This is a genomic window from Chryseobacterium herbae (genome assembly GCF_025154075.1).
In the GTDB taxonomy this organism is placed as follows: Bacteria; Bacteroidota; Bacteroidia; order Flavobacteriales; family Weeksellaceae; genus Chryseobacterium; species Chryseobacterium herbae.
This window is the reverse complement of record NZ_JAOAMU010000003.1, coordinates 331,384-389,054: the sequence shown is the minus strand read 5'-3', so window position 1 is coordinate 389,054 and position 57,671 is coordinate 331,384. Positions and strand designations below refer to the sequence as shown.

The 57,671-nt window shown below is 37.3% G+C and carries 41 protein-coding genes (2 of these 41 only partly in view); 28 read left to right on the top strand and 13 right to left on the bottom strand.

Annotated elements, in window-relative coordinates:
• The 3 genes in view from N0B48_RS11760 to N0B48_RS11750 are tightly spaced (at most 1 nt apart) and all read left to right on the top strand, a layout consistent with a single transcriptional unit that may run on beyond the window.
• On the top strand, window positions 1-4,698 hold the 3' portion of the coding sequence (locus N0B48_RS11760) for a translocation/assembly module TamB domain-containing protein (protein ID WP_259838984.1). The gene continues 333 nt to the left of window position 1, outside the view; the window shows 4,698 of its 5,031 coding nt (coding positions 334-5,031); the start codon falls outside the window, past its left edge; it ends in the stop codon at window positions 4,696-4,698.
• Window positions 4,698-7,025, top strand: a complete 2,328-nt coding sequence (gene tamL / locus N0B48_RS11755; RefSeq protein WP_259838983.1) for a translocation and assembly module lipoprotein TamL — start codon at window positions 4,698-4,700, stop codon at window positions 7,023-7,025. Before N0B48_RS11760 ends, tamL begins: the two co-directional genes overlap by 1 nt.
• A gap of 1 nt (window position 7,026) precedes the next feature.
• Entirely contained in the window at window positions 7,027-7,956 is a 930-nt protein-coding gene (locus tag N0B48_RS11750; RefSeq protein WP_259838982.1) for a YihY/virulence factor BrkB family protein, read from the top strand.
• A gap of 127 nt (window positions 7,957-8,083) precedes the next feature.
• Here N0B48_RS11750 and argS read toward each other — a convergent pair whose 3' ends face one another.
• The 5 genes from argS to N0B48_RS11725 all read right to left on the bottom strand — a co-directional run bounded on the left by argS (window position 8,084) and on the right by N0B48_RS11725 (window position 19,501).
• The gene (argS, locus tag N0B48_RS11745) at window positions 8,084-9,850 is read right to left on the bottom strand and encodes an arginine--tRNA ligase (protein WP_259838981.1); all 1,767 of its coding nucleotides are present in this window, start codon (window positions 9,848-9,850) and stop codon (window positions 8,084-8,086) included.
• A 124-nt stretch (window positions 9,851-9,974) separates the two neighbouring features.
• Window positions 9,975-11,375, bottom strand: coding sequence for a SusD/RagB family nutrient-binding outer membrane lipoprotein (locus N0B48_RS11740; RefSeq protein ID WP_259838980.1), 1,401 nt, complete (start codon window positions 11,373-11,375; stop codon window positions 9,975-9,977).
• Between the two features lie 39 nt (window positions 11,376-11,414).
• Window positions 11,415-14,441, bottom strand: coding sequence for a SusC/RagA family TonB-linked outer membrane protein (locus N0B48_RS11735; RefSeq protein ID WP_259838979.1), 3,027 nt, complete (start codon window positions 14,439-14,441; stop codon window positions 11,415-11,417).
• Window positions 14,442-14,856: 415 nt separating this feature from the next.
• Window positions 14,857-16,437, bottom strand: coding sequence for a SusD/RagB family nutrient-binding outer membrane lipoprotein (locus tag N0B48_RS11730; RefSeq protein ID WP_259838978.1), 1,581 nt, complete (start codon window positions 16,435-16,437; stop codon window positions 14,857-14,859).
• Window positions 16,438-16,483: 46 nt separating this feature from the next.
• A complete protein-coding gene (locus tag N0B48_RS11725) occupies window positions 16,484-19,501 on the bottom strand; it encodes a SusC/RagA family TonB-linked outer membrane protein (protein WP_259838977.1) in 3,018 nt (1,005 codons plus the stop codon).
• Between the two features lie 314 nt (window positions 19,502-19,815).
• On the opposite strand from N0B48_RS11725, the gene rnhB reads away from it, so the two are divergent.
• Entirely contained in the window at window positions 19,816-20,400 is a 585-nt protein-coding gene (gene rnhB / locus N0B48_RS11720) for a ribonuclease HII (protein WP_259838976.1), read from the top strand.
• A gap of 425 nt (window positions 20,401-20,825) precedes the next feature.
• Here the strand turns inward: rnhB and yidC are convergent, their stop codons facing one another.
• Window positions 20,826-22,622 (bottom strand): membrane protein insertase YidC, encoded by a 1,797-nt coding sequence (gene yidC, locus N0B48_RS11715; RefSeq protein ID WP_259838975.1) that lies wholly within the window; start codon window positions 22,620-22,622, stop codon window positions 20,826-20,828.
• A gap of 179 nt (window positions 22,623-22,801) precedes the next feature.
• The gene (pyrG, locus tag N0B48_RS11710) at window positions 22,802-24,409 is read right to left on the bottom strand and encodes a CTP synthase (protein WP_259838974.1); all 1,608 of its coding nucleotides are present in this window, start codon (window positions 24,407-24,409) and stop codon (window positions 22,802-22,804) included.
• Window positions 24,410-24,561: 152 nt separating this feature from the next.
• On the opposite strand from pyrG, the gene N0B48_RS11705 reads away from it, so the two are divergent.
• The 6 genes from N0B48_RS11705 to N0B48_RS11680 all read left to right on the top strand — a co-directional run bounded on the left by N0B48_RS11705 (window position 24,562) and on the right by N0B48_RS11680 (window position 30,988).
• On the top strand, window positions 24,562-25,164 hold the full coding sequence (locus tag N0B48_RS11705; RefSeq protein WP_259838973.1) for a CDP-alcohol phosphatidyltransferase family protein: 603 nt from the start codon (window positions 24,562-24,564) through the stop codon (window positions 25,162-25,164).
• Window positions 25,157-25,957 (top strand): phosphatidate cytidylyltransferase, encoded by an 801-nt coding sequence (locus tag N0B48_RS11700; protein WP_442867483.1) that lies wholly within the window; start codon window positions 25,157-25,159, stop codon window positions 25,955-25,957. Before N0B48_RS11705 ends, N0B48_RS11700 begins: the two co-directional genes overlap by 8 nt.
• Window positions 25,958-25,961: 4 nt before the next feature.
• Window positions 25,962-26,999, top strand: a complete 1,038-nt coding sequence (locus N0B48_RS11695; protein ID WP_259838971.1) for a patatin-like phospholipase family protein — start codon at window positions 25,962-25,964, stop codon at window positions 26,997-26,999.
• A gap of 252 nt (window positions 27,000-27,251) precedes the next feature.
• The gene (locus tag N0B48_RS11690; RefSeq protein ID WP_259838970.1) at window positions 27,252-28,013 is read left to right on the top strand and encodes an SDR family NAD(P)-dependent oxidoreductase; all 762 of its coding nucleotides are present in this window, start codon (window positions 27,252-27,254) and stop codon (window positions 28,011-28,013) included.
• On the top strand, window positions 27,920-29,290 hold the full coding sequence (locus N0B48_RS11685; RefSeq protein ID WP_259838969.1) for a phosphatase PAP2/dual specificity phosphatase family protein: 1,371 nt from the start codon (window positions 27,920-27,922) through the stop codon (window positions 29,288-29,290). Before N0B48_RS11690 ends, N0B48_RS11685 begins: the two co-directional genes overlap by 94 nt.
• 3 nt (window positions 29,291-29,293) lie before the next feature.
• Window positions 29,294-30,988 carry a bifunctional alpha/beta hydrolase/class I SAM-dependent methyltransferase gene (locus tag N0B48_RS11680; RefSeq protein WP_259838968.1) on the top strand — a complete coding sequence of 565 codons (1,695 nt, stop codon included), beginning with the start codon at window positions 29,294-29,296 and terminating at the stop codon, window positions 30,986-30,988.
• Between the two features lie 562 nt (window positions 30,989-31,550).
• Here the strand turns inward: N0B48_RS11680 and N0B48_RS11675 are convergent.
• The gene (locus N0B48_RS11675; protein WP_223606453.1) at window positions 31,551-32,120 is read right to left on the bottom strand and encodes a YceI family protein; all 570 of its coding nucleotides are present in this window, start codon (window positions 32,118-32,120) and stop codon (window positions 31,551-31,553) included.
• 61 nt (window positions 32,121-32,181) lie between these two features.
• Window positions 32,182-32,592 (bottom strand): hypothetical protein, encoded by a 411-nt coding sequence (locus tag N0B48_RS11670; protein WP_259838967.1) that lies wholly within the window; start codon window positions 32,590-32,592, stop codon window positions 32,182-32,184.
• A 55-nt stretch (window positions 32,593-32,647) separates the two neighbouring features.
• Between N0B48_RS11670 and radA the strand changes: the two genes are divergently transcribed.
• The 5 genes from radA to N0B48_RS11645 all read left to right on the top strand — a co-directional run bounded on the left by radA (window position 32,648) and on the right by N0B48_RS11645 (window position 37,158).
• Window positions 32,648-33,997: a DNA repair protein RadA gene (gene radA, locus N0B48_RS11665; RefSeq protein WP_034702195.1), complete on the top strand. Its 1,350-nt coding sequence runs from the start codon at window positions 32,648-32,650 to the stop codon at window positions 33,995-33,997.
• A gap of 11 nt (window positions 33,998-34,008) precedes the next feature.
• Complete coding sequence (locus N0B48_RS11660) at window positions 34,009-35,115, top strand: helix-turn-helix domain-containing protein (RefSeq protein ID WP_259838966.1); 1,107 nt, start codon at window positions 34,009-34,011, stop codon at window positions 35,113-35,115.
• Window positions 35,116-35,192: 77 nt separating this feature from the next.
• Entirely contained in the window at window positions 35,193-35,861 is a 669-nt protein-coding gene (locus N0B48_RS11655) for a class I SAM-dependent DNA methyltransferase (protein ID WP_259838965.1), read from the top strand.
• Window positions 35,858-36,565, top strand: a complete 708-nt coding sequence (locus tag N0B48_RS11650; protein ID WP_259838964.1) for a VanW family protein — start codon at window positions 35,858-35,860, stop codon at window positions 36,563-36,565. The genes N0B48_RS11655 and N0B48_RS11650 overlap by 4 nt, the downstream gene beginning before the upstream one ends.
• On the top strand, window positions 36,562-37,158 hold the full coding sequence (locus N0B48_RS11645) for an acyl carrier protein phosphodiesterase (protein ID WP_259838963.1): 597 nt from the start codon (window positions 36,562-36,564) through the stop codon (window positions 37,156-37,158). Before N0B48_RS11650 ends, N0B48_RS11645 begins: the two co-directional genes overlap by 4 nt.
• A gap of 561 nt (window positions 37,159-37,719) precedes the next feature.
• On the opposite strand, the gene N0B48_RS11640 is transcribed toward N0B48_RS11645, so the two are convergent.
• Together N0B48_RS11640 and N0B48_RS11635 are read right to left on the bottom strand one after the other, a co-directional pair.
• Window positions 37,720-38,235, bottom strand: a complete 516-nt coding sequence (locus tag N0B48_RS11640; RefSeq protein WP_259838962.1) for a DUF6702 family protein — start codon at window positions 38,233-38,235, stop codon at window positions 37,720-37,722.
• Window positions 38,236-38,320: 85 nt separating this feature from the next.
• Complete coding sequence (locus N0B48_RS11635; RefSeq protein WP_259838961.1) at window positions 38,321-41,560, bottom strand: S8/S53 family peptidase; 3,240 nt, start codon at window positions 41,558-41,560, stop codon at window positions 38,321-38,323.
• A gap of 242 nt (window positions 41,561-41,802) precedes the next feature.
• Between N0B48_RS11635 and N0B48_RS11630 the strand changes: the two genes are divergently transcribed.
• Both N0B48_RS11630 and N0B48_RS11625 read left to right on the top strand, forming a co-directional pair.
• Window positions 41,803-42,381, top strand: coding sequence for a HupE/UreJ family protein (locus tag N0B48_RS11630; RefSeq protein ID WP_259838960.1), 579 nt, complete (start codon window positions 41,803-41,805; stop codon window positions 42,379-42,381).
• Between the two features lie 67 nt (window positions 42,382-42,448).
• Window positions 42,449-44,839, top strand: a complete 2,391-nt coding sequence (locus tag N0B48_RS11625; RefSeq protein WP_259838959.1) for a M1 family metallopeptidase — start codon at window positions 42,449-42,451, stop codon at window positions 44,837-44,839.
• A 360-nt stretch (window positions 44,840-45,199) separates the two neighbouring features.
• On the opposite strand, the gene N0B48_RS11620 is transcribed toward N0B48_RS11625, so the two are convergent.
• Both N0B48_RS11620 and N0B48_RS11615 read right to left on the bottom strand, forming a co-directional pair.
• Window positions 45,200-45,898 carry a LytR/AlgR family response regulator transcription factor gene (locus N0B48_RS11620; RefSeq protein ID WP_259838958.1) on the bottom strand — a complete coding sequence of 233 codons (699 nt, stop codon included), beginning with the start codon at window positions 45,896-45,898 and terminating at the stop codon, window positions 45,200-45,202.
• Window positions 45,898-47,004, bottom strand: a complete 1,107-nt coding sequence (locus tag N0B48_RS11615) for a sensor histidine kinase (RefSeq protein WP_259838957.1) — start codon at window positions 47,002-47,004, stop codon at window positions 45,898-45,900. The genes N0B48_RS11620 and N0B48_RS11615 overlap by 1 nt, the downstream gene beginning before the upstream one ends.
• 151 nt (window positions 47,005-47,155) lie before the next feature.
• Between N0B48_RS11615 and N0B48_RS11610 the strand changes: the two genes are divergently transcribed.
• The 11 genes from N0B48_RS11610 to N0B48_RS11560 all read left to right on the top strand — a co-directional run.
• The gene (locus N0B48_RS11610; protein ID WP_259838956.1) at window positions 47,156-47,851 is read left to right on the top strand and encodes a DUF2490 domain-containing protein; all 696 of its coding nucleotides are present in this window, start codon (window positions 47,156-47,158) and stop codon (window positions 47,849-47,851) included.
• Between the two features lie 18 nt (window positions 47,852-47,869).
• Complete coding sequence (locus N0B48_RS11605) at window positions 47,870-49,156, top strand: CitMHS family transporter (protein ID WP_259838955.1); 1,287 nt, start codon at window positions 47,870-47,872, stop codon at window positions 49,154-49,156.
• A gap of 250 nt (window positions 49,157-49,406) precedes the next feature.
• Window positions 49,407-50,621 (top strand): cation:dicarboxylate symporter family transporter, encoded by a 1,215-nt coding sequence (locus N0B48_RS11600; protein ID WP_259838954.1) that lies wholly within the window; start codon window positions 49,407-49,409, stop codon window positions 50,619-50,621.
• 139 nt (window positions 50,622-50,760) lie between these two features.
• Window positions 50,761-51,279: a nuclear transport factor 2 family protein gene (locus N0B48_RS11595; RefSeq protein ID WP_259838953.1), complete on the top strand. Its 519-nt coding sequence runs from the start codon at window positions 50,761-50,763 to the stop codon at window positions 51,277-51,279.
• 47 nt (window positions 51,280-51,326) lie between these two features.
• On the top strand, window positions 51,327-52,046 hold the full coding sequence (locus tag N0B48_RS11590) for a DUF3108 domain-containing protein (RefSeq protein ID WP_259838952.1): 720 nt from the start codon (window positions 51,327-51,329) through the stop codon (window positions 52,044-52,046).
• 570 nt (window positions 52,047-52,616) lie between these two features.
• Window positions 52,617-52,895 carry a co-chaperone GroES gene (locus N0B48_RS11585; protein WP_034723531.1) on the top strand — a complete coding sequence of 93 codons (279 nt, stop codon included), beginning with the start codon at window positions 52,617-52,619 and terminating at the stop codon, window positions 52,893-52,895.
• Between the two features lie 51 nt (window positions 52,896-52,946).
• Window positions 52,947-53,303 carry a four helix bundle protein gene (locus N0B48_RS11580; protein WP_076508612.1) on the top strand — a complete coding sequence of 119 codons (357 nt, stop codon included), beginning with the start codon at window positions 52,947-52,949 and terminating at the stop codon, window positions 53,301-53,303.
• A 71-nt stretch (window positions 53,304-53,374) separates the two neighbouring features.
• Window positions 53,375-55,000 (top strand): chaperonin GroEL, encoded by a 1,626-nt coding sequence (gene groL, locus N0B48_RS11575; protein WP_034749412.1) that lies wholly within the window; start codon window positions 53,375-53,377, stop codon window positions 54,998-55,000.
• Window positions 55,001-55,257: 257 nt separating this feature from the next.
• Window positions 55,258-55,800 (top strand): hypothetical protein, encoded by a 543-nt coding sequence (locus N0B48_RS11570; protein WP_259838951.1) that lies wholly within the window; start codon window positions 55,258-55,260, stop codon window positions 55,798-55,800.
• A gap of 332 nt (window positions 55,801-56,132) precedes the next feature.
• Entirely contained in the window at window positions 56,133-56,951 is an 819-nt protein-coding gene (locus tag N0B48_RS11565; protein WP_259838950.1) for a DUF5694 domain-containing protein, read from the top strand.
• Between the two features lie 34 nt (window positions 56,952-56,985).
• Window positions 56,986-57,671 carry the 5' portion of a DUF6090 family protein gene (locus N0B48_RS11560; RefSeq protein ID WP_259838949.1) on the top strand. Its footprint extends 22 nt past the window's final position, so only the first 686 of its 708 coding nucleotides appear in the window; it begins with the start codon at window positions 56,986-56,988; its stop codon lies beyond the right edge, outside the window.

Genomic DNA, 57,671 nt, shown 5'->3' with positions numbered 1-57,671 from the left:
CTTGAGGGAGCCCGCGCCAATGTGGTACGGAAACCCAACGGAACATTCAATTTCGATTATATCATCAATGCTTTTGCGACCAGCGATAAAGAGGAAAGTTCTTCCAAACCTTTTATTATTTCTCTTGATAAGATCAATTTAAAAGATATTGGGGTGACCTTCAACGATCAGCAGTCGAAGAACGATATTAAATTATATTTCAAATCATTTGATACGAGAGTTAAAACTTTTGACCTTAATAAAAATACCTATGCCGTTAATGACATTAATCTTGACGGACTGAAATTAAAATTAAAACAAGACCTTATTGAAGAGGTTTCTAAAAAAGTAGAGAAAAAGGTAGATTCTCTCAACGATAAAAAGCCGATGAATATTGGCCTGAGAGGAATCAAACTGACCAATTTCGATATTGATTATGGCGATGACAATACCAAAACATTTGCAAAAGTTCTCTTCAAAGAATTAAGTACGAAGGTCAATAAACTTGATCTTGAGAACAATTCCTACAATATTTCCAATGTTTTCCTTTCCGGAGCAGACATTAATGCCAACCTTTATATTCCTGCCCAAAATGCCAATCCGAAGGATACAAAAGAACCTGAAGTTTCTAAAGTTTCGGACAAGGATAAAGCCATGAAAGTGCTTCTTGGAAAACTGGTTTTGAATGACGTAAAAGCTGTGTACAACAATACCGCAATTGCTCCAACCAAACAGGGAATGGATTTCAACCACATGAATTTTTCTAAAATGAACGTGGAAGTAAGAAGCTTTAAAATGGAGAACAATACGTTTGCAGGAACCGTGAATTCAGCAGAAATTCAGGAAGGAAGAGGCCTGGATATCCAGAAATTCAATACCGATTTTGTGTATGCTGAAAAACAGGCTTATCTGAAAGATCTTTATCTCCAAACTCCGAAAACCCTGATCCGTGATGAGGTGATTTTAAATTATGAATCCCTCGATCAGCTGACTTCAAATCCGGGTGCTGTAAAAATTTCAGCCAATATCAAAGATTCCAAAATAGGTTTCGCAGATATCCTGAATATTGTTCCGACATTACGAAATACTGCTCCATTCAATAAATACCCGAACGCAATTCTGAATGTGAACGCCAATGTTCAGGGAATCGTCAATGATTTACTGATCAAAGATCTTAAAGTGTCAGGTCTGGACCAGTTGAGAGTGGCGGCATCGGGGAGAATCAAAAATGCAATGAAACCTGAAAACCTGTACTATGATCTTAGGATTGCAGAATTTTCAGCAGAAGCTAAAACGGTCTACAATCTGGTTCCGAAAAATACCATTCCATCCAATATCTCCCTGCCTTCCCACTTCAGTATCAAGGGAAGTGCGAAAGGAACAACGAAAGTCGTGAAGGCAGACCTGAACCTCTACTCTACTCTTGGAAATGCCGCTATTGTGGCAGATGTGGACATGAGCAGAAAAAACCGCGAGCTATATGATGTAAAAGCTAATCTTCAGGCGATCCAGGTCGGAAAAATTATTAAGAATAAAGATGTCGGAGCCGTTACCGCTCAGATTTCCGCCAAAGGGGAAAGCTTTGACTTCAAAAATGCAAAAGCAGATCTTAAAGGTCATGTAGCATCAGCTGTTTACAAAGGATACCGGTACCAGAATATGGATCTGACGGGTAAAATTAATAAAGGAGTTTATAATATCGTTTTAAATTCAAAAGATCCGAATGCGAATCTGAATTTAATAGCTTCGGGAGTTTACAATAAAAAAAATCCTACGGTAAAGATTAATGGTGAAGTGATTAAGCTTGATGTGAATAAACTTGGATTCTACGAGAAACCAATGATTATCGCAGGAAAGATCGACGGAGATTTCACAAGCCTTGATCCGGATGCGTTGAACGGTTATTTAAACTTAAAAGATTTTGCATTCTCAGATACCAAAGAAGTCTATCCTGTTCAGGAAGTTAATCTAAAAGCGTCTTCTACACAGGATTCCACGCAGATTATTTTCAATTCTCAGATTGCTGATGTTTCATTAAAAGGAAAATATAAACTGACCCAGATTTTTGGTGCTTTAACGCAGACCATTAATCAGTATTACCAGTTCCAGAAGCCTGCTAAAGGTCAGAAAATTGATCCGGGACAGTTTTTCACATTCAATGCCAAGATTAAAAATGATGATCTGATCAGGAAATTTGTTCCGGAGCTGAAAACTTTTGAAACGATCAATTTAGCCGGAAATTATGATGCTGATTCTCAAAAAATTGAAATAGACGGGCAGATCCCGCAATTATTATATGGTGAAAATTCGCTGGAAAATGTCGCGTTAAAAGTAACCAATGAAAATCAGGCGTTACAGTACAGTCTCAATGCAGGTTCTTTAAAAAGTTCCAGTTTCACTCTGAAAAAAATCGCGGTGACCGGAGATGTAGCGGATAATACCATCAATTATAATATTACCACCAAAGACGACAAAGATGCTACGCAGTTCCTTATTGCAGGAAAGGCCAAATCGCTCAATGATATCACAGAAATATCTCTGAACCCGGATGGTTTAAAACTTAATTATTCGGACTGGAATGTTGCTGAAAACAATAAGATCCAGATCAGCAGCAAAGGGATTTTAGCGGATAATTTTGTTTTGTCAAACGGAGGAAGCCAGATCTCACTGCAGTCTGAAACTGAAAGTCCAGCCAGTCCTTTGAATGTTGCCCTGAAAGATTTTAAAATCGAAACTATTACCGAACTGATTAAAAAAGATACGGTTCTGGCAAAAGGAACAATCAACGGAACAGCTCAGCTTCGTGATGTCACGAAAAATATGACCTTCACTTCAGACCTTAACATTACAGATCTGATCGTGTATGGAAATGCGGTTGGAAATATGGCGGTTAAAGTGAATAATTCTTCACCGAATATTTTAAATGCTGATGTTGCCTTATCCGGAAATGATAATGATGTGAAAATCCTTGGAGATTACAATACTTCTTCAAGCACATTTGATCTGAATATGGCGATCAATAAGCTTCAGATGAAGAGTGTTCAGGGCTTCTCCATGAATGCGATAACGAATACGGAAGGTTATATTTCAGGAAATTTAAAGATCACCGGAAATACACAAAAACCGAATATTTTAGGTAAAGTAAAATTCAATGATGCAGGGCTGGAAATTGCCAAAACCGGCAGTGATTTCAGAAAACTGAATGATGAAATTGACTTCACCAACCGTGGTATTGAATTTAATAAATTTAAAATCAACGATAAGGACGGAAATTCTCTTGTGATCAACGGACAGGTTCTTACTCAGACCTACAGGGATTTCGCATTTAATCTTGATGTGAATGCCAAAGACTTCAAAGTCGTGAATTCAGAAAAATCCAATGACGCGATGATGTATGGAATTCTTGCGATTGATGCAGGACTTCATATCCGCGGAAACCTGGATCTTCCGAAAGTGGACGGCAGACTGGCCGTTTCTGATGACACTGATTTCACTTTTGTCCTTCCGCAATCAAGCCCTTCAGTACAGGAGAGAGACGGAATTGTCGAGTTCATTGATCAGGATCAGGTTGTTTTAAACAAAACCATTAAAGCTGATTCTCTGAAAGCTCAAAGCCGCATCAAAGGAATGGACGTGAGTGTGAATATTGAAGTCAGCAAGGAAGCTAAAATGTCCATTGTGATTGATAAAGCTAACGGAGATTTTGTAAAACTTCAGGGTGAAGCAGAACTGACCGGTGGAATTGATCCTTCAGGAAAAACAACGCTTGTAGGGGTTTATGAAGTGGAAAAAGGGTCTTATGAACTTTCTGTAAGTCTTCTGAAACGTAAATTTGATATCCAGAAAGGAAGTACCATTACGTGGACTGGTGAACCGACTGCTGCTATTATGGATATTACCGCTGTCTATAAAACGGAAGCTCCACCTATTGATCTTGTTGAGCAACAAGTGAGTGGCGAAGATGCTTCCATACTGAACCAGTTTAAACAGAGAATCCCTTTCAATACTTTACTAAAAATGAAAGGTGAACTTCTGAAACCACAGATCAGTTTTGATATCACGACGGACGAAAAAAATAATGCGATCTCGTCTACGGTAAAAGATATTGTTGATCAAAAGCTTACCCAGCTGAGAACTCAGGAATCTGAAATGAATAAGCAGGTTTTTGCCCTTCTTCTGCTGAACCGTTTCATTGGGGAAAATCCTTTTGAATCCGGTGCGGGAATGTCTGCTGAAATGATGGCCAGACAAAGTGTTAGTAAAATTCTTTCGCAACAGCTGAACAATCTTGCCTCAGGTTTAATCAAAGGAGTGGATATAGATTTAGGTCTTGATTCTTCCGAAGATTATTCAACCGGGAAGAAAAATACAAGAACGGATCTGAATGTTGGAGTAAGTAAAAAATTACTGAATGACCGTCTGAAAGTTTCCGTGGGAAGTAATTTTGCCTTGGAAGGTGAAGCACGCCAAAACGAAAGCACAACGAATATTGCGGGAAATGTTACGGTAGATTACAGCCTTTCAAAAGACGGAAGATATATGCTTCGTGCCTATCGTAAGGATGAATATCAGGTGGCTCTTCAGGGACAGATCATAGAAACGGGAGTAGGTTTTATCATCACTTTAGACTATGATAAATTCCGTGAGATCTTCCAAAAAACCAAGAAAGAGAGACGCAAAAAAGAAAACAAAAATAACCAAGTGGTAGAATTTAAATAATGAAAAGCAGACTTAATCTATATTGTAAATATCTGTTCGCTTCGGGCCTTACCGCAGCTAGTCTTTCCTGCAGCAATACGAAATATCTGAAGCAGGGACAGATGCTGTATACCGGCGGGGAAGTAAAAATAGAAAATGACAGTCTTTCGAAGAAAGAGAAAAAGGAACTGAAGACTGCTTTGGAGGAGAATTTAGTTCCTAAACCTAATTCCACGTTATTAGGTCTCCGTCCGAAATTATATTTCTACAATATCGCCAAAGAACCTAAAAAAGATAAAGGTTTTAATTACTGGCTAAAATATAAAGTGGGTGAAAAACCTGTATTGCTGGGAGATGTAGATCGTGAGTTCAACAGAAAGATCATTGAAAATTATTCTGAAAACAAAGGCTATTTTAATGCAAAAGCTACCTATGATACGGTTTCCAAAAACAAAAAAGCGCAGGTTATTTATACCTTAAGACCCGGTGCAAGATATTTGGTCAGCAATGTTAAATTTCAGCAAGACTCTTCACTGGTGAATAAGGAAATTCAAAATTTGGCCAATAAAACGCTGCTTAAATCCGGAAAACCTTTTGATCTCGATGTGATTAAAAATGAGAGAGAAAGAATAGATAACGGCTTAAAGGAAAGAGGATTCTATTATTTCAGTCCGGACAATATTCTTGTTCAGGCTGACAGTACGGTAAGCAAAAATCATAAGGTTGAGCTTAACGTAAAATTAAAAGAAGACACTCCGGATCTGGCAACTGATCAGTTCAGCATCGACAAAGTGATCGTTTTTCCGAATTATAATATTCAGGATGTCAAGAGAGGCAAATACAGCGTTCCGATGAACCCTGATTCGCTTTCCAAATATGCATATGATGATATTTATGTGATCGATCCGCAGCATAAATTTAAACCAAAAATCTTCGACAGAGCTTTGTACTTTAAAAAAGGAGATCTGTATAACCGTTCCAACCACAATCTTACCCTTAACCGTCTGATCAGTCTGGGTGTTTTCAAATTTGTAAAAAATGAATTCATTGTTTCAGATTCATTAAAACATCAGTTTGATGCGTATTATTTACTGACCCCAAGACAAATTCAGTCGTTGAGGCTGGAAGCTTTGGGAAGAACCAATTCCGCCAATTATGCAGGTAGTGAATTGAACTTAAACTGGACCCACAGAAACTTTTTCAGAGGAGCCGAACAGTTTAAAGCGGCTATTTACGGCGCATTCGATTTCCAGATGGGCGGTCAGGAAAATGCAAAAAATCTGTTTCGTGCGGGATCAACCGTACAGCTTTCCATTCCAAGGATCGTAGCCCCTTTCCGCTTCAATTCTTCAAGTGCTTTTGTTCCGAGAACAAATATCAATTTAGGATTTGAATTTCAAAACCGTACCGAGTATTATACGCTTAATACGTTCAGTGCATCATTTGGGTATTTATGGAAGGAAAATGTGAGAAAGGAACATGATCTGAAGATATTGGATGTCACATTGGTCTCTCCTACCAAGGTTACCGCTTTATATGACTCAATATCGGCTAACAGTGATGCCATGCAAAGGGTTGTTCAAAAGCAGCTTATTTTTGGCCCTACCTATTCTTATACCTATACCAATACAATGCTGTCCAAGCCTACTACCATTTACTATAAAGGAACATTGGATCTGGCAGGAAATCTTACAGGTTTGGTAACGGGCGCCAATGTTGAAAAAGGAAAAGAAAAAAAGATTTTCGGAATTCCTTTCAGTCAATATGCCAAAATAGAAAATGACTTCAGGCTTTATCATAAGTTCACAGAAAAAACTTCTTTAGCCACAAGATTTATTGGCGGGATAGCTTATCCGTACGGAAATTCAGAAAATATTCCTTTCTCCAAACAGTTCTTTTCCGGAGGAAGTAATAGTATCAGAGCTTTCCGAGCAAGAACATTAGGCCCAGGAAGTTTTGACCCAAGAACTATTAAATCAGGTTATTATTTTGATCAGTCCGGAGATATCAAGCTGGAACTTAATGCAGAATACCGTGCTAATCTTTATAAATTTTTAAATGTTGCCGTCTTCGCAGATGCAGGAAATGTCTGGTTAATTAATGAAGATACCCAAAGACCGGGTGCTAAATTTTCTAAGGAATTTTTAAGCGAAGTTGCAGTCGGAGCCGGAGTTGGTCTAAGACTTGATTTCTCTATCTTAATTTTGAGGCTGGATCTTGCCATGCCATTGCGTGTTCCTTATTACGAAAAAGGAGACCGATGGGCATTTAACCGGATTAATTTCGGAGATTCACAATGGAGAAAAGATAATTTAGTTTTAAATATAGCCATCGGATATCCTTTCTAATATGATCAACACCATCAAATTTTTCTGGGAGACTTTAAAAGAGACTTTCGACGAATGGAACAATTCTTCCGCATCAAAAGATTCGGCGAGTTTAGCCTATTACGCCATCTTTTCTATCCCGGGATTATTGATTATTATCATCTGGATTGCCGGAAACTTCTTTGGTGAGGAAGCTATTCGCGGAGAAATCAGCAACCAGATCGGTGGATTAATGGGAACTGATGTGGCCAAAAGTATTGAAGGCATGATTGCCGGAGCACTCATTGATAAGCAGAATATTTTTATGAAAACCGTGGGAATAGGATCTTTGGTTTTCGGTTCTACGACTCTGTTTTTTCAGTTACAACATACTTTAAATACCCTTTGGGACGTAGAAGCTGCTCCTAAAAAGGCTTTAGTTAAATTTCTCTTAGATAGAGCCAACTCATTGGGAATGATCCTTATTTTAGGTTTCTTACTGATGATCACCATGATTCTGTCTTCGATGATCAGTCTGTTTAACAACTGGATCACCAATTATTTTGGTCTTGAAACGTATATGCTTGTAGAGCTCGTGAATTTTGCCATCGGTTTTGGTTTGGTCATGCTCTTATTTGCACTCATGTTCAAGGTACTTCCTGATGTAAAAATCAGCTGGAAACCTGTATGGAAAGGCGCTTTACTGACTACTATCTTATTTACATTGGGTAAATTTTTACTGAGTCTGTATTTCGGCAATTTCAAACCTACGTCTACTTTCGGAGCTGCAGGAACCGTTATTTTAATTATGATGTGGATTAATTATTCCTGTATGCTGATCTTTTTCGGAGCCGAGTTTACGAAAGTATACAACTACAAAAAAGGCTACAAAGTGGTTCTTTCCAAGCATGCAAAATGGAGTGCGGCGAAGATGTACCGGGACGGTAAGCGAGATGGGTTGAAAGAAGGTTGATGCGGGATTCGGGGTTCGGGATGCGTGGTTTAGGTTACAAGGTTCTTTAGTATTAATCGTTGTTTATCATTAATACATTTTACATGAAAAAAAATAGCCTCCCAAAAATTCAGGAGGCTTTATTTTTTTACATTCTGTTCACTGTTCCTATTCCCAGCAATGTTAATGATTTTTGTATTGTTTTTGCCGTTATATCTGATAGATTTAAGCGGAATTGTTTTAAATTTTCATCCTCAAGTTTTACAATCGGAGTGTTTTGATTCTGATAGAATGAGTTGTAAGATTTAACCAGGTCATAAACATAATTGGCAACTAATGCCGGACTTAATGCTTCCGCTGCTTTTTCCACTACATTTTTATAGTTGACTAGTAATATGATCAGTTCTTTTTCAAATTGATTGGCATCAACAGTAGCAACTTCCTTATACTGATAATTGGCTTTTGCCAATAGAGATTGAATACGTGCATAGGTATATTGAATAAACGGACCTGTATTTCCGTTGAATTCAATACTTTCTTCCGGATTGAACAGCATTTTTTTCTTAGGATCCACTTTCAGCATGAAATATTTCAAAGCTCCCATACCGATTATTTCATAAGAAGATACTTTTTCCTCTTCTGAAAGGCCTTCCAATCTTCCCAGTTCTGTTGCTTTTAATTTTGCCGTCTCATGCATTTCCTGCATCAGGTCATCAGCGTCTACAACAGTTCCTTCACGGGATTTCATTTTTCCGTTCGGAAGTTCTACCATCCCATAAGAAAGGTGGAATAATTGATCCGCCCATGTATATCCTAATTTTTTCAAGATTTTAAATAAAACCTGGAAATGATAATCCTGTTCGTTTCCTACTGTGTAAATTAATTTCTGAATATTATTTTGTTTAAAACGTTCTACTGCCGTTCCCAAATCCTGAGTCATATACACAGAAGTTCCGTCTGAACGCAATAATAATTTTTGATCTAAACCTTCATCTGTAAGATCACACCATACAGAACCATCTTCTTTCTGATAAAGAATACCTTTATCTAATCCTTCCTGAATAAGATCTTTTCCTAATATATAGGTATTGCTTTCATATTGAATCTGATCAAAATCAACACCCAATCTTTTGTAAGTTTCGCTAAAGCCTTTATAAACCCATGCGTTCATTTCTTTCCAGAGATTTCTTACCGTCTCGTCGCCACTCTCCCAATCTAAAAGCATTTTTTGAGCCTCAACAATCGATGGAGCTTCTTTTTTTGCCTGATCTTCTGTTGAACCCTGTGCAACAAGTTCTGCAATTTCTGTTTTGTAGTTTTTATCAAATTCTACATAATAGTTTCCTACAAACTTATCTCCTTTTGTGTTCGTTGACTCCGGGGTTTCGCCTTTTCCAAATTTTTCCCATGCCAACATTGACTTACAAATATGAATCCCTCTGTCATTGATAATTTGACTTTTGATCACATCATAGCCTGCCTCTTTAAGAATCTGCGCTACGGAAAATCCTAATAAGTTATTTCTAACGTGTCCAAGGTGAAGGGGTTTATTGGTATTGGGAGAAGAATATTCCACCATTACCGTAGAATTTTTCTTTTCTATGGTATCAAAATCGTTGCTTACAGATCTGAAGTTATCCACAAACAACTGGTTTTTTACCTTAATATTAAGGAAACCTTTTACGACATTGAAACTTTCAAACAGATCAGAGTACTCCGTCAAAGCTCCTCCTAATTCAACGCCAATATTTTCGGGATTTTTTTTCAGCTGCTTTACCAATGGAAATGTAACAATGGTAAAGTCTCCTTCAAATTCTGTTTTATTTTCCTGAACTTCCAGATTGATGTCTTTCAATTGAAAAACATTTAAAATAACCTCCGAAAGTTTCTTCTCTATGATATCTTTAATATTCATGTGTATCTATTGCTTTTTTAAAGACTATGGAAAATAGTCTTTTCTTCTCAAAATTTTAAAGTACAAATATACGGAAATAAAAAAACCGCCCGAAGGCGGTTATTTGAATATGAATAACTATTTTTTAGTTGATATCCCAGAATATTTTTGTGGTCAGTTTATCACCGCCGATTGCAGCACTTGCCGCAGAACTATTAGTACCGTTAGTTGTAGCTTCTGCAGGAGGATACTGAAGTCTTACCGGAACTTTCCCACCGGCATTAGGAATCGCAGTAACAGGAGCAACTAATTGAGGGTAATCTAACCTTCTGTAAAAATTCCAGGAAGTTATAGCTTGATTATACATTGCTACCCAAGCCTGCTCTCCGATTGATTTTTTCCAATTTGACGGATCATATGGATGGGCTACTAAGTAAGCGGCAGCATCTGAAGCTTTTCCCCAGTCGGTAAAAGAAGAGGTAACTGCATTATTGTATAAAGTAGCAGGAGCCCCTCCAATTCCCCATCTTGCAGATGCTTCAGCAAGATAAAATTTCACTTCCGTGGAACTTAGAAGTGTTCCAGATGTAGTAGGTTCTCTGGTGAAAGCTCCAGGTTTTGAAAAGCTAGCGAAAGCTCCGGGAGCACCAATCACTTGCCCAATATATTGACCACCGATTGGTCCTCTGTAATAAACACTAATTCTTGTATCAGCTGTATTTTTCATGTAATCAACTAATGTTTTTCCAGCAATAAAATCATTTCTGGAAGTCACTTCCTGATAGACAGGATTTTCATTAGGTGAAGAATTCAAATACTTAAATATACAATCATCATCTGGAGAAGACATTACGCCACCAGCGATTGCCTGATTTACACTAGTCTGGGCTAAACTTGGATTAACATCTGCCAAAGCTATTCCTAATTTAAGCAGTAGTGAATTACCAAATTTTTTCCATTGCCCAATATCTCCTTTATAAAACACATCGCCGTTTCCAAAAGAGTCTGAAGCTGCAGATAAGTTATTTATATCAGTATTTAATCTTGAAATAAGTGATGCATAAACATCAGCTGCTTTATCATATTTAGGAAGCGGATAAGACTCTATATCCAAAGCTTGTGTGTATGGAATATCTCCATAAGTATCTACCAAAACCTGGAATGTATACACCTGCATTATATCAATCATTGCTAATTGATTTTTCTTGATACCAGGCCAGGTTGCAGTTTCCTGAAAAGTAGGAACATATGCATTGATAATTCTTCTTGCCTGATCTAAATTCTTTAATGTATTTACATAGGTATCAGTCCAGACATTATTAGATACATTTCTATTTGTAAAATCGTAATTACTTTCATTTACATAAATAGTCTCTTGCCAGTATTGCATGGTCAGCCTAAAATTGTTTTCATTAACACTAGGCGTTGTCATATAATCACTTAATTCTTTCTGGGCAAATGTAATTAATCCCTCGGGAGTTGTATTATACGATGCATGCGGATCTATGTTTACATCATCACTTGTCGAACATCCTACGAACAACATAGCGACTAACGATGTTACTATATATTTTTTCATATTTTCTTAAAAATTAATTTTCACGTTAAACGATATGTTTCTTGTAGTCGGAAGCGGACCAGATTGGTACCCTTGAATATTTCCCGCTGAAAGACCTGCTTCAGGATCTGAATAAGGAAGGTTTTTATGAATGATCCAAAGGTTATTACCGATTAAGCTCATAGACATTCCCTGTATAAATTTAGAATTAAAGAAATCTTTATCAAATTTATAGGTTATGGCTACCTCTCTAAGCTTTACAAAACTTGCATCATAAATATAGGCAGCTCCCGGAAGGTCTGTTCCTAAAACCTGGCTGGATCTTGATTTGTCTAATCTGGTTGTGTTTGTAATAAATTGTCCCGGATTATTTGGGTCAGCCATTACACCTGGTAGAATGATCCCACCGCCGGTAGCTAATGTATTTCTTATCGGATTACCTAAATCATTCATTCCTACTGAGTCAGGATAAATACCGGTTCCATAACCATAGAACTGGTCTAGTGAATATACATTTCCACCTTGTCTCCAGTCAATTAAGAAGTTTAATGATAGGTTTTTGTAGTTTATTGTATTATTTAGTCCTGCACTCCATCTGGCCTGGAAACTTCCCTGATTGAATACTGCTTTATCTGTTACCAGATAAGCTCCGTTAGCTCCTACGATTTTCTGACCATTAGAGTCATATACGTAATCCGAGGTCCAGATTGAACCATAATCTCCATTTAAAGGAGCATTCACACTTGCTCCACCTTGAAGTCTACCGATTGATATATTCTCAATACCAGGGCTAAGTGCTGTAACTTTAGTCCAAGGATTAGACCAGTTTAAATTAAGGTCCCAAGAGAAATTAGTGGTTTTAATAGGCGTTACGCTAAGAGCTACTTCAAACCCTTTCGTTGTCAGCTCACCGGCATTCTGAGTTTTAGCAGCTGCCCCTGTAGCAAAAGAAACCGGCAATGCTAAGATTTGGTCAAATGCTTTATTCTGGAACCAGGAAACATCAAAACCTACACGGTTATTAAACAACTTTGCCTCTATACCGACTTCCACATTTTTAAGTCCCTGAGATCTAAGTTCAAAGTTTCTCAGTACTGCATTGTAAGCATACACCGGAACATCTCCATAAGATGGCTGTGCAAAATATCTGTTCAGTAATTGGTCTGCATTAGTATCCGATCCTACTTCAGCATAGGCAGCTCGTACTTTTCCGAAGTTCAGCCAGCTGGCCTTTACTAAATTCGAGAACACAACACTTGCAGACAGTGAAGGATACCAATAAACAGCATCATTCTCCGGCAATGCGGTAGATTGATCTCTTCTAAAAGTTCCCTCTAAGTAATAGGTGTTTTTATACCCTAATGATACCTGAGCAAAAGCTCCATAAACGTATTTTGAAACATCAGAAATCAAAGGTCTCACAGGATTAGACCTTGAATTAGCGATAGTATAGATTCCAGGAGTATACAATCCCCCGGATGTAGACTGCTGATTTGAGAAAGCCTTCTGTACGTTAACATTTCCTCCTATTAATGCACTGACATTAAAATCATCAGTTATGTCCTTTTTATATGTTGCAATAAGGTCATAATTGGTTTCATTAAATTTATAATTACTCATTGCGTAACCTGAAGGCTGATCAACTGTACCGTTTAATCCAAAATCATTTCCAATATAGGATCCAACAGCTTTTCTGTCTTCTGTAGTCATCGTATATCCATCTGTTCCCATTCTGAACAATAGATTAAACTCTTTACTTACATCATAATTTAAACTGAAGTTTCCGGCAAATCTATCTCGGGAGTCATTTTGATAATTTTCATATCTCTGGAAATATGGGTTATCCCAGAATGCAGGCGCCAAATCATCAGCTGCATTTATATTCCAGGTATAATTCTTTCTATATTTATCATATAAATACTGCAGATCCTTAATGTCAACGTTCGTTGCCCACCACTGTCTGAAATTAGTCATTATATTATCATTGTACCCTGTACTGTTACGTCCTTTGGTCTTTTGAGTAATATAATTGGCATAGAAATTGGCCGTTAATTTATCTGTTAATTTATAAGAAGCATTCCCACTAAAATTATTTTTCATTAGTGAACTATTAGGCATAATATCAGAGGCGTTGGTATTGGTATAGCTTAATCGGTAAGTTGCAGTTTCGTTACCTCCACTAAAAGCTAAACTGTTTACATAGGTCGCTCCTGTATTAAAAAACTTTATAGGCCCATTCTTTGCTGCTTGCCATGGTGTTCTTTGCCCTTCAGTTGTTGATCCCGGCGTAAATGCACCATATTGCCACACCATTGATCCATCATAAGGAGAGCCATAAGAAGCATCATTTCCAAAGCCAACAATAGGACTACCATCCTGATCGCCATCAAAACTTGTACCTCTGTATCCTTGCCCATATTGGGTCTGATACTTAGGAAAAGTGGATTTGTCTACAGTTGACATTGTGATGGAACTCGAAAATTCCATTCCGATCCCTTCTTTATTTTTCTTTCCTCTTTTTGTTGTAATAATGATAACACCGTTCTGGGCTCTTGATCCGTAAAGGGCAGTTGCTGCAGCTCCTTTAAGAACGTTAATTGTCTCGATGTCATTAGGGTTTATATCTGATACTGAACTACCGTAGTCATAACCACCACCACCGGTATTCTGATTAGTCGTGTTGATATTCTTATTCAAAATAGGAATTCCATCTACCACAAAAAGGGCCTGGTTATCACCTAATAGCGATTTGTATCCTCTAGTAACAACATTAATAGATCCCCCAAAGTTGGTACTTTGTTTAATTTCTAATCCAGCTACTTTACCGGATAAGTTATTTAAGAAGTTGGTTGTAGGATTTTTATTAACAGCATCACCCTTTACTTCCTGGGTTGCATAACCGAGAGATCTCTTCTCTCTTTTAATTCCGAGAGCGGTTACTACCACCCCTTCAATTTCTTTTGTTTTTACAGTATCATTCTTCTGTTGGGCATTGGCAATAGCAACAGATGAAGACAATACCAAAACAAGCAGACTTGTTGTTAGTTTCTTCATATCAAATTTTAATTTTGTGACTGTACAAATTTGTAAAACTTTCTTAAAATCACAAAACAAAATCTAAAAAAAATATCAAATATTCATAATTTTTCAAAATTTATATCATAAAAATTGCTAAATTAAGTTAAAATCAAATCAATTAACAAAAACATAACATTTTAACAATATTTTCTTTCAGAAAACAACAACATTTTTTCAATTGATATTTTCTATATAAAATATCAACAAAAACCGAATAACACCCTGATTATCAAAACAATTAATCACACTAAAATGACAAATATCAATTCTCAGCTTTCGTAAAACAATGCTATGCATAATATATTTTTTCATCTTAAAACGCGAGCACTGAAGTCATAAAACAAAAAAACCGCCCGAAGGCGGTAATAAAAATATATTAAAACTTGTCGAATTAATTTTGGTTCCAGAAAGGAGTGTATTGGTTTTTAGCAAATACAACATCACTTCCAATGTTTGGTACGTTTGCTGAATTCGTAGCATATTCAGAAGTAGGATAAACCAATCTGTATGGTCTTCTGGTTTTTACAGCATTTACAGCAACCGGGTTATAAGGAAGCTCAGTTCTGTTATACTCGATGTACATCTCAGTAGGGCTTATATTGGTAAGCGCCAACCATTTCTGCGTCATAATAGCTTCCATTTTCTGAGCATCAGTTCCTACCCAACCTAAACCAGGTCTAGTAGCAATAGCAGTAAGATAAGCAGTAGTATTTGCTGCCGGAACACCAAGCCATACACCCGAACCTGTAATAGCAGCATTGAAAGCAGTCTGTCCACCAGTAAACAATGAAGGATATTTCAGAGAAGCTTCAGCTAATAACAGCTTTCCTTCAGCCAATGACATAAGCACTCCACTTCTAGCACTACCCACTGCAAGTAATGATCCGGTAGAACTACCTAAAACAATTCCATCTCCTAATTTAGAAACCTCCTGATTATCTGTTGGAGCACCCGGCTGGCCTGAAGTAGCTCCTTGCCTAACACCTTTTACCTGATCTTCCGTATTATAAGTTACACTCGTAAACAATCTAAATCTACGAGGATCTTTAACCCCATTAAACTTCTGATACTGTGGAGTCGTATTATTCAGGTTGTTTCCATTTAAAGCAATCGCTATATGTTCTGAAGATGTAACCACAATATGATTTGTCACCTCATTACCGGCTGAATCATAATAATAAGTACGGAAGAAAGGATTCATTTTATCATTTGTAGAAGCCCCATATCCAGGGTTTTCAACAACATCTGTAGTGATTAACCCTGTCCCCATACCACTTGCAGCACTTAACGCAGCAAGCTGAGCATCACGATAGACAGCAAGATCACCTGTAACTTTTGACATTCTAATAAGATATCTAAGCTTAACTGTATAGGCAAAAGCTCGCCACTTGGCCATATCCCCTGCAAAGACAATATCTTTAGTTCCGGGAGCTAATGCACTTGAATTATTTAAATTGATGATAGCCACTGCATCATCCAGAGTTGAAATAAGTGACTTATACACATCTGAATCATTATCATATTTTGGAGCCATATTAAGCTGTCCTTTAAATGCTTCGCTATATGGTGCATCTCCGTAAAGGTCAACGATGTACTGCATATAGTAAGCTTTCATAATCTTAGACATTGCTACATACTTATCTTGCTTATGATCTGCATTCGGATAGTTTTCGATAACTACAAAATTGTTAACATTTCTATAGATATCATTCCAAATTCCGTCATAAAACTGGCTATTTACGGCAGATAGAGAAAATTCATTTGAGTAAAGTCCTCCATAATGGTACACATCACCAGCCCAAGAGTTCATCATTAAATTCCCAAACTCCATCATATCAGTTCCTTGTATACGATAAGACTGTGCAACCGCTCCAGGAAATATCAAATCGGGAGTAACATTCTCCACTTTGACATCATTTGGAGTTTCATTAATATCCAGATAATCATTACAAGATGTTAATGAACCCGCCACAATAAGTGACGAAATTATATATTTAAATTTATTCATTTTTAGAATTTTAGAAAGTTACATTAAAATTAAAACCAAAATTTCTGGAAGTAGGATATTGGCTGGCAGCGATGCTCGCTGTATTCTGCATTTCCCCGTCTCCAAAGTTTCTGTTATCCTTAGCATACACTACAAATGGATTTCTTGCATATACACCGATACTCATACTGTTTACAAAAGTATTGGCAAGTACAGATTTTGGAACAGCATAGCTAACAGCAATTTCTCTAACTTTTAATGCTGTACCGTCCACCATAAACTCTTCTGCAATGTCACTTCTATAGTTAGTTGTGAAATAATTCACAGCACCTGCATACGTCGGGTTATCTCCTACTGTCGTTGTATTGGTAACATAGATAGGATTTGCCGCAGTACCTGTATTCTGTACAGAGTTTGGTATAACATATCCGTAAGCACGGTTAAAGTCAGCCTGCTTCTCCAGAGTTCCTACATAAGCCATGTTATTTTTGTTTTCAGAAAGGAAGCTGTTTCCTGTTCTGTAATCTGCCACTGCACTGATCGTAAAGCTTTTCACTCTGATAGAGGTACTGAACGCTAAAATATAATCAGGATCTAATTTCCCTAATACTTTATACTGGCTGCTTACGATAGGTAATCCTAGGTCATCTACTACAATTCTTCCTTCAGGATCTCTCTGGTATGCAGTACCCATAATCGTATTGGCACTTCCACCTAAAACAGCGTAAAGTCCAGCAGGTATATCTGATCCTGCAACGTTTCTAGGTACCGTTAAAGCTCCGTTATCTAAACTTGTAACAACAGCTTTATATTTAGAGTAAGACCCTTTTAAATTCCATTCGAAATCCTTAGACTTAAATGGTGTTAATCCTAATTCCACTTCGAAACCTCTGTTTCTCATGGCTCCCGCATTATCAAAAACAGTAGTTAACCCTGTAGTATTTGATACCCCACTGTTGGTAATTAACCCGTCGGTTTTTGTCTGATAAACAGATCCATCAAAAGTAATTCTGTCTTTAAATAACCCGAAGCTTAAGTTAGCCTCTAATGTATTGTTAAATTCAGGTTTGATATCCTGTGCAACAGGCGTTCTGTTGACAATATAAGAAGAAAGGTTTCCAAACGGGAATCCTGTTGGGAAAACTCCTCTTTCGTCTACCGCATAAGGGTCCAGAATAGAGTTACCGGTTCTAGTAAATCCTCCACTTACTTTTGCATATGTAAGAACATCACCATTCGTTAAGTTCTTAAATGCTTTTGTAGGAATAAATGAAAAACCTGCTGAGTAGTAAGAATATCCTTTATTATTCAAAGGTCTTGGAGCTTCTCCCGGTAGAGGTGTTTCACGAATACTTAATACAGATGACTGTTCAAATCTGTAGGTTGCATTCAGGAATAGATAATCTTTGTACCCTAAATCAAGGTTAGAAAACCAAGCTACATTTCTTCTTCTAACACTCCCGTTATTAAGATTATACCATGGTGTAGAATTCACAATATTTCTTACGTTATACCATCCTGGAATCTGAAGGTTAGTCCCTCCAACCTCAGTATAGTCTTCTTTTGAATCCTGAATGTTATTACCTAAATTCAACTTGAAGTTAATATCATCTGTTAAATCGTAATTAAAATTCAACATTAAATCACCGTAATATCTCCATATTTTATTTAACGATTTATTGTAAGCCGATGTAATAGGTGCAGCACCTAATTTTAAATATGAAAGTCCGTCGTAAGGCGTTCCTGTACCTGAAAATACTCTTGCCTCCTTACTAGTATACTGATCATTGTAGGTTTCTGCTACGGTTGAACTCGTAGTCATATTCCCTGTATACGTCAAACTTATATTCTTACTAAATTCATATCCTAATGATATAACACCATTAAAGGTTGTTACATTGGCATTATTTCTAAAATGATCCCTCATCCAATATGGGCTACGGGCAAAAGCTGTCCAGTGACCATCCATTCCACTATTTTCATATCTTTTGACATCAACATTGGTAGGAGTCTGCATAAGGTTGGCAAATGTATTCCCTCCGGTTTGTGTAATATTTTGGTCAATGAAATTAAATGTAGCATCAATTCTCAATTTACCTAACTGCTTACCTCCTTTGTAGAATATTGTATTTCTTTTCAGTTTATCTCCTTCAATCATGAAATCATTTTCCACTCTGTTAAATGATAAGAAGGAATAAGAATCTCTACCCCCTACATTGATGGAAACACCATTCTGTAGCAACACTCCTTTTTTGAAGAATTTGTCTGTATTATTCTTTCTAGCAGCATATGGGGTATAAATGAGAGAACCATCCGCCTGAGGAAGACCTGTGATTAGCAACTGTCCTCCAATCTGAGGATCATTATATGCAGGACCCCAGCTACCGTTCTCGAATGGCACCCAGTTTGAACCACCGTATTCAACATCACTGAAACCTGTAGGCTCACCTGTCCAACCTTGTCCGTAAAGCTGCTGACGGATCGGCGTTTTATAAATAGAAGATATATCTATAGAAGATGTTAAAGTAAATTGTATTTTTTCAGATTTAGTTCCTTTTTTAGTCGTAACTACAATTACACCATTACTTCCTTTTTCACCATAAAGTGCAGAACCTTGCTGGCCCTTAATAACGTTTACACTCTCAACTACCTCAGGTGGTAATTGTTGAAAAATAGCTAAAGTAGATATTGCTCCATCGATTACAACTAATGCTTGGTTATTTCCTGAAATAGATCTTGGCCCTCTGATGGTTACTGTTGCCGTGCTATTAACATTCGTGTTCAAGGTGTTAATTTGCAAACCTGCTACTTTACCAGTTAGTGCCTGTGCTGCGTTCGGGTTTACTGCCTGGTTAAGTTCCTTGTTGTCAATAACTTTATTACTACCAACAACAGCATCCTGTCTCTTTTTAAGACCAAGTGCACCTGTAACAACAATCTCACGGATGTCATTTACCTGTAAAGTATCACCTGGTGTATTTTGCGCGCTTACCATCCCAAAGGAAGCAGTAAGAACTATCGCTAAAACACTTGTAGTTAATTTCTTCATATTTAAATTGATTATTTTTTTTATGATTGCAAATATGTGAAACTTTCTTAAAATCACCAAATATTTCGTTAAAAATATTTAATTTAACAAACAACATAACATCAACAAGCACAATACTTAAAAATATTTCAACAAAATATCCATATCATTTAAAAACACACAAAACACCATAATTAAAAACAATACATTCATTGCGTTAAATGGAAGCAATATATTTATTAAAATAATCATATATCTAAAAAAAATACACATCACCTTAAAATGCAATTTTTACTAATTTTACACCTCATTTATAAAATGATATAAATAATTATATGGATTTATTGCAAAAGTGGACAGATCTGTACATTGAAGCCGGATGTGACGAAGTAGGAAGGGGATGCCTGAGCGGCCCCGTAGTTGCTGCAGCTGTTATTCTGGATGACAGCTTTCAGCAGAACCTCGTTAATGACTCAAAGAAATTGACATTCAAAACAAGAATGGAGCTGGACAGCTATATTAAGGATAATGTAAAAAATTATGCCATTGCCGAGCTACCTCCTGAATTCATTGATGAGCATAATATTCTTAATGCAAGCATCCACGCCATGCACCGCGCCCTGGATCAGTTAACAATAAGACCCGAACTTATATTAGTAGACGGAAATAAATTCCATCCCTATAATTTTATCCCCCATCAATGCATTATAAAAGGAGACTCAAAAGTGCTGTCTATTGCAGCAGCTTCTATTCTCGCAAAAAACTACAGGGATAAACTGATGATCGAACTTCACGAAGAACATCCTGAATACAGTTGGAACACTAACTTCGGATATGCCACAAAAGCGCACCAACAAGCCCTCATAAAGCACGGACCGACAAAACATCATAGACAGTCATTCAGATTGAAATACGATTAATCAAGAGTAATATCTTCCCATTGGGATACAAGACAAATAAAAAGAGAAGCGGATTACTGCTTCTCTTTTCTATTGTAACCTATTTCTTTTTCTCGTTCTCACATTTTCAGAGTCATTACCGTACAAACTCAAATAAAAATGTTTGGAAAAGATATTTTATTTATATTTGAGTTACAAACATCCTATATTTTCTTTAAATCGTAAAGAAATATATACTCATCTTAATATTAACATATGAAAAACATTACAAAAATCAAAAATGCTAAGCTAATTAGCAAAAACCAGTTAAAGCAGATTATGGGCGGACAGATTTGCCCTTGTGACACACCGTGTCCACACATGAATCAGCCCGTTCCAAAACCTTGTCATTAAAAACAAAAAAAAGAGAAGCAAATTTGCTTCTCTTTTCTATTATAAACTATTTCTTATTTCTTTTTCTTCTGCTGCTCCTGAACCTTCTGTTGATCCTGAGCTTTCTCCATCATTTCTCTCATTTTCTTCTGGAACTTACCTTCAGATTTTGGCTTTTCTTTATTCGCCTGGATCTGTGCATGGATTTTCTTTTCATCCAGTATCACGTATTTAATAACCAGGATAATTAAAATGTTAATCGCGTTGGATACAAAATAATACCATGAAAGACCAGATGCCGATGTATTCAGGAAGAACAGGAATGTAATCGGGAAGATGTACATCAACACTTTCATGTTTGGCATTCCCTCCTGCTGAGGCTGCTGCATATTTCCTGAAGTCATTACGGTATAGATCAAAATCACGATCGTACATGCTAATGCAAAAACACTTAAATGATCTCCCAGGAAAGGAATCTTAAATGGTAGTTTAATTAAATCATCATAAGCTGTCAAATCTTTTGCAAACCAGAACCCCTGTCCTCTAAGATCAATAAAGTTCGGGAAGAAACGGAATAAGGCATAGAAGATCGGAATCTGCACCAATGCCGGAAGACATCCTGCCATTTGGTTCACCCCTGCCTTTCGGTAGATCTCCATCGTAGCCTGCTGCTTCTTCATTGGGTCTGCATCCTTCAGCTTCGCGTTTACTTCGTCAATTTCAGGACGGATCACTTTCATCATCGCACTTAGCTTATGCTGCTTATACATGATAGGTGATAGGATAAGCTTCACAATGATCGTCATGGCAAAAATAACCCAACCAGCAGATAATCCCCAACCTGCAATAAGACTATACAGCCACATAAAGAAGTAACGGTTCATCCATCCGATAAAAGACCATCCCAGTGGTAAAATTTCGTCAAAGTTTTTGTCGTAAGATTTTAGCAACGGTAAATCAAGTGGCATAAAATACCAGGTAAAATCCTGATTAAGCTCACTTCCGGTCATCTGTACGAATCCTTCAAAATTAAGTTTCTTCAGATATTCACCTTCTTCGATAGCTTCCTGGTTTCCTTTACTCTGTGTGAAACCGTTTTTAGCTTCGATTACAGAAGTGAAAAACTGCTGCTTTACACCGATCCAGTTAAGAGTTTCTTTTTCCTCACTCATTTCCGTTCTTCCATCATAATCATAATCTTTATAATTATTAAACGCATATGAGAATTCGGAGTGAGACTGTTCCTGAGCTCTACCCTTTTCTAAGTTTCTTACATTATAATCCCAGATAAAGTCTGCTTTGTTATCAGAAGTAACAGTTGCAAGCCCTTTTGTTCTTACTTTAAAATCTAATGTATATTTTGGAAGTAATGTATAAATAAACTGAATAACCGCGCCATTATAATCTGCCGTCATCGTTACAACATTTCCATTTACAGCCGGTGCGAAAACTAAGTCTTTAGTATTAATCACTTTTCCGGTTTTGTCTTTAAACTGAAAGCCGTAGTTGGAGTTCTTTTTATCGATCAGGTAAAGTGGAAGATCCGCCTTATCTGTTTTATGGTCATATGCTTTGTACTCCGAAAGCTGCACTTTAGAAACCTGTCCTCCTAAGCTTGAGAATTCCACATTCAGCTCTTTGTTGTTCAAACTGGCCGTCTGAATGGCATTAGGAGTTACATTTGGATTGATATTACTTGCCTGAGTCTGTTTTACCGCATTTTTTACCTGCTCGGTTTTCTGTTCCTGAGCTTTTACCTGCTCTTCTTTCGACTGCTTGTTCTGGAAATAGAACATGAATCCGAAAAGAACCAGACATAAAACCGCAAAACTGATCATCTGACTTTTATCGATTCCTTTGTTTTCTTGCATTTTATTTTATATTAAAATTTTAAATTTAACCCAAGTATCACAATATGCTACTTTTTGAGCTGACAAAAATACTGTTTTTTTATCAAAACTCTATGCATTACCATGTTACTATATAATAAACTCAAGCTGAGAATAATCAGCCTGAGTTTATGATAAGACGTTTATGGTCTATTATTACCTTATTTCTTTTCGCAAGCCTTCACAAATGCTCTGAAAAGAGGATGCGGCGTTGCTACTGTACTTTTATATTCCGGATGATACTGCACCCCTACATAGAATGGGTGATCTGGCATTTCAAGAGCCTCTACCAATCCTGTTTCAGGGTTTGTTCCTGTTGCAAGGAAACCGTTCTTTTCAAACTCCTGAAGATAATCACTGTTGAATTCATAACGGTGACGGTGTCTTTCAGAAATGTTTTTAGTTCCGTAGATATCATATAGCTTAGAACCATTTTTCAATGAACATTTCCAAGCTCCCAGACGCATTGTTCCTCCTTTATCCACTACATTTTTCTGTTCTTCCATGATAGAAATTACAGGATCCGGTGTAGAAGTATCAAATTCCATAGAGTTGGCCTTTGAATGACCAAGAACATTTCTTGCAAATTCAACAGTCATGATCTGCATTCCTAAACAAATACCCAACATCGGAACTTTATTTTCTCTTGCATACTGAGCCGTAAGTACTTTTCCTTCAATTCCTCTATCGCCAAAACCTGGAGCAATAAGGATTCCGTCCACACCATTTAAAGTCTCTTTAATATTTTCAGCGGTGATATCTCCACTGTATACCCATCTTACTTTCACTTCAGTTTCAAGACTTGCACCGGCATGTTTGAAAGCTTCAGCAATAGAAATATAAGAATCCTGCAGAGAAATATATTTTCCTACCAAGGCAATTTCTACAGTTCTTTTAGGGTTTTTGAATTTTTTAAGGAAAGTTTTCCAGTCTTTCAGATCAGCTTCTTTATCATTTTTCAGATCCAGTTCTTTTAAAACTACATCATCAAAATTTTGTTTCTGAAGGTACATCGGAACTTCATAGATCGTTTCAAGATCTTTACATTCAATGACATTATCCAGAGAAACATTACAGAATTGAGCCAATTTCGCTCTCTGATCTTTTGGAATATTGTGTTCCGTTCTGCAAACCAAAACATCTGCCATGATTCCGCTTTCCATCAACTGACGTACGGAATGCTGAGAAGGTTTTGTTTTTAATTCGCCGCTTGAAGCCAGGTAAGGCAACAGCGTAAGGTGAATCACCATAGAATTTTTCTCACCAAGTTCCCATTTCAGCTGACGTACAGTTTCAATGTATGGAAGAGATTCAATGTCGCCTACAGTTCCTCCGATCTCAGTAATGATGATATCGTAGTTCTGCTTGGAAAGCATTTTAATTCTTCTTTTGATCTCGTTGGTGATATGAGGAATTACCTGAACCGTTTTTCCTAAGAAATCTCCTTTTCTTTCTTTTTCGATAACTGTTTGGTAGATTTTCCCTGTAGTAACGTTGTTGTTTTGGGAAGTAGGAGCATCAAGATAACGCTCATAGTGGCCTAAATCCAGATCCGTTTCTGCGCCATCTTCGGTTACATAGCATTCTCCGTGTTCATATGGATTCAGTGTTCCCGGGTCGATGTTGATATAAGGATCCAGTTTTTGGATCGTTACGTTAAAACCGCGTGATTTTAACAAAAGTCCCAGAGAAGCAGACACGATTCCTTTTCCCAAAGATGAAGTTACACCTCCTGTCACAAAGATGTACTTTGTATTCTTTTTACTCATTAGATTAGGTTTGTGCAAAGTTATGGGAAAAAGAAACACAAAGCAATTTTTTAAATTTTGAAAATAGAAAAACCCTGCTCCGGCAATTATAAATTCTGATTAAAAATTTTATCTATATTTGATAAACACAATGACAAAAAGCGATAACCATCATGATTTCGGTATATAAATTAAAACCAAAATTTCAGCAGCTGCTCACCCCTGTTTTATTATTTCTGCACAAGAACAATATTACAGCCAATCAGATCACGGTAAGTTCCATAGTACTGTCGGTGATTATTGGGGTATTATTCTGGAATGCAGATCTGTCGAAATGGTTCTTTTTATGCCTTCCCATTGGATTGCTTTTAAGAATGGCTTTGAATGCTCTGGATGGAATGATGGCAAGAAAATTCAACCAGACCAGCAGATTGGGTGAAGTGTTAAACGAAGTAGGTGACATCGTTTCTGATGTAATCATCTTTTTTCCTTTGCTTAAATTCCAGCCGGAAAGTATCTATCTGATCGTCATCTTTATTGTATTAAGTATCATCAATGAATTTGCCGGTCTGATAGGAAAAGTTGTTGGAAAAGAACGCCGCTACGATGGCCCGATGGGGAAAAGCGATCGCGCATTGATTTTAGGAATATATGGATTGGCTGTATTTTTCGGAGCAGATATTTCTGGGATTTCAAAATACATTTTCGGTCTTATCATCGTTCTGCTGACGGTCAGCACGTATATCAGATTAAAGAAATCACTGCATGATGCCTGAAGAAAATAAATTTGCAGATGTTCCTTTAAGGGTAAAAACATGGGGCTACATTATCATCGTTTTTGCACTGGGAATCTCACATCCTCTCGCTATGAAAGTTTTTGTTTCGTGGATCAGTTTTCAGTGCTTCTTTGAATTCTTAAGATTGTTTAAGGTCAATTCAAACCGTATTATTCCATCGTTATTTGTTGGAATCGGACAGTTTTTTCTATTGTATTTTTTCACCATTGACAGCTATTTTATTTACAGTTCCGTTTTAGCCATTATCGTTCTCTTGTATTCTCTTCTTTTAAAAACAGCTTTAAAACAGCTTTACGGCGTCTTTACCGCTTTATTGATCTGCCTGTTTGCTTTTCCGCATTTATCATTCATCAGAGAAACGGCTTCCGGATTGAACTCAATTATATTTGTGGTGGTTGTCACCGAACTTAATGATGTTTTTCAGTACCTGATGGGTAAGTTTTTCGGAAAGCATAAAATTACGCCTACAATAAGTCCCAATAAAACGTTGGAAGGCTTTATTGGCGGTGTTTTTCTTACGGTGGTATTGAGTAATATATTAGGATTTTTCTTACTGAAGGCAGATATTTTCGTTAATACAGTAATAGGACTCATTCTTGGTGTTTCAGGATTTTTTGGCGATGTATTGATGTCTTATTTAAAAAGAAAAGCAGAAATAAAAGATACGGGAACTCTACTTCCCGGGCACGGCGGTCTCCTTGATCGGATGGACAGTTTGATTTTCAATGCTCCCATTTTCTTCTGGATTCTTTCGCTCCTTGTAAAAAATTAAAATCATGAGTGAAAAATTTAAACGAGCTGTTTTATTTTCAGGAGGCGGAACCAGACTCATGATTTATCTCGGAATATTTGCCGCCCTGGAAGAAATGGACATGAAGCCCGATGTATTGATCGCTTCGTGTGGTGGAGCCTTTGCAGCAACGGTCATCAATGCTTTTCCTGATACTATTTCCCGAAAGGCGTATTTAAAATCTGAAGAATATTTCAGATTTGTATCCGGTACGGTTTTGACAAAGCATAAAAAACTGTCTCAGATAGGACTTTTCTCATTAAAAAAAATGTTGGATAAAAGAAATGCGCCCTACCTTGAAGACGTTTTTAACAGATATCTGGTTGAAATGCCTCAAGATCTCTCAGAAGTTTTTCCCTCCTTAAAGAATGTTCAGTTTTCACAAGAGGTCGCAACAGTCATCATCGGTTCAGAAATACTTTTTGATCCAAAAGAAGCAGGACAGGAAAGAAGCGGCAGGAAACTCTATCGGAAAATCATTTTGACGGATCAAAAGACGGCTGAAAAAATTAACACTGAACAGATCATCATTCCATCTGAAAATATGATGAACAGTGTTGTAGAAAAACTTCCCGTTGTAAAAACTGATTTTTCTTTACTCGAAAGTACCCGAATTTCTGTTTCCGATATGTTTTATGTAGAACCGGTTTTTCTTCAGGGGAAATATTTCGCTGGCGGAGCAATTGATCTTATTCCTGCTGAACTGGCTCGTCATCTTGCTGACGAAATCATTATTGAAAAAAAACAGACATACAGTTCTATTGAAGAAGCTTTTGTCCGGGCTGTGCTTGGTTTCAGTGGTAATGAAAGACTTTTAGAGATTAAAAAACTTTCAGCGGATTTCCAGATTGACACAACAGGAATCAAACAGGATTTAAAAGGACATTATCTCAAAAAAGGAATCAATTGGGGAAAGTTTGAAATTGATTTTTCTTTTCCGAAAACCTATGAACAATTTGCAGAAGACATGGAAATGCAGTGGCAGTATGGTTTTGATCAGACAATAAAATCTATTCGTGGGTGATGGTTTATGGTGAATTATATTTTGGCTAAAGCCGAATTGTATTATTTTTATTTTCAGTAAACGGGCTAAAGCCCGTTCCTATTGAATATTGAAAATCTTGATTTTCAAAACTCATGTGAACTTCTATCCTCAAACCTTTACACTTAAAATCACTAAAGTGTTTAAAAACTTTTGTCCCTTTTGTCGTTGATAAAAATCCAACTTTCAGTTTTAAAATCTATTTTTACATAAAATTCAAATCACAACCCTCTCATGAATGTTTTTATCGCAGGCGGAACTTCCGGTATCGGCTATGCTCTTGCCCGGCATTATCTTGAAAAAGGACACAATGTAGGAATCTGTGGACGAAATTCCGGAAAGGTTTCTGAAAATACCTTTGAAAATCTGAAACTATTTCAGGCAGACGTTTGTGATATGAATTCAATTGCTGCTGCATTCCATTCTTTTCAAACCGAAGGAAAAACCCTTGATATTTTCATTAATTGTGCGGGAAGTTATGCCGAAGATGTAGCCGGAAAAATTTCCTATGAAGAAGCTGAAGAAATGCTTCAGACCAATATTCTAGGAACAGCCAACTGCTTTGAAGTCGCCCGAAAAGCAATGAAAGGACAGGAAAAAGGCAGCATTGCAGTCATTGCTTCTGTTTCCGGAATCTTAGATTATGAAAACTCCAGTCTTTATACCAAAACAAAACGATCTGTTATTCAGATTTCTGATGCTTACCGTCGGGCATTGAAACCGTTCGGGATTTCTGTAACAGCAATTGCCCCTGGATATGTAGACACCGAAAAACTAAGACAGCTGAATCATAATGATCTTCATAAAAAACCTTTCCTTATTGATGTGGAAACGGCTGTCAATATTATTTCCAAAGCGATTGAAAACCAGGAAAAACTGGTAATTTTTCCGACAAAAATGAAATGGATGATGAGATCATTATCCTTGCTCCCCTCTTTTTTATTAAATATGATTATGTTCAGGAAAGCCCGATGGATGAAAGACGACCGACCTTAAAACAGCAAATTTTCGCTTTTTCGCTCTGTGCGATTGTATTCACCACTGTTTACAATTTTGCTGCGTGGTATACTTCAAGAGCTGAAAAAGTTCCGTCTTTTGTGTTTGATTTTGAAAAATACATTCCGTTTCTGTCATGGAGCATTATTCCGTATATGACCAGCGGTATTTTTTTCTGTTCCGTATTTTTTTTCTGCAAGGATAAAGAACAGCTTAGAGTTTTGACCAAAAGAATGCTGTTTACGACTGTTACAGCGGGCTTGTGTTTTATCGTATTTCCGTTACAATTTTCTTTAGCAAAACCAATGACAGACGGATCTGTACTGAACTACTCTTTTCAGTTCTTGAAACTATTTGATTCGCCTTTCAACCAGTCTCCTTCGCTTCATATTGCCTATGCTTTTATTTTCTGGAGCGTTTTCAGAAACTTCACAAAATTCCGGATCTTTTTAATGTTGTGGTTTATTGTGCTTGGAATTTCTACGTTAACAACTTATCAACATCATTTCATCGATATTCTTTCAGGGACAGTTCTCGCTCATCTCAGCTTTATGGTTTTCCCTTACCGTAAAAATGATTTTCAATACAGAAATTTCCAGGTGGCCAATTTCTATTTCCTGTTTGGATGGATTTTGGTTTCGGTGTCAATTCTGATGGACCAATTTCATGGGCATTTGTGGCTGATTTTATTGTGGCCTGCCGCAATGACCATCATCATCGGATATCAGTATCAAAAGAATAATATTCATTTTTTAAAAGACAACGGCGGAAATATTTCATGGTGGAAAAAAATCTTTTATGCACCTTATCTGATGATCTATTGGATGTTCTGGAAATTTTTAAGAAAGAATAAAAAACCGTTGGAAATTGCATCTCGTCTTTATATTTCATCAAGACCCGGCCGTGAAGATCTCCTCTATTTTGAGATCAACAGGAATACTTTAGTCTATGATCTTTCAGCAGAAACTGAAGAAATATCCGACTTAAAAAATAAATCTTCCTATCATTCGGTTCCCTTTCTGGATATCGGAACTTTAGATATTGATCAAACTAAAAAGCTGATTACAGAAATCACGGAAAAGTATAAAACACTTCCGGCGGATGGAAAAATATTCATCCATTGTACGATGGGCTTTACAAGAAGCTCTGTCATAGGCATTTTAGTAATGAAAAATATTCTATCTTTACCCATAGATGAAGCAGTAAACACCATGAAAGGTATTCACAAAAATGCAGTAATTCATCCTTATCTGAAGGATTTTTTGAAAAAAAATTAAACTATGAACAGCGGACATTTTAAGAGTTTTGACGGCAGCAGTATGTTCTACCGAGAGTGGAATTATCAGCCTCAACAAAAAAGCATCATCATTATCCACCGTGGTCATGAGCATTCGGAAAGACTGAATGATATCGCCCAGTCACCCCAGTTTTCGAAGTACAGTATTTTCGCTTTTGATCTCCGCGGACATGGGCATACAGAGACCAAGACCTCTTCTGTTTTCATGGATTATGTTAGAGATCTGGATTCTTTTTCCAAATTTCTGGGATCAAAATATGAGGTGAATATTTCAGATATTTTTGTTTTAGCGAACAGTATCGGAGGTGTTGTGGCTTCGGCATGGGTCCATGATTTCGCGCCTGATATTGCGGGAATGGCACTTCTGGCGCCTGCCTTTAAAATTAATCTGATCGTTCCATTAGCCAACGAAATGATCACTCTGGGAACCAAGCTTAAAAAAGGATTGATTATCAAAAGCTATGTAAAATCCAAAATGCTGACCCACGATCCGGAACAGCAAAAAGCGTATGATACAGATCCGCTGATCACAAGATCTATCGACGCCGAACTTCTCATCGACCTTGCCAAAGCCGGAAAACGACTCGTAGAAGATGCTGAAGCTATCGATACTCCTGCCTTGATTCTGGCGGCAGAAAAGGACCATGTGGTTTTTAATAAAGAACAGAAAACATTTTATGACAAGCTTGATACGGATTTAAAGAAATATGAAGTATTATCCGGCTTTTTCCATGGAATTCTGTTTGACACCGGAAAAGAGAAAGTCTACGATAAAGTTGCAGATTTTGCAGAAAAATGCTTCAACAGGACGCATAAAACAGCTTCTCTTCATCCTGACCGTTTCTCGTTAAAGGAATATGAAAATCTTCAGAATAATGTCGGGAATAATCTAAATTTTAAATTTCAGAAGTTCTCTCTTAATAACATCGGAAAAATAAGCAATGGAATGGCTATCGGCCTGAAACATGGCTTTGATTCCGGAGCTTCATTACATTATGTCTACCAGAACCAACCGAAAGGAAAATTAGGTTTTGGGAAAATGATGGATAAAAATTACTTGAATGCTATTGGCTGGAAAGGGATCCGTATCCGTAAAGAGCATCTGATTCAGCTTTTGGAGCAGAATATTCAAAGTCTTAAAAAGGAAGGCAGAAAGATTAAAATTCTTGATATTGCCGGCGGAACAGGAAATTATTTATTCGATATTAAAGAAAAACATCCTGAAGCAGAGATCGTTATCAATGAATTTGTGAAGGCTAATATTGAGATCGGAGAACAGGTGATCATGGAAAAAAATTATCAGAATATCCGTTTTACCAACTTTGACTGCTTTGATCCTGAAACTTATAAAAAGATCAACTTTGAACCGAATATCACCATTATTTCAGGAATTCTGGAACTGTTTGGAGATAATGAAATGGCAGCTAAGGCGATAAAAGGAGCAGCTTCCGTTTCTGAAAAAAATTCTTTTGTTGTTTATACGGGACAGCCATGGCATCCTCAACTGAAAATGATTGCTTATGTTTTGAATAACCATCAGAACAAAGACTGGGTTATGAGAAGACGTTCGCAGAAGGAACTGGACAGAGTCATGAATCACAGCGGTGTTCGTAAAGAAGATATGTTGATTGATGATTATGGTATTTTCACCGTTTCTTCAGGGAAAATTAATTCTTAAAATAACCTGAGCTCGGGTTAAGGAAATTAAGATTGGGGCATTAAAAGTTACGGGTACGTTGAGAGCTGAGTTGTTGATTTAAACTACGAAACCTACATCCTGAAATCATTAGAAAAACAAATGTCCTAACCCGAACTCACGTCATTTAAATTAAAATATTGAATGCTGTGTTGGTTTTTCGCAAAGTCGCAAAAAAATAGATAAGGATTATGCTTTAAGGCGCTAGGATTTTATCTGCGATAAAATTGATTGTGTTGTAATTGAACGTTTTTACATTCTCCCTAGCTGAAAATCTTCGATTTTCTTGCGTCTTAAAAATGTAAGCATTTTTAAAATCCTTGCGTCCCTTGCGCATCCCAAAAAATATTTTTTTAAATTTCTTCATAAATGTCTTACCCCGGACTCAGATTAACTAAAAAATAATCTCTTGCTGATTGAGCAGATGGAACAGATGTTTGCGTTAAATCTGCCTGATCGACTGAATCTGCGCGAGCCAAAAGCTAATAAAAAAAGGTTTTTCAATCACTTGAAAAACCTTTTTTAACCAAAATTATATATACAATTACTGTTTTACCAGTTCAAAATATAAGCTTACATCTACATCTTTAGCTACGCCTGCACCGGTAGGATCATATTTAATTCCGTAGTCTAAACGGTTAACCGTGAATTTCGCCTGGAAACCCATTACTTCTTTTCCCTGCTGATTTTTAGTCACCCCACCGAATGTTACCGGAATGCTGACATCTTTTACAGTTTCCTTGATCTTCAGGGCACCTTTCAGAATGTATGTATTATTTTTATCCTTAGTGATTGATTTGCTATGAAAGCTCATCGCCGGATATTTTTCGACATCAAAAAAGTCCGCGCTTTTAAGATGCTTGTCTCTCATATCCGTTCCGGTATTGATTGAATTCACATCTACCTCGAATGCAAAAACGGCATTATCTAAATTGGCTGCGTTTGCAGTTATTTTCCCTTCAAATTTATCAAATCTACCCTGTACAAAGTTGATTCCCATATGTTTGATATTGAAATTCACCGAAGAATGCATCGGGTCTACAGTCCATTCAGTCTGTGCAAAACTCAAAACGCTTAACAGCGTGAATACGAAAGATAAAAGTACTTTTTTCATTATAACTTATTTTTAGTTGAGTAAAGGTATGATATATCAGTCATTATGTTATTGATGTATGTTAGTTTTTAATTTTTGGTTGAATTATTTTAGAATACAATAAAGCGAAAGCCAACATGATCAGAAATACAACGAATGAATTTAGATAGATAAACAAGGCAAGAAATTCTGCATCTCCTTTATCTAAAAAATATTTGAAGGGATTTGTTCCTGAAATGAGTAATGTGAGTAAATAAATAATTTCAAATAAAACAGCCATTCTAAAAATGGAATGATAATTTTTCCTGAACACTAATACCGTAATAAAACTGATCGCTGTTACCATAAGACATTCCACCAAAACACCCATTGGTACCATTGCTATTCCATCTGATTTTACTTTTAAAAATTGCAATGTCCATTCGCTGAATTGAGCATTGAGAAGACTCATCACAATAAATATGACCAGACTTTTCACCAGAATATTTTTCATGCCCGAAAATTAATTAAAATTCTGAAAGGAGATTCATTTTTTTTAACTTCGCAGTATGGCAAAACTGAAAACAGCATATTTCTGTCAAAACTGCGGAACCCAATACTCTCAATGGATGGGGCAATGCAAAAACTGCGGAGAATGGAACACCCTTGTGGAAGAAGTCGTTGAGAAAACCTCATCCAAAACTCCACCTTTTTCAAAATCAAAACAGCATGTCATCAACATTATTGAAGTGGTGACCAGCGAAGAACCGAGAATAAAAACTCCTTCCGAAGAACTGAATCGTGTTCTGGGAGGTGGTATCGTATTGGGTTCGGTAACGTTGATCGGGGGAGAACCAGGAATCGGAAAATCTACCCTTCTGCTTCAGCTGGCTTTAAAGATGAAGAAAAAAGTATTCTATGTATCCGGAGAGGAAAGTGCTTCGCAGATCAAGATGAGAGCGGACAGGCTGACGGATGTTCAAAATCCGAACTGTTTTCTTTTTACGGAAACTTCACTGGAAAAAATCCTCCACGAAGCCAAAAAACTGGAACCGGATTTCATGATCATCGATTCCATTCAGACTTTACAATCTCAGTTAATTGAAAGCTCGCCTGGAACGGTTTCTCAAATTAGAGAATGTTCCAATGAGATCATTAAATACGCAAAAGAGAACAATATCCCCGTTTTCCTGGTAGGCCATATAACGAAAGACGGGCAGATTGCCGGACCAAAGGTACTGGAACATATGGTAGACGTAGTTTTAAATTTCGATGGCGACAGAAATCACCTTTTCAGATTGCTCAGAGCCAATAAAAACCGTTTCGGATCTACTTCCGAGATTGGAATCTATGAAATGGTTTCCCAAGGTTTAAAAGAAATCAGAAACCCTTCCGAGATCCTGATCACCAAGAAATTTGAAGAACTTTCCGGAAACTCAGTAGCAGTAACTCTGGAAGGAAACCGGCCGATGCTTTTGGAAATCCAGGCTTTGGTAAGTACTGCGGTTTATGGAACTCCTCAAAGAAGTTCTACCGGATTTGATGCTAAAAGACTGAATATGCTGCTCGCTGTTCTGGAAAAACGGGCAGGTTTTCAGCTTGGTGCGAAAGATGTCTTTTTAAATATCACAGGAGGAATCAAAACGGATGATCCTGCATTGGATCTTGCGGTGGTGGCTTCTATCCTGTCTTCCAATGAAGATATTGCGATTTCAGAGCATTTCTGTTTTGCAGGTGAGATTGGATTAAGCGGAGAAATTCGTCCTATCGCACAGGTGGAACAGAGAATTACAGAAGCTGAAAAATTAGGCTACGAAAAAATATTTGTCTCCAACCTCAACAAGATTCCGAAAAGAAAATTTGGAATTAAAATCGAGGAAGTGAGTAAAATTGAGGATTTCCACGAACGGATCTTTTAAAACCATTCCACATGCAGCTTGAAAATATCCAAAAGTTTGTTCTTGTCCTGCTCTACGGAGGTCTGACCCTGCTTTCATTTACGGTACTGATCAACCCGATGAGGGTCAACAGAAAAGCGAACTTGTTTTTCGGGCTGTTCTTGCTTTTGTGGTCCAGCTACTGGATTTTGAATGTTTTACAGTTCTGCGGATTACCTCCGGGACCCTTGCTGAATTCTTCAGTCTATTCGATACAGATATTCACGCCAGTTCTTCTGTTTTTCAGTGTTGTGTTTTTCATTAATCCCAATTACCGTTTTAAAACGAGAGATCTGGTCTGTCTTATTGTTCCCGTGATCTATTGGATTTTACTGTTCAATTCTGATAAACATCCGGTGATTTACAATGCGGTTTTGCTGATCGATGTCGCGCATAATCTTCCTTATATCTCACTTATCTATTTTAAAATCAGGAGACATCAGAAAAGGATTGAAACCATTTCGTCCAATACCGAAAATATGGATCTTCAGTGGCTGATCAAGCTGAGTTTTCTTCTTTTTGTCACCATTATCATTACGGTTGGTTACGAGTTGTTTAATGCTTTTGTGTATAAAATGCATCAGCACCTGGTGATGGATCTTTTGTTTTTATTCATTGTTTACAGCACTTTATATTATGTATTGAGGCAGAAAGAAATTTATCCTGTGAATAAAAAACAGCGTGACGAATTGTTATCTATTGAACTGGAAAGCGAGGAAGAAGAAATGGAAAGAAAAAAACTGATTCCCGATCATGAACTTGAAAGTTTAAAACTCAGGTTAAATACTTTAATGGAAACGGAAAAACCTTATCTGGACGGTGATCTTAATTTGCTCAAACTGTCGGATCTGCTTCAGATCAATGCGCATCAGCTATCTTATCTTCTGAACAATGGCTTTCATGAAAATTTCTTTTATTTTGTGAATAAGTACAGGATAGAACACGCCAAGAAAATGCTCACAGATGATTCGTACAAAAAGTTATCTATCGTAGGCATCGCCTTTGAATCCGGCTTTAATTCCAAAACGGCTTTCAATACGATTTTCAAAAAAATGACGGATATGACGCCTTCCGAGTTCAAAAAAGAACAGGCTGGCTGATCGAATTCTAAAAATTCTTAGGCGCTTTATTGAAAGTCTAATCAGGATTCATTATTTTCACTAAAGAATTTAAATGAATGAAAAAAAGTATCCATGAATACTACGATCACCTTGCCGAAACCTACGAAGAGAACCGTTTTGGAAACTCTTACGGAAAGTATATTGACCGGCAGGAAAAATCATTTTTAAATTCTTTTTTCAGAGATAAAAACTATACTAAAGTGCTGGATCTCGGATGTGGAACCGGCAGGCTTCTTGAGTTGGCCACACATGGCGTGGATTTCAGTGAAAAGATGCTCAGCATTGCTTCCAAAAAACATCCGGGGAAAATAACTGCAGTTGGCGAAATTTCAAAAATACCTTTTGATAAAGAATTCGACTGTATCTTCTGTTTTCACGTCATTATGCATCAAACCAAAGAGGAAACAGAAAATTTCCTCCTTGAATGTTTTCGGAAATTAAGTAATCGTGGCGTTTTGATTTTTGATTATCCAACAAAAGCCAGACGGAAAACGGTTTCACCTCAGGAAGACTGGCACGCGGGTAACAGCTTTACTCCAGCCGAAATTTCACTTTTAGCCCAAGCTCAATGGAATATCAGGAACACGACGGGTATTTTATTATTCCCTGTTCACAGACTTCCGAAAGGCTTAAGGAATTTTTTTCTGCCTTTAGATATTCTGCTCTGCCGTACTTTCCTGAAAAAGTGGGCTTCCTATCACATTGTAGTACTGGAAAAGAAATGAAACGGATCTTAAAAAAACTCTTACCCGATCCCGTAAAACTGCACATCAGATTATGGCAGCGGTATTTTGATGAACGGAAATCCGGTAACCGTTATCCGGCGGAATATGCGGCTAAAAAAATTGGTGAGCATTTCTTTGAGCTTAAACAAGTGATCAAAAAAGGTGAGTTCAATGACAATAAAATTCACAATTTAAAAGTAGTCAGTGAAAAGATCCATAACCTGGTGATTCAGCCCGGTGAAGTATTTTCTTTCTGGAAATTAATCGGAAAACCTACGCAAAAGAACCATTTCAAAGAAGGGAGAAATCTCATTAAAAATAATATCTCCAGCGGATCCGGTGGCGGAATCTGTCAGTTTTCATCTATCCTGTATTATTCTGCCCTGCAAGCGGGACTGACCATCATTGAAAGATATCCTCATTCTATCGATATTTATAAGGAACATGAGCGCTTTACTCCGCTTGGCTCTGACTGTACCGTCGTGTATGGCTATAAAGATCTGCAGATCCGGAACAGCTTTTCTTATCCTGTGCAATTTCAAAGTTTTGTCAGTAATGATGAACTTCACCTGAGTATAGTTTCTAGTGAGAAAATTATTTTAAACCGAATTGATTTTAAATATACGGAAGCAGAAAAAGGAGTTTGGGTGGAGACCTTTGGCGATAGCCGGTTTTTGTGTAAAAATTTTTATATTCGTTTATGAATTATTTAGCCCATTCTTTTCTTACTTTTTCGGACGGACAGATTGTAGGACAGTTTCTTGAAGATTTTATCCGGAACAAAGACCGCTATTCTTTTCCGAAAGATATTCAGGATGGCATTACGCTGCACAGAGCCGTGGATACTTTTACAGATTCTCACCCGGCCATTCATGAGGCTAAAAAAGTATTTGCCCCTTTGGTGAGACTCTATGCGGGAGCTTTTGTAGATGTCGCCATGGATTATTTTGTGGCTACCGATCTTTCCCTGCATTCTTTAGCGGGGTGGAAAAACCATTCACTAAGGGTTTACCGGGTTCTTAACGAAAATGAAGAATGGCTTCCTGACAATTTCAAAATAATGCTAGCCAAAATGGAACAGGACGACTGGCTGTACAATTACCGCGAAGATTGGGGTATTAAATTCAGTATGCGGAATGTTTTGAATAAAGCCAAATATCTGGAACCGGATATCCCGGTCTACGAAGCATTTCTGAACAATAAACCTTTTCTGCAGGAATGTTATGATGACTTTTTCCCTGATCTTCTCGCTCACGCCAAAGGTGTCAATGCCCTGATTCAGCTCGAAAATAAATAAAAAAGCACTCACAGGGAACGTAAGTGCTTTTAACAATTTGTGTTGTTAGAATCAATATCTCATTTTCGGTTATCTTAATTTTTTATGCTTCGTTGCCCTGTCAAATACAAATATTGCAGTATAGGTTTCAATACCTACCTAAACAATAAAACAGGCAACTATCTTTAAAAATCAAATACAAAATAAGTTTGTTTTATTCATATGAGTTGTTTTAGTATATTATTAAAACATTAAACTTATATGTTTTCACCAGAATTAGTCAAATTACAATTTTGATTAAAATTTTACGTAGAAAATTGATTTAATAAAAATTAATTAAACATAACTAGATCTACACAAATATAATTTATTTTAAAGAAAAAACAAATATTATAAACGTTAATTAATAAAATAATATTTATACATTAATTATCAACAATAAAACACACTATTTAATATTAATTAATTATTAAAAATAATTTTAATAGAGATACAATTGAAAATTATTAATCAATAATTGGTGATTTAATATTTGTTCAAAATGTAATATGCTATCTAAAAAGAAATCAAGAAAATGGTGGATTAAAACTGGCGATACAGATAACGGTTCGGATAGGTGAGCTTTTCACTTTTCCGGTCCCCGTTGACAATCATATGAACAATATTGATCTGATCATCAAAAAGGTTATACAGAAAGCTCACCGCGGCTTCCAGTTTCTTAGGACTGGACACGGTTTCCGACTCCAGGAAGATATTCACCGATTCGCTGTCTTCTTCGTAGCCTACGTAGTTTATTTTTAAAAACTTCCCATCAGCTTTTAATTTAAAATATTCGGCGCAGTATTTTTCCAAAGCCTCATTGAGCCTGGCCTTATATTTTTCATCATTAAAGTGGAAAGAATTTCCATATTTCTTCCCCAATCCGTTTTCCAGATCATCCAAAAAAAACCGTCCGGTGATCTCAAAGGATTTTGATTTTGCATTATAATTGATTTCTACAGAACCTACATGATAAGGGTGAACCTCATCAACCTTTGTAAAGCTTTGAAAAAACAGCATCATCGAAAAAATAAAGGTGAGAAAAAATTTACCCTGCATTGATTTTATTTTTAAACAAATATAAAAAAAGCAGCAGTTATACAACCGCTGCCTTTTATAATGACCGTTATCCGGTTCTCTTTAATTATTCCTTAACTACTTTTTTAGTAATTTTTGTATTGTCGTTCAATATAATGGTAAACAGATACACACCTTTTACCAGCGATGAAACATCAATTTTACTTTCTGAATTGTTCACATGAGCTGTGCTGATCAATTTTCCTGAAGCATCATAAATAGTCACCGCAGCTTTAGAATACTTACCTAATCTTACATTAACAAAGTCTCTGGCAGGATTCGGGGTGATATTAACTTCTGAATTCAGCTTAACATCCACCGTACCCAATACAGCAGAGCTTGATTTTACAAAATATCCTCCAAAACCTGTAGTCTGGAAACTCACTTCCCAATATTGGTAGGTTTCATTCCAAATAATATCAGCCACATTGGGAGTTATAACCGTAGCCGAACCTCCGAAAGAAGCTGTAGTCCCTGTATTTCCCGTACTGGTTCCTGCAAATTTTTCAATTATAAGATTTACTTTGTTAGCATTATCCGTACCTGAAGTAGGTAATTTCACACTGTTTGTCAGGTTGTAGGTATCAAAATCTGCCTGCTTGAAATATAAAGTAACCTTCCCTGTAGCTATGGCAGCATCGGTAGCCGGATTGATCTCATATCTTCTTGAAACATAATTAGGCTGTGCATTATCTACCCAGACTTTTGAGGTGATATCTCCTGAAACAGTGCTGGCAGTTTCCTTTTCCACTCTCGTGATCAACTGACAGGTATTGGTAAAATAATTGTATCCTCCCGCTACCGTTGCTGTTTTATTCAGATTGACCGTAGCCAGATTTTTCACTTCAGCTACATTTTCATAAACCGTAGCTCTCATTTTAAGGTCAAAAGTTCTTGCCGTCCATGTAGTTCCGTTTTGTGAAGTTTTGCTTCGTCCACTCACTGCAACAGATTCATTTTTCATGGAAACTCTTCCGCTCAGTCCGTTAATGACAATATAAAAATCTTTGCCGGTCACCATTTGTACATTTAAGCTGGACAGATCTACATAGTTCCAGGTAAATCTCTGAACATCATTCACCCATGAAGAAACGGTTTTCGTTGCAATAATATCGCCCGGATTACCATTGGCATCTACTTTTCTTACCTGGATATCAACAGCCATATCAGCTGGAATGACAGATGTTCCTGTTGCAAATGACAAGGCCCCTAATTTTCCTGTTAACGTCGGTGTATATCGAACTGCGAAAGCTGTGTTATCAAAATAATTGTTATTTTCTGTATTGGCAACAATATAAGGTTCATCATAAGTCACTGTTTCAAAATTAGACTCTACACATCCCAATTCATCAGTAACCGCTTTATAAATATCTAATTTTCCGTAGCCCCATCTCGCATTCGGAATATTTCCTGTAGCTCCGTCTTTTCTTGCATTAGAAGTAAGGCGGCTTTTCACCTGTGCTGCAGTCAGGGCCGGATTAGCCTGAAGCAATAGCCCTACCGCCCCTGCCACTCCCGGCGAAGACATACTGGTTCCCTGATTTTTCACATAGAAATTGGTTCCGCTGATAATATCCGTTGCTCCAGGAGCAGAATCAACTGATCTTGAAGAAATCACATTCTGGCCTGAACCTGCAATATCCGGTTTTTGAAAACCATCCACTCTTGGTCCCTGCGCACTGAACGAGGAAATGGACTCCTGTGTCGTAGTTGTAGAATAACCACCTGCTGAAGAATACCAGCTTCCTCTTCCCATATATGAAGCTACGGTAATAGCATTGGATGCATTTCCCGGGCTTCCCACCACATACTCGTTGTCTCCATTTTGAAGTGAAGCCGCAACTCCTGTTCCCTTGCTGTATAACCAACCATGGGTAGTGATAGGTTGTGTTCCATTATTGGTAATTTCCAAAGTATAAGTTCCCTGACAATTCGCTGTGGAACCTGTATTTCTGCTGATCACCAACTGTACATAACGCTTGTTATTATCTGTACTCGAATAATTGTACATGGATGCGGTAAATCCTCCGCCTATTATGCTGTGTGGTGTATTGGTTCCAATGTTTTGTGTATATTGCTGTCCATCCGGAGCGGTCAGTTTAGCGGTAACTGCCGTGTCATTATTGGCATACATCAGAAATGCAAATACCGAAGCAGCAGACGTATTACTGCCTACCGTAAACGCATAAGACTGTGCAGCGCTCGGTTCTATATCTACTTTTCTGTGAAGATTGGCCCCGTAATCATTTCCTGCCGAAATCACGACGACTCTTCCCGGAGCTGCAATAGTAAAATTATTGACAGCCACTTCATGGGATGATGTTCCGTCATGTGCACTTCCCTGCCCTCCGATACTCATATTGACCACAATCGGTTTATTTAAAGCGGTGGCAACATTTTGAAAATAGGTTAAGGCATTGATTGTATTGGTTGTAGGAAAAGAACCGTTTCCTCCTTTTACAAAAACGATATCCGCTTCAGAAGAAAAACCTTTGTGTCTTTTATCTGCAAAGGCAGCCCCGTTTCCAGCGGCAGTTCCGGATACGTGTGTTCCGTGACCGTTGATATCATTTTCACGGACAAAACCTGCCGGAGTACCGTCCAGCTCATCTTCAATCTGGGTTCTTGTATATTCTACTCCTGTTGCAAATCCTGTTGGAGGCACTTCACTTCCCTGTGCGGTCAATGTCTGATCCCAGATGGATACAATTCTGCTTTTCGTCTGGTCAGCAGCTTTTCTGAAATCAGGATGTTTCCAATCTATCCCTGTATCATAAACTCCTACCAGAATTCCGGTTCCGTTGTAAGCGGTATTATTGAAAACACCGTCCTGCAAAAGACTTGCTCCGGACTGGGCTCTGCTCACATCATTATGAAGTTCGTCAAACGTGGGTGCCATTACGGAAGTTACATAGGAAAGCTGCGTGAGCTTTTCAATATCTTCGATGGTCACCAGAGCAGTTGCAAAACCAGGTAACTGACTTTGTACTAAAAACCCGTCAGCTTTCAGTTTTTCCGGGGTTTTTGTATAAATAATGCATGAATACATGGTTTGTGCTCCTTTAGAAGTCACCACCAGATGTTTATCCAGTTTCATATCATCCCGTTCCATATCTTTTATGGCGTTTCCTCTGGATAGAATCTCCTTGTTTTTTACCAGAATATCAAACCGGGAATCTAATTTCTGCACCTGTCCATAAAAAGCATACGAATACAATCCTAAAAAAGCAGCGGTAGCGTTTCTCAGAAACTTCGCTCCTCCATTCGGAATGTTTACTTTTGTAAGAAATAATTTTTTAAAACGCATATTTAAGTTTTTTTAACATTACAATTATACAATATTTATATCATAAACAATATCGCTAAAACATCAATATTATTCATAAAAACAAAAATATTAAGTAAAATAATTCACTATATCGTTCCGAAAAACAGAAAATCACATATTCTACTCTCTTCTTAAATAAATTATATTCTCAATCACCCATTTAAAAAAAAATTCCTTTAAAAAACCATCAATAACAAAAAAAACAATAAACATTACTCAAAATGCAGGATTTTCTTTTCTATTTACACCTTGGCTGGGAACATATCATTTCTCTGGATGCTCTGGACCATCAACTGTTTGTTTTAGCCCTGATCGCCGTATATTCTTACACCGACTGGAAAAAAATACTGATCCTTGTGACAGCTTTTACCATTGGCCACTCCATTACCCTTGCACTAAGCATTCTTGATGTTTTCAGAGTTCCTTCAGCGTGGGTGGAGTTTTTAATTCCGCTGACGATTGTCCTTACCTCTCTGGATAATATCCTGATGAAAAATAAAAAGCAGACCCTGATGCGCGCCAATTATTATCTCGCCCTGATTTTCGGATTGATCCACGGAATGGGTTTCGCCAATACAGCAAGGGTAATGATTGCTAAAAGTCAAGGTATCGCTGTTCCGTTATTAGGATTCAATATTGGGCTGGAACTTGGGCAAATCGTTATTGTATTGGGTATTCTTATCCTTTTATTTATCCTGCTGAAAATCTTTAAGGTCAACAAAAAAGACTGGATCCTGTTTGTATCTTCGGGAGTATTGGCACTGGCTTTAAAAATGACTTTGGAAAGACTTCCGTTTTAACTTTGAAACATATTCAATTTTTCAACTACTTATTATTATCTTTGATAATTATTAAATCATTTCGGTAATGAAACTAAAAACAGTTCTACTTTCATTTTCTGTATTTGCCTATACAGGTTTCACCGCACAAAATATCCAGAACAATCCTGGAAGCAACCACGGGAACAGATTCGAGCAGCTGGGAACTATTCTCCCGACTCCCAATATTTACAGAACGGCTTCGGGATCTCCCGGCCATGGTTATTGGCAGAACAAGGCTGACTATGATATCACGGCTTACCTTGACGAAGACAAAAGAAATCTGAAAGGTTCCGAAACCATTACCTATTACAACAATTCTCCGGATGATCTGGATTACATCTGGCTTCAGCTTGACGAAAATGAACAATCCACTGTTAAAAACGCAGGTTTTCAGTTTCCATCTACCCTTCCCGCTTCTTCCAACGATCAACAGCTGAAGGCTACTGACCTGCCGGAAAAAGACAACGGCTATGGCGTCAATCTGGAAAAGGTAACGGATGCTTCAGGAAATCCTCTGAAATATACAGTCAACAAGACGATGATGCGTATTGATCTGCCGAAGGTTTTAAAGAAAAGAGAAAAACTGGTCTTCAAAGTAGACTGGAATTATAATATCCCGAACAGAATAAAAATGGGCGGCCGCGGCGGTTATGAAAATTTCGCTGAAGACGGCAATGACCTGTACACGATAACGCAATGGTATCCGAGAATGTGTGTATACAGTGATTTTCACGGATGGCAAAACCACCAGTTCACAGGACGTGGCGAATTTGCATTGGTATTCGGAAATTTCAAAGTTTCGATGAATGTGCCTGCCGATCATATCATAGGCGGAACCGGCGAATGTAAAAACTACGATCAGGTTTTAACATCGGATCAAATGGCCAGATACCGAAAGGCTGAAAGCGCTGCTGAACCGATTGAAATTGTAACGCTGGATGAAGCTAAGAAAGCAGAGAAAAATCATTCAAAGCAGAGAAAAACATGGAATTTTGAAGCCAATGATGTAAGAGATTTCGCATGGACCTCATCCAGAAAATTTGTCTGGGACGGAATGCGTGTTACGATTCCTGAAAACAATAATAAAGTAATGGCGATGAGTTTCTATCCAAAGGAAGCTTACGAACTTTACAGAAAATATTCAACAAAAGCAGTTGCTCATACGATCAAAACTTATTCTGAATTCACAATTCCTTATCCATATCCTGTAGCACAATCTGTAGAAGCAGCCAACGGAATGGAATACCCGATGATCTGTTTTAATTTCGGTAGAACGGAAAAAGACGGAACGTATTCTGAAGGAACCAAGAACGGAATGATCGGAGTGGTGATCCACGAGGTGGGACATAATTTCTTTCCGATGATCATCAACTCTGATGAAAGACAGTGGAGCTGGATGGATGAAGGTTTAAATACCTTTACGGAATATCTTACGGAAGAAAAGTGGGACAATAAATTCCCTTCCAAAAGAGGTCCGGCATGGACGATCACCGATTATATGAAGCTGCCGAAAGATCAGTTGGAACCTATTATGAGTAATTCTGAAAACATAATTCAGTTTGGTCCGAACGCGTACTCAAAACCGGCTACCGGACTGAATATTCTTCGTGAGACGATCATGGGAAGAGAACTTTTTGACAAAGCTTATAAAACTTATGCTAAAAGATGGGCCTTCAAACACCCGGAACCTGCAGATTTCTTCCGTACGATGGAAGACGCCAGCGGTGAGGATCTTGACTGGTTCTGGAGAGGATGGTTCTACGGAACAGATCCTGTAGATATTGCCATTGATAAAGTAACTGTGGCAGTTCCGGATCTCAATACACCACCAAAAGAAGCCAAAGAAACAAAGTATAAAGTGGAAAAACCGCTCCAGAATGATTTTGAAGATATTTCTAAAATCAGAAATAAAGAAGATAAGAACATCACGTTCTATGTAGATAAAGATAAAGAGCTACAGGATTTCTATTATCGATATGACCGAGGTCAGGAGAAATTTGACATTGAAAAAGAATACACAGTAAAAACAGAAGCCGGTCTTCCTCTGGATCCTAAGGATAAAGAGAAATTCAAAAACCTTACAGGCTACCAGATCGATTTTGTGAATAAAGGCGGACTGGTAATGCCAATCATCCTTGAATTCACTTTTGAAGACGGATCCAAACTATACGACAAATCATCTGCACAGATCTGGAGACAGAATGAGCAGAAGGTTTCAAAGACTTATTATTTTGACAAAAAGATCAAGTCGATTCAGCTAGACCCGATGAGAGAAACGGCGGATATTAATACTTCCAATAATTTATGGAGCAGTTCCGGTACGGATACTCAGGTTTCCAAATTCCAATTGTTTAAACAGAAACAGGGAGGCGGCCCGGTAAGAGGTGGCGCCAATGGAAAAGTAAACCCGATGCAGGCTGGGGGAAAGAAATCATAAAAATTATAAAGGTTGTTTCAAATTTGAGACAACCTTTTTTCTTTTAATGCGACAGATTTATGATTTGGCTAAAGCCAATGCTGAACGTTATTAAATGTTAGGTGGGCTAAAGCCCACCCCTATTGAATTTTTTAAATGCTATATCGAAAAAATCCCTGTGATCCGTTTGATTTTCGGGGGCTAAGCGGGCTAAAGCCCGCTCCTATTGAATTTTATTTTTTCCGTAACTAAAAATCTGTGTAATCCGTGCGATCTGTGGGAATTAAGCGGGCTAAAGCCCGCTCCTATTGAATTTTGATAATCGCATTCTGAAATCTGCATAATCGGTGAAATCTGCGAGAGATTTTTAAACGAAAAGTATTAATTCAAATAAGACTTTAAAGAATTTTTATACGTTCTCCCCAACGGAAGCTTCTCCCCGTCTTTGAGATACACATTCGCCGTATCGTACGAACTGATATGGGAAGAAAGAACGATATACGATTTGTGGATTCTGATAAAGCCCAGGTTTTGAAATTTCTCTTCAAAATTGGACATCCGCTCAAGAATCATGTACTTTTTCAGATGGGTCACCAGAATGATATATTCCCCAAATCCCTGTACCCAACGTACATCATCCAGAAGAACCTTGTGCATTACGTAATTGGATTTGAACATGATGAAATCTTCTTTCTTCTGCTGTTCCGTAGAATTTTTGAACTGCAGGAAATCTTTTGCTTTATTAATTGCCTTTCTGAATGTTTCAAAATCGACAGGCTTTACAAGATAATGAACAACATCCAGTTCAAAAGCCTTGACCGCGTACTGAGTTTCTAAGGTTAGAAATATGCACAATGGTTTGTAAGGAAGCTGATGCAGGAGCTCAATTCCGTTGATGTAGGGCATATTGATATCCAGAATCACCAGGTCTACTGTGTTCTGTTTAAGATACTCCAATGCTTCTTCCGGATCCTGAAAAACCTTCAGCAGATCCACATCTTCCATCTGCCCGCAGTACTTCTGGATAAGCTGGAGCGCCGGATATTCATCATCTACACTTACAATCGTCAGATTAGCCATTACAGTTTAATTTTTAAAATAGTCTGATAGTTGTTGTTTTCTGCGGGCTCGGATATAAAAGTATATTTTCCCGCATAGTTTTTTTCCAGAATATTGATGACCGCTTCATTTCCTAAGCCGCTGTCACTCATATTTCCGACAAGATTTTTTTTCTTCGAAACAGAATTTTGGATCTCAAACAAAAGTTCCTGATCCTGTATTTTATAGCTGATATTGATATACGTCTCTGCCTCTATTCCCACCGCAGAATGCTTTAATGCATTTTCAAATAAGGTAAGGCATACAGAAGGCGGAATATCGATTAATTCCAGGGTTTCTTCATCCTGAATATCGAAATTAATGTTCAACACATTATTATACTTTAACTGATATAAGCCTGCCAGAGATTTAATAGATGAGAATTCCTGCGCCATTGAAATCTTTTCTTTGCTGGTATCGTAAATCACATACTGAAGCAGTTTACTGAGCTGCAATATAGATTCTGAAGTATTTTCTGAGGGCTGAAAACTTTTGGAGTAAATATTATTAAGCGTATTCAACAGAAAATGGGGATTCATTTTAGATTTAAGCAAATCTAAGTACAGCTGGTCTTTTTCTTCCCCCAGATCTTTAAAATCCTGTTCGATAAGAAATTTATCCTTGGTAATGCCTAGAAATGAAGCTACAAGAATCACAATTCCTTGCGCTGTATACACATTGTAGAGGAATTTGGTATTGGAAAGCGTTTCATTAAAATTCATATGAAACACCGCCGGCTGTAGCAAAATTCTAAAAAGACTCGAGACCAGAAAACTGATCAGTGCATAGAGAATGAACTCGGGATATTTATTGGAAAGATAGAATTCCGGGACCAGATAAAAATAGACCAGACTGTAAATTCCGACATTAAAAATAATGACTGATAAAACACTCCAGATAAGTTCCGGAACGTCCAAAAAGTAGTTTTCAGTAAAAAAAGTGATGACCACGAAGATCAAAAGGAAAAAAATATGCTGAAACTTCAACAAAAATCCCCAATGATATTCCATCAGTCTTTTCAACACTTTTGCATTAAACAAAATCCTGAAAACCAATAATATAAATACAATATTTATAATTAAAAACATCTAAAAAATCCAAATTTCAATCTTTCAAATATACCATCTTTTTTACCCCATCGTGCAGTTCACTGATAAAAACTGTCATTGATTGAAAAATAAATCTGCGGCTGGTTCTTATAAATATATTTGAGACATCAGGATATTAACTCAATATTACATGAAAATTAAATTCAGATTAATCATCATTTTGCTGCTGGGGATGATCCGGCTCGCCAACGCGCAAAGCCGCGACAACTACAATATGTGGTTCCAGTATCTGATGTCCGCAAGACTCACCGACAAAAGTACACTGACTGCCCTTTCGCAGTACCGTTCTTTTGATCTCGCGTATGATACAAGGCTTTTTCTGGTTTCCACCTATGTAGATTATGAAGTAGCCAATGAAGTGAAACCCGCTGCCGGATTCATGTTTCTGGTTCTGGATTCTTATAAATCTGACAATTCAAAAAAAGAGCGCTATGAGAAAAGGCCTTTCCAGCAAGTGACATTGGGAGGCAATATCGGAAGAACGTCCGTCTCACATCGTTTCCGGGTGGAAGAGCGTTTCATCAGCAACCCGGATGAATTCATCGTCAGACTCCGCTATCTGATTTCCCTGAGAATTCCTTTTAACAGAAAGGGAGAAAAAGAAAAACTGTACGGCATCCTGAAAAATGAATTGAGGATGAATGTGGTGAAGGAAGATCCGTTTGACAGTAACCGTATAACAGCGGGACTTGGAATGAAAGTCGGCAAAAACTCAGCGATTGAAGTCGCTTTCATCAATCAGCTGGAAACCGGATCTACAAGTAATTACGGCTACATCGGCTACAGAAACAGTTTCGACTGGAGAAAGAAAAACAAAAATAAATAACTATAAATCAAATCATCTATGCTTACATTCCTTGGATTCGTCATGATTCTGATCTTCATGGTTCTGATCATGAACAAAAAAATGACTCCGCTTACGGCATTGGTCATCGTCCCTGTAACCGTAGCTCTTTTTGCAGGCTTCGGTCCTGAACTGGGAGAAATGATGAAAAACGGGGTCAAAGAAATAGCGCTGACCGGCGTTATGCTGATCTTCGCCATCCTGTATTTCAGTTTAATGATCGACACGGGACTTTTTGAACCTTTGGTCAATATCATTTTAAAAGCAGTTGGAGATAATCCCATCAAAACAACGATAGGAACAGCCATTCTTACTGCCTTGGTTTCCCTGGACGGCGATGGTTCTTCCACCTATTTAATTGTGGTCGCTGCCATGCTTCCGCTTTATAAAAAACAAGGCATGAATCCACTGATCCTGACTTGCATCATTATGCTGGCAGGACAAATCATGAATATTCTCCCGTGGGGCGGTCCTACAGCAAGGGTTATGAGTTCCCTGAAACTGGGACACACAGAAATTTTTGTTCCTATGATCCCGATTATGGCTATTGGTATTCTGTGGGTGATATTCGTTGCCTACATTTTAGGACGAAGAGAAAAAATAAGAATTGCCAAGCATGGAAAATTCACCAATTATAACACGAATGACATTATCGGCGAAGTAGATCTTAAGCTTAGACGTCCGAAATTGATCCTGATTAATCTGGCTCTTACCATCACTCTTTTGGTGGTGATGATTCTGGACCTTGTTCCGTTGGGAATTGCTTTTATGATTGCTTTCTGTATTGCTTCCATTATCAATTATCCTAAATTAAAAGACCAGCAGAAAATTATTTCCAAACATGCGGGGAATGCTTTGTCTGTAGCAGGAATGATCTTCGGAGCAGGAATCTTTACAGGAATTCTGAATGGTTCCGGCATTATGCAGGCGATGGGAAACAGTATGATTGAAATCGTTCCGAAAAGCTGGGGCGGTTATCTGAATATTGTGACGGCGGCTTTCAGTATTCCGCTGACTTTTTTCCTTTCGAATGATGCTTATTATTTTGGAATACTCCCGATTATTGTTGCTACGGGGCATCAGCTAGGTATTTCTCCGGAAATCCTTGGAAGAGCGAGCCTTATCGGACAGGGTTCACACCTTCTGAGTCCGCTGGTTCCATCTACTTATTTATTGGTATCGCTGGCAGGTGTAGAATTTTCAGACCATTTGAAATATACGCTGAAATGGGCATTGGGATCTTCTCTTGTCATGTTGATCGCTGCATTGATTTTGGGTGTAATTTAACCTGATTTGTTAAAAGGATGGAAGCTGGAAGAGGGAGGATGGAAGTTAATATTAGACACCATTATAAAATTAATGGATAGGTTTTAAAGATTAATAAACAGGATTTAAAAATCAATAAAAACAGGCTAGAAGTTATTATTTTCCTCTTCAATAACTTCCATCTTCAACCTTCCATCTTCCCGACCCAATTATTCTATTTCAGATGTAAAAAAAACAACAGATCTTTGTACGGAAAGTATATTTTATTCAGATGAACCTTTTTGAAACCAAAAAAACATTCACGGGAAGATATTTAAAAAATCTCACCTTATATGTATTTGCCGCCATTCTCGGTGGAGTGCTCACAGGACATTATGCGCCTGAGGCAAGCATTCAGCTGGGAATGGTAAGCCGGTATTTCTTTTTGGTTCTGGAAATGCTGATCCTTCCGATTATCTTTATGGCGATCATGTATGGAATCTGCCAGCTGTCAGGAATCAGAAATGCAAGCCGTATTGTTTGGAAGACTATTCTGTATTTTCTGATCATCAGTTCGGTCGCTATTATTTTAGGATTTATCTTTGGATTTGCTGTAAAACCAGGCGCTGATACGGGAATTGATACTGCAAAAATCAGCAGGACTCTTCCTAAAACATTTGAAATCAACGACAGCACTTTATCCGGAAGCCTGTATCTCAACAGACACGGACTTTTTCTGATTGTTTCCATTGTAGCCGGGATTCTCATGAATCTTTCCGGGGCAAGAGAAAAATTCCTGAACATACTGGACAAGGGTCTTAAGATTTTCTATACGGTCATTAAATACCTCTACATTATCCTTCCGGTCATTATTTTCTGCAATATCGCCTATGGGGTTGCGGTTTATGGGATCAATACTCTTTTGCCCCTCAGTAAAGTGGTGGCTACGGTTTATCTGGCTGATATCGTTTTTATCTTTGGAATTCTGGGGATTGTCGCGTACCTGTTCAAAATCCGGTTGTGGAAATTCTTGCTTGATTTAAAGGAAGAAATCATCCTCGTAGTCACTACATCCTCCTCTAAAACAGCCTTCCCGCTGATCTTTGAAAAAATGGAATCCGAAGGATACAGCAGAAAAATTTTAAGGTTTGTGATTCCTTTGGGGTATAATTTCAATCTTTCCGGGGCGTGTATTTACATTTCCGTGACGTGTTGCTTTCTCATTCAGTTTTATAATATTTCATTAACCGTTAGTGATTATCTCTGGCTTTTCGTCATTATTTCCGTGACTTCGAAAACGGCATCGGGAGTTCCGGGATCAGGATTTCTTGCTTTAATTTTTACGTTGAATAGATTTGGAAAGATTCCACTAACGGATATTGCCCTTCTTTACAGTGTAGACCGTTTTATGAATGAGGCAAGATCTGTCACCAACTTTATCAGTATTGCGATTTCCGGAGCTGTGATTTCTAAGATTAACCAGTCTTCAAAAAATAATGTAGGCTAATTAGTTTCTGTATAAAGCCATCTTATTGAATTTACTTAAAACATTATCATTCAACATTTTCCTATTCATATTCTATATTTTTTGTTAATTTAGTTTTACAGAAAAACCAGACTGATTTAATAAAATTAAACAAGAAATCATGAAAAGTATACTTCTAACTCTCATTATTTTCCTTTCGGGATTTAGCCTGACGTATTCACAAAATAAAACTGAAACGGAGAAACATAAAGTTGAGCTTCGAAAAGTATTGGATACTTTTATGTCCAGCTTAAAAGCAAAAGACAGTACGAGTCTTTATAATTTGTTTTATGACGGACCTGTCACCTGGGTCGGCGTTTATAAGGATAAAACCCAGCAGAAAAGAATTGAGAAAGACCCGAAGTCTTTAGATCATAAATTAGCAGATTATAAATCCTGGTTCAGAAGCACAACCAAAGGATCTGTGAAAGAAGAAAAATTTTCTAATGTGAATATTGATACCGACGGCAGCATAGCTTCAGTAACCTTTGATTTCAGTTTCTTGGCAGGCGGAAAGAAAGGTTTATGGGGAAAAGAATCCTGGGGACTGGTGAAAATTAAAAATGAATGGAAGATCACGAGCGTGATATTTTCAATGGAGCAGGAAAGTATTTCTCCCGAACCTCAAAGAGAAGAGTAAAGCTGTAACTTTTTGAAAATGAGTAACACTTATTATTAAAAAAAATCATGAGAACATTTCTTATCCTTTTATTAGTAAGCAGCGTTCATTTATTTTCACAGAAACTGCTTACTCCAGCCAACAGCACTATTGATCCTAAACTGATCAAAGATGAAACCTCGGAAGCGATTTGGTATGCCGACAACGCAGGAACAAAAATCGAAATTGGAAGCATCATTACCGAGCTTAAAAAATTAAACAAAACGGATCTTCTCATCAGAACCACTGTAAAACTAAAGCAGGCTCCTGATGCCAAGTGGACGGATTCTACCATCGTAAAAACAGCTAATTTCGAACCGGTTTATCATTCTTCTTTCAATATGATGAGGGATATGGTGCTCAAATCGGGCAAAACGAAAGTAACCGGGTATTATCTCAATAAAAAATCTCAGGAGAAACACAGTATCGATATTCCGGCAGCGAATTATTTCGACAGCAGCAGTTATCCTATGATGATCCGCTTTTCTCCACTTAAAGAAAATGATACCGCCGACCTTTCCATTTTCGATTATAATCCGGATGCAAAACAGGGACTTATAAAAGCCTACATACTGGAAGTGAAGAAAACCGATTACGACGGGAAAAAAGTATGGGCAGTAAAAACAACGGATGATATCAGAGATAAAACAACATTCGTCACCTATTATATTGATCCCGAAACCCGGAAAATTCTGAAACAGGATATGGATCTCGGCGGAAGAAAAATGACACTCGAAACCATCAAATAAAAATCACTAAAGTTTACTGTAATGGTAAACTTTTTCTTTTTAATGATCAATCCAAATGATAAAACCTTCGTACTTCCCTGTTACAACACAACATTTAAACAACTGATAATCAAAATACAAACATCAATAATAAATCTACATACAGTGTATTATGTAATGATATTTTTTTTATCTTTGAATTAACACTTACCACACCAAATCGTCAAAAATCCTGATTGACCCTAAATGTTCAGGAATGTAAAACAAATTAAATATTAATCTATGAAAAATGCTAAATCATTAAGCAGAGACGCGCAAAAATCTATCATCGGAGGTGCGGCGAGACTTGTTTGTTGCGAGCGCGACGATCAGGGAAAATGTACTTTATGGATCGGGCCTGGACAGCACTGCCCTTAATTCAATGAATAAGTAGAGTTAAATACAAAAGCCGGAAGTTTCCGGCTTTACTTTTTTATTTTTCTGCCAAATTTTCACACTTGAAATTAAAACTCTGCCATTTCATCCACAGGGACCTCATGGCATACATTTAGAGAATTATAATGGAGAATTAATTAAAAAATAAAATATATTATGTCAGTAAACTTTAAACCATTAGCAGACAGAGTTCTTATCGAGCCTATCGCTGCAGAAACTAAAACAGCTTCAGGTATTATTATTCCGGACACTGCGAAGGAAAAGCCGCAGGAAGGTACTGTAGTAGCAGTAGGTCCAGGAAAAAAAGATGAGCCTACAACTGTTCAGGTAGGTGACAAAGTTCTTTACGGAAAATATTCAGGTTCTGAATTAAAATTAGACGGGAAAGATTTCTTAATCGTTAAGGAAGGAGATTTACTTGGAGTAATTGGATAGCTTCTAGCTATTGGCTTTTGGCTAATGGCGTTTCTGCATATAAATTAGTATATGAGAGATTTTAAAAAATTTGAAGTTTGGCAATTAAGTCATCAGTTGACTTTAAAAATTTATGCTTCAACCAGAAATTTCCCTAAGGAAGAAGTTTTTGGACTTACCTCTCAAATCAGAAGATCGTTTGCTTCAATTGGATATAATATTTCAGAAGGAAGTGGTAGAAATTCAGATAAAGAATTTGCTAATTTTATCAATATTGCTTTAGGATCGTCTAATGAAGCTGAAAACCAATTAATTCTTGCTAAAGATTTACGATATATTAATGAAGATGATTATCAGATTTTTTTAGATGAATTAACAACATTAAAAAAGAAGCTTGTCACATTATGGAACAGGCTAAAGGTAAATTAAAAAATCAAACATAAACTTGCGACTAGGTTAAAGCTAATAGCTAAAAGCCAGTCGCCAAAAGCTTAAATAAAATGGCAAAAGAAATAAAATTCGATATTGAATCAAGAGACGCTTTAAAAAGAGGGGTTGATGCATTGGCTAATGCGGTAAAAGTAACGTTAGGACCAAAAGGTAGAAACGTAGTGATTGAGAAATCTTTCGGAGCTCCTCACGTAACTAAGGACGGTGTTTCTGTAGCAAAAGAAATCGAACTTGAAGACAGAGTAGAAAATATGGGTGCGCAAATGGTAAAAGAAGTTGCGTCCAAAACTAATGATATCGCAGGAGACGGTACTACTACCGCTACTGTATTGGCACAGGCTATCGTAAGAGAAGGTCTTAAGAATGTAGCTGCGGGTGCCAACCCAATGGATTTAAAAAGAGGTATCGACAAAGCAGTAACAGCTGTTGTTGCAAGTCTTAAAGCTCAGTCTAAAGAAGTTGGAGATTCTAAAGAAATGGTAAAGCAGGTAGCTTCCGTTTCTGCAAACAACGACGAAACGATCGGATCTCTGATCGCTGAAGCTTTCGGAAAAGTAGGTAAAGAAGGGGTAATCACTGTGGAAGAAGCTAAAGGTATCGATACAACAGTAGACGTTGTAGAAGGTATGCAATTCGACAGAGGATACCAGTCTCCTTACTTCGTGACTAACCCTGAGAAAATGGTAGCTGAAGTAGAAAACCCTTATATCCTTTTAGTAGAGAAGAAAATCTCTTCAATGAAAGAATTGCTTCCAGTTCTTGAGCCTATCGCACAAAGCGGAAAATCTCTGTTAATTATTTCTGAAGAAGTTGAAGGTGAAGCTTTAGCTACTTTGGTGGTAAACAAATTAAGAGGTTCTCTTAAAATTGCTGCTGTAAAAGCTCCAGGATTCGGAGATAGAAGAAAAGCAATGTTGGAAGATATCGCGATCCTTACAGGTGGACAGGTGATTTCTGAGGAGCAAGGTTTCACTATGGAAAACATCTCTTTAGATATGCTTGGAACTGCTGAGAAAGTAACCATCGATAAAGATAACACGACGATCGTAAACGGTGGTGGTGATGAAGCTAAAATCAAAGGAAGAGTAGCTCAGATCAAAGCTCAGATGGAAACATCTACTTCTGATTACGATAAAGAAAAACTACAGGAGAGATTGGCTAAATTAGCTGGTGGTGTTGCCGTACTTTACGTAGGTGCAGCTTCTGAAGTTGAAATGAAGGAGAAAAAAGACAGAGTAGATGATGCCCTTCACGCTACAAGAGCAGCTGTTGAAGAAGGTATCGTTGCCGGAGGTGGTGTTGCTTTGGTAAGAGCGATCACTGCTTTGGAAAACCTTACAGGAATCAATTCTGACGAAACTACAGGGATCAAAATCGTTAAAAGAGCGATCGAAGAGCCATTAAGACAAATCGTTGCTAACGCAGGTGGTGAAGGTTCTGTAATCGTAGCGAAAGTTGCGGAAGGTACAGGAGATTTCGGATACAATGCTAAAACTGACGAGTATGTAAACATGCTTGAAGCAGGTATCATTGACCCTACGAAAGTAACAAGAGTTGCCCTTGAAAATGCAGCTTCTGTTTCTGGAATGCTTCTTACTACTGAATGTGTTATCACTGAAGTGAAAAGCGCTGAACCTGCTATGCCAATGGGAGGTGGAATGCCGGGAATGATGTAGTAGTGTAAGCTTACAACAATATATAAAAAACCGCTCTATTTTTATAGAGCGGTTTTTTATTGTGTATTTTGGTTGACCATTCTGTAATAAATATTATTTTGGCAAATTAAAACAATTTATAAATTTGCAAACCATATAAATTATTGAAGTCGTTTAGTAAAAACGAAATCCTATAAAAAATATTAAAAATGAATACAGGGAAATAAGCTGAACAGACACCCCACAACAGTAGTAAGCATTCAATGAAACTTAAAACTATGACCAGACAATTAAAGCTGGCAATTGTACTACTTGTAACAGTTGCAAGCATGGGTCTAAATGCCCAAAAGAAGACAACTGCAAAATCTACCAAACCATCCACTGAAAACAAAACCGCAAAACCCACCAAACAGGAAACCATGGATTGGATTGCAGGAAAATTGAAAGAAAATTTAGCCACCTATAATGACCGAACTTTTGTTTCTTATCAAGACGGGATTTTTGTTTATAGAAGCCAATATGCTGGGCCTAGTAAATTTTGTGAATATAGCTATGACTTGAATAAGGTTACTGGAATGAAGAATGAATACTCTGATTTTTTTGTTTCGGGAAATAAACAACTTTTTGCTCACTGTGATTATGACAGGGCAGGCGAAGGAAATTATTACAACTATATTTCTATAAGTGGACCCAACTATAATAAGTATAGATCACCTTTTAACTTCGGTACAGACCAAGCTTTAGTTGAAAGATTAGAAAAAGCATTTCAAACATTAGTTGAATACAATTCAACGAAAAAAGGTGCTGATGAAAAATTTTAATTCTAAGCAAATGAATATACTAACCGCTCTATTTTTTCAGGGCGGTTTTTTTCCGACTAATAAAAGGAAGTCAATAAAACAATGAATCAGAAAAAGCTACTGGCGGTGCAGTTCAACAGCAGTCTCACGCAATTACGAATTTTGTATTGAATTCATCTTTCCGTCTCGCAAGAAGTTTTATCTTTAGCCAAAAATATAAACTATCGAAGTTCGCAGCTGCATCAAGCGGTGGCACGGTGTACACCCTTTCAAGAGACAGAAATAACTGATCAATATTTGGTGGCAATTTTGAAGAACGACAACGATAAAAAAACTAATATTAAACTAAAACCATGACCTTCATTAAAACAATTTTCACATTTCTAATTACATTTTTATCAGTAACAACAACCTTTGGACAAACATCTAAACACAAAACCAAAATTCTATTAATCGGGACCATTCACTTCGAAACACCACATTTAGATACGTATGAATTAAAGACTGACGATTTTTTAGCTCCGAAGAGACAGAAGGAACTGGAAGAACTGACCGAGATTTTAAAACGGACCAATGCTGACAAAGTGATGATAGAAAAACCCTTGAATCAACAAAAGCAAGTAGATAGTCTGTATAATGCATATTCCCAAAACAAGTACAAATTAACCGTTTCTGAACGGGAACAAATTGGTTTTAGATTAGCTAAAAAATTAAATTTAAAACATATCAATTGTGTAGATATTTTTTATGGAATGAAACATGACAGTTTGGTTTCTGTTACGGCTAAAGAAAAAAATCAGTTATATATTTTAAATGATTTAGGGACTACTGCGAATAACTTTATGCGTGAAATCGATGGTGTGACAAAACAAAATTCAATATCCGGAATATTAAAATACATCAACACAAAAGAACTTTTGCAGAAAAATTTATCACTGTACTTAAAATATTATGCAAAAATTGGTGCTGGAGAGAATTACATTGGTGCAGAATCTGTGTCTGATTGGTATTTGAGGAATTTGGCCGTTTACGCTAATATCATTACTCAAATCAAACCCACTGACAAATACGTTGTCCTCCTATTTGGACAGGGACATATTCCTATATTAAAACACCTGCTGCAAAATAATGACGACTTTGAACTGGTTGAATTAAATACCGTACTAAAATAACTACCCCCAACAATTAGAATTATAAAACTAAAACATGCAAGACGAAATTATAAAACACTCAAAAAAAATACAATCTGCTATGAACAATAAAGAACATTCATTGAAAGAAAAAGTAAAAGAAGTACTTACTGAAATTTTCATTATTGTATTTGCTGTAACCCTTTCAATTTGGTTACACAGTTGGAGTGAGCACAGACATCAACAACAAGAGGCATCCGTGTTTCTTGGTAATTTAAAGAATGATCTGGAGAATGACATAAAAAATATCGACATTGAAAGGAAAGCCTACCAAGAGTCAAACATAGGGTATGAAAAAATTTTAGCATTAACGCCTCTCCAACTTGACAGTATTTATAAGTCCAACAATAAAGTTAATTTCCCAATTTATTCCCATGGACCCAAAATGAATATTGGTAATTATGAAGGTTTTAAATCAAGCGGTAAAATTGGCTACATTGAAAACGAAAAATTAAAACAGAAAATCTTAAATTATTACCAAATATATGTACCGGCAATTAACGAAGTTGATAAAATGTACAATGATTTTCTGTTTAAGAGTTTTGATAAAATGATAGAAAATGCAGATCAACCGGAAGAAAAATCATATTCAGACCCCAAATTTAAAAAGACCGTTGAATTTCTTGTCAGACTGGGTAAGAATAACATTAGGGTTTATGACCAAAATACAAAACCCGAAGCCATTGAACTTATTAAAGAAAT

Bases quoted from the DNA above. Each gene is read 5' to 3' on its own strand.
- groL (WP_034749412.1), top strand. From the start codon at position 53,375: ATGGCAAAAGAAATAAAATTCGATATTGAATCAAGAGACGCTTTAAAA.
- radA (WP_034702195.1), top strand. From the start codon at position 32,648: ATGGCAAAACTGAAAACAGCATATTTCTGTCAAAACTGCGGAACCCAA.
- N0B48_RS11630 (WP_259838960.1), top strand. From the start codon at position 41,803: ATGCAGGATTTTCTTTTCTATTTACACCTTGGCTGGGAACATATCATT.
- N0B48_RS11670 (WP_259838967.1), bottom strand. From the start codon at position 32,592: ATGAAAAATATTCTGGTGAAAAGTCTGGTCATATTTATTGTGATGAGT.
- N0B48_RS11675 (WP_223606453.1), bottom strand. From the start codon at position 32,120: ATGAAAAAAGTACTTTTATCTTTCGTATTCACGCTGTTAAGCGTTTTG.
- N0B48_RS11695 (WP_259838971.1), top strand. From the start codon at position 25,962: ATGAGTGAAAAATTTAAACGAGCTGTTTTATTTTCAGGAGGCGGAACC.
- N0B48_RS11585 (WP_034723531.1), top strand. From the start codon at position 52,617: ATGTCAGTAAACTTTAAACCATTAGCAGACAGAGTTCTTATCGAGCCT.
- N0B48_RS11605 (WP_259838955.1), top strand. From the start codon at position 47,870: ATGCTTACATTCCTTGGATTCGTCATGATTCTGATCTTCATGGTTCTG.
- N0B48_RS11700 (WP_442867483.1), top strand. From the start codon at position 25,157: ATGCCTGAAGAAAATAAATTTGCAGATGTTCCTTTAAGGGTAAAAACA.
- N0B48_RS11705 (WP_259838973.1), top strand. From the start codon at position 24,562: ATGATTTCGGTATATAAATTAAAACCAAAATTTCAGCAGCTGCTCACC.
- N0B48_RS11590 (WP_259838952.1), top strand. From the start codon at position 51,327: ATGAGAACATTTCTTATCCTTTTATTAGTAAGCAGCGTTCATTTATTT.
- N0B48_RS11740 (WP_259838980.1), bottom strand. From the start codon at position 11,375: ATGTTGTTCGTAGGATGTTCGACAAGTGATGATGTAAACATAGATCCG.
- N0B48_RS11650 (WP_259838964.1), top strand. From the start codon at position 35,858: ATGAAACGGATCTTAAAAAAACTCTTACCCGATCCCGTAAAACTGCAC.
- N0B48_RS11610 (WP_259838956.1), top strand. From the start codon at position 47,156: ATGAAAATTAAATTCAGATTAATCATCATTTTGCTGCTGGGGATGATC.
- N0B48_RS11600 (WP_259838954.1), top strand. From the start codon at position 49,407: ATGAACCTTTTTGAAACCAAAAAAACATTCACGGGAAGATATTTAAAA.
- N0B48_RS11690 (WP_259838970.1), top strand. From the start codon at position 27,252: ATGAATGTTTTTATCGCAGGCGGAACTTCCGGTATCGGCTATGCTCTT.
- N0B48_RS11660 (WP_259838966.1), top strand. From the start codon at position 34,009: ATGCAGCTTGAAAATATCCAAAAGTTTGTTCTTGTCCTGCTCTACGGA.
- N0B48_RS11750 (WP_259838982.1), top strand. From the start codon at position 7,027: ATGATCAACACCATCAAATTTTTCTGGGAGACTTTAAAAGAGACTTTC.
- pyrG (WP_259838974.1), bottom strand. From the start codon at position 24,409: ATGAGTAAAAAGAATACAAAGTACATCTTTGTGACAGGAGGTGTAACT.
- yidC (WP_259838975.1), bottom strand. From the start codon at position 22,622: ATGCAAGAAAACAAAGGAATCGATAAAAGTCAGATGATCAGTTTTGCG.
- N0B48_RS11580 (WP_076508612.1), top strand. From the start codon at position 52,947: ATGAGAGATTTTAAAAAATTTGAAGTTTGGCAATTAAGTCATCAGTTG.
- N0B48_RS11640 (WP_259838962.1), bottom strand. From the start codon at position 38,235: ATGCAGGGTAAATTTTTTCTCACCTTTATTTTTTCGATGATGCTGTTT.
- N0B48_RS11570 (WP_259838951.1), top strand. From the start codon at position 55,258: ATGACCAGACAATTAAAGCTGGCAATTGTACTACTTGTAACAGTTGCA.
- rnhB (WP_259838976.1), top strand. From the start codon at position 19,816: ATGGATTTATTGCAAAAGTGGACAGATCTGTACATTGAAGCCGGATGT.
- N0B48_RS11685 (WP_259838969.1), top strand. From the start codon at position 27,920: ATGGATGATGAGATCATTATCCTTGCTCCCCTCTTTTTTATTAAATAT.
- N0B48_RS11655 (WP_259838965.1), top strand. From the start codon at position 35,193: ATGAAAAAAAGTATCCATGAATACTACGATCACCTTGCCGAAACCTAC.
- tamL (WP_259838983.1), top strand. From the start codon at position 4,698: ATGAAAAGCAGACTTAATCTATATTGTAAATATCTGTTCGCTTCGGGC.
- N0B48_RS11725 (WP_259838977.1), bottom strand. From the start codon at position 19,501: ATGAAGAAATTAACTACAAGTGTTTTAGCGATAGTTCTTACTGCTTCC.
- N0B48_RS11620 (WP_259838958.1), bottom strand. From the start codon at position 45,898: ATGGCTAATCTGACGATTGTAAGTGTAGATGATGAATATCCGGCGCTC.
- N0B48_RS11565 (WP_259838950.1), top strand. From the start codon at position 56,133: ATGACCTTCATTAAAACAATTTTCACATTTCTAATTACATTTTTATCA.
- argS (WP_259838981.1), bottom strand. From the start codon at position 9,850: ATGAATATTAAAGATATCATAGAGAAGAAACTTTCGGAGGTTATTTTA.
- N0B48_RS11635 (WP_259838961.1), bottom strand. From the start codon at position 41,560: ATGCGTTTTAAAAAATTATTTCTTACAAAAGTAAACATTCCGAATGGA.
- N0B48_RS11680 (WP_259838968.1), top strand. From the start codon at position 29,294: ATGAACAGCGGACATTTTAAGAGTTTTGACGGCAGCAGTATGTTCTAC.
- N0B48_RS11625 (WP_259838959.1), top strand. From the start codon at position 42,449: ATGAAACTAAAAACAGTTCTACTTTCATTTTCTGTATTTGCCTATACA.
- N0B48_RS11615 (WP_259838957.1), bottom strand. From the start codon at position 47,004: ATGTTTTTAATTATAAATATTGTATTTATATTATTGGTTTTCAGGATT.
- N0B48_RS11595 (WP_259838953.1), top strand. From the start codon at position 50,761: ATGAAAAGTATACTTCTAACTCTCATTATTTTCCTTTCGGGATTTAGC.
- N0B48_RS11735 (WP_259838979.1), bottom strand. From the start codon at position 14,441: ATGAAGAAACTAACAACAAGTCTGCTTGTTTTGGTATTGTCTTCATCT.
- N0B48_RS11645 (WP_259838963.1), top strand. From the start codon at position 36,562: ATGAATTATTTAGCCCATTCTTTTCTTACTTTTTCGGACGGACAGATT.